We start from the raw sequence: 43,712 nt of genomic DNA, 5'->3' as shown, positions 1-43,712 counted from the left end.
ACTTGCTCAGGATTCGGGTACTTTGTCGCAATCCTGAGCCGAGCCCTGCTCATTGATATTGCAAAAAAATGAGCGACCAACTTCAGACGGTCGCTCATCATCGTTCACCAACATTGCGTAAGAACCACTCCTATTTTGCACTACACAACCTTTTCACCTCCAGAAAAACGCAATTTGTTCCTGGTCAGTCAACTATAATAATGTACTAACTACAAACAAAGATACACTTCCTCACAATTATTAAAAAACGGCTCCCGCATTCGCGAGAGCCGTTTAACGTGTTAATTCAATTCGAGTGCATAAGAGACAGCTGCGAGCGCATAGAGCGGGGCCGTCTCCGAACGCAAGATGCGTGGTCCAAACGCACAGACCCGTGCCCCACGTTCCGTCCACTCGTTCACTTCCGACTCGGTAAAACCGCCTTCCGGCCCGACGATGAGGAGTAGCTTGGACCCAGGTGACAATGCTTGCAATACGGACGCGAACGCCGCCTTCTCTCCTTGCTTCGCTTCTTCCTCATAGGCGATGACGACAGCATCGAACGCGGCAAGGTCTTCCGTCAACGCACGAGGTGTCATATAGCGGGACGTCGGCACGACGGCGCGATACGACTGTTCGGCCGCTTCTTGCATAATCTTTTGAAGGCGTTCGAGTTTTTTCGGCGCCTTCTTGGCGTCCCATTTGGCGACCGATCGTTTCGACTCGAATACCCATAGGTGATGCAGACCGAGCTCGGTCGCTTTTTGAGCGACGAGTTCGATTTTGTCTCCTTTCGGGAGCGCATAGGCGAGCGTCACCTCGACCGGCAGCTCGGTCGTCGCTTGACGACGTTCGAGCACACGGGCCGTGCCAGTCTTCTTCTCGAGCGTCACGACTTCGGCCTCATATTCAAAACCGGTACCGTCTAAGAGCACCAAGCGATAGCCCGGACCTTCACGAAGCACCGTCCCGATATGATGAACGACGTCTTGCGGCAATGCGACCGTATCTGTTTTAAACGCGTCACGTTGTAAGAAATAGCGTTGCATGGCTTACCCCTTCTTCGCGATGATGGCGACCCAGTCTTCCATGACTCGCGTCTCTTCAATCAAGAATCCAGCCGCCTTGAGCGCTTCCGTCACTTCATCCCGTTTTTGGCCAATGATGCCTGACGTGATGAAATAGCCGCCTGGTTTGACACGGTCATATGCATCGTCAACGAACAGCATGATGACGTCGGCTAAAATGTTGGCGACGATCAAGTCATATTCGCCGCTCATCTCTTTCAACAAATCACCCGTCTTGACGTCGACGACGTCTAGAACGCCGTTCGTCTCGACGTTTTGGCGGGCCGATTCGACCGCGACCGCATCCAAATCGAGCGCCTCGACTCGTTCCGCGCCAAGCTTCGCCGCCGCGATGGCAAGTACGCCTGAGCCCGTCCCGACATCGATCAAGCGGTCACCCGGTTGGATATAGTTCTCGATCGCTTGAATGCACAGCATCGTCGTCGGGTGCGTCCCGGTCCCGAACGCCATACCCGGGTCGAGCAAGATCACGTTCTCTTCCGGTTGTGGCACGTATTCTTCCCACAGCGGAACGATCGTGAGGTGTTGCGAGATTTTGACCGGTTTATAGTACTGCTTCCACGAGTGGGCCCAGTCCTCCTCATCCATCTCGAGCGCCGTCACGGTACCGGCGCCGACTTCAAAGATATTGCGTAGCCGTTCAATTTCTTTTTTCAGTGTCGAGAGCGTGTCCGGTAAGTCGCCTGAGACAGGAACGTACGCTTTCACGTGAACACCCGACGTTGGATACGTATCACGGCCGGATTCGTCCCAAATCTCTCCGAAATGATCTTCTGCCATCATCCGGTCGTAGTCTTCGACGTCCTCGATGACGACACCTTGTGCCCCCACTTCATGTAGTAAATTTGATACGGCTTCGACTGCCTGCTGTGTCGTGTGGACACAAATTTCAGACCATTTCATCGCTTGTACACGCTCCTTTTACTGGCTAAAAAACTTTTTCATCTTTTGGAAGAGGCCGTGCTGTTCTTCCACGCCCGCTTCTCCGCTGATCTCTTCAAACTCGCGGAGCAATTCTTTTTGACGATCTGTCATGTTCGTCGGTGTCATGATGACGATATTGACGTACTGGTCGCCGTTGCCGCCGCCGCGAACGCTCGGCATCCCTTTTCCACGCAAACGGAATTTCGATCCGGTCTGTGTTCCGGCTGGCACTTTCAAGCTGACCTTGCCGTGCACGGTCGGGACTTCGAGTTCGGCGCCGAGTGCTGCTTGCGCGAACGTGACCGGCATCTCCATCGAGATGTGCTGGTCGACACGCTCGAAGATTTCGTGCGCCCGAACGCGGACGACGATGTAAAGATCGCCGGCCGGGCCACCGTTAGCGCCAGGACCACCTTTGCCGGACATGCGGATCTGTTGGCCGTTATCGATACCGGCAGGAATTTTGACTTCGACTTGCTGTGTCTTCTTGACGTGACCAGAGCCATGGCACGTCGTACATTTCTCTTTGATCGTCTTGCCTGTTCCATGACATTGGCTACACGTCCGCTGATTGACCATGCGACCGAGCACCGTGTTCTGTTCGACCGTTTCGACACCGCTACCGCCACAACGGCCGCACGTCTCTGGTTTCGTACCCGGCTTGGCACCGCTACCCATACACGTGTCACATTCGACTTCGATCTCAAGGTCGATCGTTTCCGTCTTACCGGTCACGCTCTCCATGAAGTCGAGGTCGACGACGTATTGATAATCTTCTCCGCGTCGCGGTGCGTTCGGGTCTTGACGACGTCCGCCGCCGCCGAAGAACATGTCGAAGATGTCGCCGAATCCGCCTTGGAAGTCACCGCCGCCTCCGAACTGGCTCGCTCCTTCAAATCCGAAGCGGTCATATTGAGCCCGTTTCTGCTCGTCTGACAGCACTTCATACGCCTCGCCGAGCTCTTTAAATTTATCCGCCGCATCCGGCTCTTGGTTGATGTCTGGATGATATTCCCGTGCCAATTTGCGATAGGCCCGTTTGATGTCTTGCGCCGAGGCCGATTTATCTAGGCCAAGCACTTCATAATAATCTCGTTTCGCCACGTTACTCTCTCCTCTTTACTGTTTCAAGTTCGATTTTACCGATTCTACCTTAACATGGAAAGAGCCAAAGCAGAAACCTGCTTTGGCGCCATCCAATCTATCGGTTGCCTTATTTACGATCGTCGAGATCTTCAAACTCCGCGTCGACGACGTTATCGTCTTTCGCTTCTGTTTGTGTCTCAGCGCCTTCAGCACCTTGCTGTTCAGCCATGTTCGCATATACTTTTTGCGTCAATTCTTGTACGACTTCAGATAGCTCATCTTTCGCCGTACGGATTGCTTCGAGGTCTGTACCTTCAAGTGCTGATTTTGCTTTTTCTTTCGCTGCTTCGGCTTTGTCTTTATCTGTTGCGTCGACTTTATCTCCAAGGTCTTTGATCGCCTTGTCCGTCGCGAAGACGAGTTGGTCCGTTTCGTTACGGAGCTCTGCTTCTTCTTTACGCTGTTTGTCTGCTTCCGCGTTCGCTTCCGCTTCTTTCACCATGCGCTCGATTTCAGCCTCGTCGATACCTGAAGACGACTGGATCGTGATCGACTGCTCTTTGTTCGTACCGAGGTCTTTCGCCGATACGTGAACGATTCCGTTCGCATCGATGTCGAACTTGACTTCGACTTGTGGTACACCGCGTGGTGCCGGCGGGATGTCCGTCAATTGGAAACGACCGAGCGTCTTGTTGTCAGGCGCCATCGGGCGTTCCCCTTGCAAGACGTGGATGTCAACGGCTGGCTGGTTGTCTGCCGCTGTCGAGAACACTTGTGATTTCGATGTCGGAATCGTCGTGTTGCGATCGATCAACTTCGTCATCACGCCACCCATCGTCTCGATACCGAGCGAAAGCGGAGTCACGTCGAGAAGGACGACGTCTTTCACGTCACCGGCAAGAACGCCACCTTGGATCGCTGCGCCGAGGGCAACGACTTCATCCGGGTTAACGCCTTTGAATGGCTCTTTCTTCGTGAAGTCGTGAATCGCTTTTTGGACCGCTGGGATACGTGTCGAACCACCGACGAGAATGATCTTGTCGAGGTCAGACGGCGTGAGGCCTGAGTCTTTCAACGCGCGACGAGTCGGTTCCATCGTGCGCTCGACGAGGTCTGCTGTCAACTCATCGAATTTCCCACGTGTGAGTGTTGTTTCAAGGTGAAGCGGGCCTGCTGCCCCTGCCGTGATGAACGGGAGGCTGATGTGCGCGCTTGTCACGCCTGAAAGGTCTTTCTTCGCTTTCTCGGCCGCATCTTTCAACCGTTGGAGCGCCATCTTGTCTTGCGCGAGGTCGATACCGTTCTCTTTCTTGAATTCGGATACGAGGTGATCGATGACTTTTTGGTCAAAGTCGTCTCCGCCGAGTCGGTTGTCCCCTGCTGTCGCGACGACTTCAAACACGCCGTCTCCAAGCTCAAGAATCGAGACGTCGAACGTACCGCCACCGAGGTCATAGATCAAGATCGTGTGGTCTTCACCTTTGTCGAGGCCGTAAGCGAGCGCCGCTGCCGTCGGCTCGTTGATGATCCGTTTGACATCAAGACCGGCAATTTTCCCTGCGTCTTTCGTCGCTTGACGCTCAGCGTCGTTAAAGTAGGCAGGAACTGTGATGACCGCTTCAGTTACTGACTCACCAAGGTAGTCTTCTGCATCTTTTTTAAGTTTTTGCAAAATGATGGCCGAAATTTCTTGTGGCGTGAATTTCTTACCGTCGACTTCGACCGTATGTGACGTTCCCATATGACGCTTGATCGATTGGATCGTGTTCGGGTTCGTGATCGCTTGACGCTTCGCGACTTCACCGACTTGACGCTCTTCCCCTTTGAATGCGACGACAGACGGTGTCGTACGGTTCCCTTCTGCGTTTGAGATGACGACCGCTTCGCCACCTTCCATAACTGCTACACAAGAGTTCGTTGTTCCTAAGTCAATTCCGATAATTTTAGCCATTGTCTATTCCTCCATCTAGTTAAGTAATTTTATTCCGAAACTTTTACCATGCTTGGACGAATGACGCGTCCGTGCAACGTGTACCCTTTTTGAAGCTCCATCGTTACAATCCCAGACTCGAACTCATCGCTCGGTTCTTGCATGACCGCTTGGTGATAATTCGGGTCGAACGGCTGACCGACCGCTTCGATCACTTCAACGTTCTCGGCGTTTAACACGTCGAGCAATTGACGGTGGATCATATCGACGCCCGCTTGAATGTTCTTTGCATCGTCTGAGGACGCTTCGACTTGAAGCGCACGCTCAAAGTTATCGATGAGCGGAATCAATTTCTCGATGACGGCTTGCGAAGCGAACTTGACGCGTTTCGCGTTCTCTTCGTTCGTTCGGCGGCGGAAGTTGTCAAAATCAGCACGAATCCGAAGCTCGCTCGCTTTGAGCGCTTCGATTTCTTGTTGCAAATCTGGCCCCTCAGAACTTTCTTCCACTATTTCAGCATTTAAAACCTCGTCAGCGTCCGCAGTCTCTGACTGCAACGCGTCGAAATCTTTCTCTTCGAGCACTTCTTCTTCTTGGTCTGGCCCGTTTTGATTTTCAGTAGTCATATTGAGGCTCCTTTCGTTCACTCTTCTAGTTTCGTTCGCCTTAACGCTTCAATGATTTGTCCCATCATCCGCACCCCGTGCCGATAATCCATCCGGGTCGGACCGATCATCGCGATCGTCCCGAACGTCTTGCCGTCGAGCGTATAGTCCGAGGTGATGACGCTACAATTTTGAAGCGCAAGGATCCCATTCTCGCTCCCAATGCTCACATAAATCTCGCGATTTGGCAACGATTCGAGCCAGTCGGTCAACCGTTCTTGCTCGTCGATCCACTCTAGGAACGGACGTAACGTATCGAGCGTTTGAAACTCGGGTTGGTTGAAGATGTTTTTCTTCCCACCAAGATACAGCGAGGTCGGATGATGTACCCCGACGGTCGCTTGAATGAGTTGCATCATCGACTCATATTGTTGTTGATGAGCGAGGCGAAGGTTTGACACTTCTTCTCCGATACGGAACTTCAGTTGACCGAGCGGAGTTCCTTTTAGACGATCGTTTAAAAATCGGATTGTTTGTTCGACCATATCCGGCGCCATCGGCGATTCGAACACGACCGTTCGATGTTCGACGTGCCCTTGATCCGTTACGATCAAGACGACACCGCGCCGTTCATCGAGCGGCATCAAATCGATCCGTGCCAGCCGGTTCATCTGACTGCTCGGACCGAGCGCTACCGTCGTATAATTGGTCAAATCAGAGAGTAGGTCAGCGGCTTGACGAATGAGGACTTCTGACTCTTGGGCGGACGCTCGCAAGCGTTCCCCGAGCCGATATGTTTCCCGCTCGTCGATGAGTTTCGTCTCGACAAGGTGATCGACGTAATAACGATACCCGACTTCAGACGGGATTCGTCCTGCTGAAGTGTGCGGTTTTTCGATCAAGCCCATGTCTTCTAAATCCGCCATGTCGTTTCGGATCGTCGCCGAACTGAACGACAAGTCATCCCGTTTCGAAAGCGTCCGTGAACCGACGGGCTGGGCTGTCTGAATGTAATCATCAATGATCGCTCGTAAAATGAGCAATTGTCTCTCTGTCAGCACAACATCACTCCTCTCTGAAGGATTGGCCTCACTTTTATTAGCACTCATATTTACTGAGTGCTAATCACACTTCAAATATTATCATGTTCTCCTTATTTGTCAATTCAAATGCATCATTTTTTCCATCGATTGAAAGTCATTCGAAATGCATCTTCCGCGCACTTTCGGTATGATACGAATTGAGGTGATCATATGTTTACAACTAAACAATTTAACGTGTTTACGCAAGACGGGCTCGACGCCCGCATGTCAGGTATTCGCGCGGACATTCAACCGCTGTTCCATCGCATCTATGACGAGGTCGGTCCGCAGCTTGAAGCCGACGTCGGCATCCCGCTCTATCTCCACGTCGCCAAGCACGCCCGCCGGACGGTCAATCCGCCGAAAGATACGTGGATGGCGATCTGTCACGATAAACGTGGCTATAAGAAACATCCGCATTTCCAAGTCGGTCTGTTCGACGACCGTGTCTTCGTCTGGCTTGCCTTCATCTATGAGATGCCGAACAAAGAAGCAATCGGCAAACGACTCATGACAATCGACTTTAAACATGAATTTCCCGACTTCCATCTTGCCGGCGATCATATGAAAAAAGAGGCGTTCTTGATCGAAGAGACGTCCTCTGCGTCAATCGATGCCATCGTCGAGCGCTTCGCGACCGTCAAAAAAGCCGACTTCTTGATCGGTCGTCAACTTTCGGCCGATGCCTCGATCCTCCAAAACGAAGCGGCGTTCCTCGCCCTTGTCGAGGACACGTTCGGACGGCTCATGCCGATCTACCGCGAGCTCGTTCTCTAACTAAAACAGGCGAATCCGACATCGGATTCGCCTGTTTTTACGTTGTCACATCATTTAATCGTGCCTCACCGATGAATGCCGCGAACGCCTCGTTGGCGAGCGGGAGTCCCGACTCGGTCAACCGGACGTGCGTGTCCGTCGTTTCAATCAACTGTTTCGCTTTCAGTTCGGACAAGACGTGCCCGAACACCGACTCCATCGAGACACCGTACTTCGTTTCGAACGTCTCGAACGACACACCGCTGCGCATCCGGAGTCCGAGAAACAACTCTTCTTCCATCCGCTCGAACGTCTCGAGTGTCGTCGTACTTCGAACCGGTAAACCTTCCGCCTTGATATAGTGCGGGATCGGCGCGACGTTCGCCCGGCGCTCGCCGTTCAAGTAACTGTGAGCCCCGGCTCCGAAGCCGTAATACTCCTCGTTCCGCCAATACACTTGGTTGTGACGGCTCTCCCGTCCCTCGACACTGTAGTTCGAGATCTCATACTGCTTGAGCCCACGGCGTTCGAGCGTCTCCATGACTTTCAAGTACATGGCGACTTCGATGTCCTCACCCGGCAGACGAAGCTTACCTTTGCGGTCTTGAATCGCGAAGACGGTGTGCGGTTCGAGGATCAAGGAATAGGACGAGACGTGTTGGATCGGCAGTTTGAACGCCAAGTCGAGGTCCCGTTCGATCTGTTCGAGCGTCTGCTCCGGTAGTCCGAACATGAGGTCGATCGAGATGTTGTCGAACCGTTTCGCCGCCTCCGTTACCGTCGCGAACACGTCATCCGCCCGATGCGTCCGCCCGATCCGTTCAAGCCCGCCGTCGTCGAACGTCTGGACGCCGAAACTGACGCGGTTGACACCGCCTCGTTTCATCGTATCGAGCTTTTCGGCGCTCACAAAGTTCGGATTCGCCTCGACCGAGTATTCTATATTCTTTGTAGCGAGCGGGAGCAAGTGCCGCTCGACCATGTCCATGAGACGTTTCATCTGCACCTCATCGAGCGCGGTCGGCGTTCCTCCGCCGATAAAGATCGTCTCGATCTCATCTGTCGGATATTGTTCAAGCGATAGGACAATCTCTCGTTCTAACGCATCTAAATAGTCATCAACCGGTTGGTTCTTTAAGAACACCTTGTTGAAATCGCAGTAATAACAAATATGTTCACAAAATGGAATGTGAAGATATACGGCTTTAGCCATGGCGGCCACCCCTTTCTTCTCCTTCCATTTATAACGCTTTTTACGTCTTGACGCCACTGTCTGCATTCAATCGAAACGATGGATGAACAATCCGCTCTTCAGTTTCGGATCGAACCAAGTCGATTTCGGTGGCATCTGTCCGGATTCATCGGCGACCTGCATCAACTCTCCCATCGCCGTAGCATGACATGTCAACACGACGACATCCGGTCGCTCGGCCAACCGTTCCAGTTGTAAGGCGGCGTCTGAGCCGCCGACGAAGTCAATCCGTTTATCGGTCCGGACATCGTCCACTCCGAAGTACGGTTCGAGAATATCCCGTTGTAGCGTGGCAACGTCGAGAGCCGCGGTCGACTGTCGTTTCGTCAACTCATACTGTTTACCGCGGTAAGACAATCCGAACGAACCGCGCGCTTGCGGAACGACGAGGCCGTCGGTCGACACCACTTCGTACGAGAACGAAATCCCGTCCAATAAAGCCGCGACTTCTTCAGGCGTAACATCGGTCAACAGGCGATGGTACGGCAAGATCGTCAACTCGTCGCTCGGGAAGAGCACACCTAAAAAGTGATCGCGCTCTAGTTTCGATTCACCTTCAGGCAGTTCTAGCGCCGCGACGACAGCCGCCGCTTTGGCCCGATGATGCCCGTCGGCGATATAGATGGACGGGATCGTCGCCCCGATCATAATGACACGCGCCTGGTCTTTCGGCGGTACCGCATAGCCTTCGTGCAAGACACCTTGACTGTCCGTGAAGGAAAATAGAGGTCGTTCGTTCGTGGCGGCTTCAAGGATACGCCGTAACGCCTCGTCCGGCTCATGGCTCAGTAAAATCGGTCCGGTGTGCGCTTTCGTCGCCGCCACATGTTCGACCCGTTCCCGCTCTTTCACTTCTCGTGTATGTTCATGGATCTTGATGCGGCCCGCCTCATAATCCGCGACCGAAAACGTCGCCACGAGACCGGTTTGACGCCGCCCTTGATTCGTCAGCCGATACACGTAAAAGCCGTTTGCCTGTTCCGTCAGTTCAGTCGCGTACAACCGTTCCAACTCGGTCCTCGCACGTCGTCCCCACGCTTCGAGTGACAGGTCAGCGGCAAACAGTTCCGGCTTATCGACCGAGAGAAATGAGTTCGGACGTCGCTCGACGTCTCCTCGTGCCTGTTCGACGTTCACGATGTCGTACGGGTCGGCCGCCACAGCTTCAGGATGGGCCGGCATATACGGTTTAAACGGTTTAAATATGACCATATTGATCCCTCCTTAAAATTCGCGGACGCGCATGACGCCCTCGATGTCGTACAAAGCATGCACGGACAGTTCTTCTTGTTTATGGTTATCGATGTCGATCATCGTGTAGGCTACATCGTTCCGGCTGCGATTCACCATGTTATCGATGTTGATCCCGTTCTCGGCGAGCCGGCTCGCGATTTGACCGACCATGTTCGGGACGTTCAAGTGCAGCACCGCCAAGCGTCGCTTGCCGACGTAAGGAAGTTCAGTGTCCGGGAAGTTAGCGGAATTCCGGATGTTTCCGGTCTCTAAATACAGTTTCAGCGTATCGACGGCTTGAATCGCGCAATTCACTTCGGATTCTCGTGTCGAAGCCCCAAGATGCGGAAAAGCGACGACTTGAGGATGGCCGAGTAACGCCTGTTGCGGGAAGTCTGTAATGTACGTCGCCACTTTATCTTGTAACGCCTCAATCAAATCAGCGTCGTTCACGAGCTCGCCACGGGCGAAGTTCAATAACGTCACCCCAGGCTTCATCCGTTTGAACCAACTAGCGTCGATCAAGTTGCGTGTGTCGTCCGTGAGCGGCATATGGATTGAGAGCAAATCGACGTCTCTGAGCAAGTCGTCCAAGTGCTTGGCTCGTTTTACTTGCTTCGATACGTTCCACGCCCCATCGACCGATAAATGCGGGTCGTACCCGACGACGTCGACACCGAGCTGGAGCAGGTCGTTCGCGAGCGACGCCCCGATCGCACCGAGGCCGACGATGCCGACCTTCTTGCCTCGTAATTCAGAGCCGACGAAACGGCGCTTCTCGTCTTCCATCGCCCGCTCAAGTAACGCTTGGCTTGGGAACGTTTGCTCGTTCACCCAACGCGCGCCTTCAAGGATCGGCCGGACCGATAAAAGCATGCTCGCGAGTACGAGTTCTTTGACCGCGTTCGCGTTCGCCCCTGGTGTATGGAACACGACGACGCCTTGACGCGCCAAGCGCTCAAGCGGGATGTTGTTCACCCCAGCCCCGGCCCGGGCGATCGCGAGCAAGTACGGGGGAATCTCGGCGTCGTGAACGTCATGGCTCCGAATGACCCAGGCATCGGCCTGCTCCACTGCGTTGACGGCGTATTCTCTCGGCTCAAAACGCTCTAGCCCGGCTGATGCGATTTGATTATATGTTTTGATGTGGAACATCGTATCCCTCCTGTTCAAATGCTTGCATCACTTCGACTAGACGAACGACTCCTTCGAGCGGCATCGCGTTGTAAAGACTGGCTCGCAGCCCTCCGACCGAACGGTGGCCACCAAGTTCGATCAATCCACGTTCCTCGGCGAACTGTTGAAACGCTCGATCCGTCTCGTCCCGTCCCGTCGTGAACGGAATATTCGTCAATGAACGGATATCTCCTGTGACGAGCGACCGGAACAACGTTGAGCCGTCTAAATAAGCATACAATCGCGCGCTCTTCTCACGGTTGCGCCGTTCCATCTCGGCGACGCCACCCGTCCGTTCGACCCAGGCGAGAACCCGTTCGGCGACATACATGCTAAACGTCGCCGGTGTGTTCAAAACGGTGTCGGTGTGACGGGCGTAGTTCAAATAACTTGGCAAATCGCGGTCGACAATCAAGTCGCGACGAATGATGACGACGCTTAACCCGGCCGGTCCGATATTTTTTTGGGCGCCTGCGTACAGCAGACCGTAGCGGCTCACGTCGATCGATTCTGCCAAAATATTGGAGGACACGTCCGCGACGAGCGGGATGCCTGTATCCGGAAGCATCGTATAACGTGTCCCTTCGATTGTATTGTTCAACGTCAAATGGAGATAATCGGCGGTCTCGCCATCCCCTTCATAGTCAGGCAGTTCCCGATAGTTCGAACTCGCCGAACTGCCGACGACGGCGACGTCCCCATAGTGGCGGGCATCAGCGATCGCTTTTTTCGACCACGTGCCGCTGTCGAGATAAGCGAAACGCCCTGTCGTACGCAAGTTCATCGGAATCATCGAGAACTGGAGCGTCGCCCCGCCTTGCAGCCAAAGGACGGCGTAATCGTCTGAGATGTCCATCAACCTCCGCAGCCTCGCTTCGAGCGCCTCGGTAATCGCAATGAAGCGCTCCGAGCGGTGGCTCATCTCGACGATCGAGACACCCGTTTTTTGATAAGACAGAAACTCGTCTTGCACTTCTTGTAGTACCGATTTTGGCAAAACGCTCGGCCCTGCTGAAAAATTATAGACGGTCACCGCTACTCCTCCTCTATTTTTCTGTAAGTGGGTACTATTCCGTACCGGACGTCACGAATCCTGCCAAATGAAAAAAATCGCCCTTATCCATGGATAAGGGCGACCACTCATTCTTCGTCCATCGACAAGACGGACATGAACGCTTCTTGCGGCACTTCGACGGATCCAACCATCTTCATGCGTTTTTTACCTTCTTTTTGTTTCTCGAGAAGTTTACGTTTCCGCGAGATGTCGCCGCCGTAACATTTGGCAAGGACGTTTTTACGCAACGCCTTGATCGTCGACCGGGCGACAATTTTCGTACTGACCGCTGCTTGGATCGGCACTTCGAACTGCATCCGTGGGATGAGCGCCTTTAACTTTTCAACGATGACTTTCCCACGTTCGTAGGCAAAGTCGCGGTGAACGATAAAGCTGAGCGCATCGACGAGCTCGTTGTTGAGGAGAATATCCATCTTGACGAGGCGTGACGGACGATACCCGATCAAATCATAGTCAAGTGAGGCATAGCCTTTCGTACTTGATTTCAATTGATCAAAGAAGTCGTAGACGATTTCACTGAGCGGAATATCGTACGTGATTTTAACACGGGTCGTATCAATATATTCCATATCAATAAAACTGCCGCGTTTCTTCTGACAAAGTTCCATGATCGAGCCGACGTAATCGTTCGGTGTCATGATCGCCGCTTTGACGTATGGCTCTTCGATCAATTCAACTTTTTGTTGCTCAGGCATCTTCGACGGGTTATCGACGTGGATGACGTCTCCTGACGTCGTCGTGACGTGATAGATAACCGACGGTGCCGTCGTGATCAAGTCGATTCCAAACTCGCGCTCGATCCGCTCTTGAATGATTTCCATATGAAGCATACCGAGGAATCCGCTACGGAAACCAAATCCGAGCGCTTGTGACGTCTCGGGCTCGAACTCGAGTGCCGCATCAGACAACTGGAGCCGCTCAAGCGCTTCACGCAAATCATTATACTTGGCCGCATCAATCGGATAAAGACCGCAGTATACCATCGGGTTCATCTTACGGTAACCAGGAAGTTGCTCGGTCGATGGGTTTTTAGCGAGCGTGATCGTATCACCGACACGAACGTCGCCAACCGTTTTAATCGATGCCGAGAGCGTACCAACGTCTCCGACATTCAACTCTTTCACAGATAACGGTTTAGGTGTCGAGACACCGAGATCCGTCACTTCGAACGATTTACCGGTCGACATCATTTGGACTTTATCCCCGACTTTGACCGAACCGTTGACGACTCGTATCGAGGCGACGACGCCACGATACGCATCGTAGTACGAGTCGAAGATCAAAGCCTGAAGCGGTGCTGACGGATCTCCCGTCGGCGGCGGCACAAGCTCTACGATCTGTTCAAGAATTTCTTCAATCCCGATTCCTGCCTTGGCAGAAGCTGGCACCGCATCACTGGCGTCCAGTCCGATCACGTCCTCAATCTCTTGACGGACGCGTTCGACGTCAGCCGACGGTAAGTCGATCTTGTTGATGACCGGGATGATCTCGAGGTCGTTGTCGAGTGCGAGGTAGACGTTTGCGAGCGTCTGCGCCTCGATCCCTTGGGCGGCATCAACGACGAGGACCGCACCTTCACACGCCGCGAGTGAGCGCGAGACTTCATACGTGAAGTCGACGTGTCCAGGCGTGTCGATCAAATGAAGGATGTACTCAACTCCATCTTTTGCGGTATAGTTCAATTTAACAGCGTTCAATTTGATTGTGATGCCACGTTCCCGTTCGAGATCCATCGCGTCAAGCGTCTGTTCTTTCATTTCACGCGCCGTAAGCGCACCAGTTCTCTCGAGAATCCGATCAGCTAGCGTCGACTTACCATGATCGATGTGGGCGATGATGGAAAAGTTGCGAATCTTCTTCTGACGGTTCTCTAATTCTTGTTTATTCATATATGGGTTCACCTATCCTTCTCATGCATACCGTGTCATTATATCAAAATCCTAAGTTAATGTGTACGACCTACTACAACAATACCACATATAGTTTTCAGAATAATCATCAAGTGGTTGCTTTTCGAATAACCGTTTGCTACAATTGTGCTTGTTCTGTTGAATGATTACTTGAAGTAATGAGAACATACACTTTCTTGTTTCAGGAGGTGAAATAACATGGCAAATATCAAATCAGCAATCAAACGTGCAAAAACTTCTGAAAAACGTCGCGTCGCTAACTCGCAAGAGAAAGCAGCAATGCGTACAGCAGTAAAACGTGTCGATACTCTCGTCGTCGAAGGAAACAAAGAAGCAGCTCAAGAAGCTTTCGTCCTCGCTACGAAGAAAATCGACAAAGCTGCAGCAAAAGGTCTCATCCACCAAAACAAAGCAGGTCGTGACAAATCACGTCTCGCAGCTCGTATCGCAGCTCTCTAATTAGAGAACAAACGAAACAGCCGCCTCCGTTCAGGAGCCGGCTGTTTTTTTGTATAGCATGACGTAATGTGTCCCGATGCCTTCAATTTCGAACGGATCCCCGACGATGACGAGGCCGTTGCGTTCGTAAAACCGGACCGCGACCTCGCGGGCGTTACACCACCAAGAAGCGTTCAATTCACGATGGACCGCCTGTAAGAAACGAGATCCGACGCCCGTCCCGGCGACGGCCGGATCGGTGGCCATGCCGCGCAGTTGAAACGAAACTCGTTCGCCAGACAGCTCCCGGTCTTGTCGCATCACCGTCGCAATCGATAAGATACGCCCGTCTTCAGCCCAGGCGTAGTGACGGGTCGACTCGGCGTCATCCCCGTCAAAATAGCACGTCGAAACGGCTAAACCTGGACGCAGTACTTCATGCCGGAGCGGGATCACTTCTTCAAGCAACACTTGTTGCAACATACAACCACCTCACAGTAATGTTAATTGACAGACGAGCGTGTCAAACACGATCTGCTTGTCGCCCCGTCCTGTCTTCATCGCTTCGTCCGCATCGGCGATGAGCGTGAGCGCCTTGGCGAGCTGTGCCTCTGAAAAGTTACGGCTCGCTTGCGTCGCCAGTTTCACCGTATAAGGGTGGGCGCCAATTTTTGAGGCAATTTGCTTCTCGCCGTACCCTTTCTCGGTCAACTGCTTGGCGAGGTACATATTTCGATATTGACGGGCGAGCAACGCCAAGAGACCGATCAGTTCTTGGCCTTGTTTTTCTAAATCACGGACGAGACGCAGCGCCAAATCGGCCCGTCGGCCGACCAAATACTCGGACAGTTGGAACACGTTGTCCTCTAGCGTCCGAGGCACGAGATCGTTGACGATTTCAAGCGGGATGTTGGCTCCGTCGCCAGCATAGAGCTGAAGCTTCTCCAGTTCCCGGACGAGCTTGCCCCAGTCGTCTTGACAAAGGAATAGCAAGCGTTCGACCGTCGTCCGCTCCATCGACTGCCTGCGCCGGTTCAGCTCGTCATTGACGTAGCGCATGAGCTCGCTTTGGCTCGGCTTCTTCGCCTCGAGGACGATGGCTCGCTCTTTCAAGCGCTTGACGACTTTCTTCCGCTCATCGAGTTTTTCCGCTTCAACGATGAAGACGAGCACCGAGTAAGGCGCCGGCTGCAACACGTACTCGGTCAACCGCTCGAGATTTTGCTTTTGTTTTTCTTTGGCGCCGGTTAAAAATTGGGCCTGTTTGACGATGACGGTGCGGTAGTCACTAAAGAACGGTACCGTTTCAGCTTCGTCTAACGCCGTATCGAGTGACGTTTCATGTAAATCGAGCTGCATGACGTCAAATTTGTCGCCGGACGGACTGGCCGCCTTGACGATTTCTCGTTCCCACGTCTCGAGCAAGTACTTCTCTGTCCCGTACAGGACGTATACGTTCGACAACTTCCCGTTGTGCAACCACGGTTCATTCAACACACACACCACTTTCACAATTTATTCTTATCTAAAACATAGATTATCCTTCTTTGATTCGCTATACTTAGAACGGAACCATTTTAAGGAGGGACTCACTATGCATATTAACTCGGTTCGCCCGCAAAGCGAAAACCCGTTTGAGAACGACGTGCAGTGCAAACGTAACGATGCCATCGATTCAGCAATCGGCTTCATCGTCCCGTTCGGCTTTTTCTTCACGATTTTCGCAATCGGTGTTCTCATCAAATTCTTAAGTCTTTAAGTCGTAAAGCGATTGCCCCGGGGGAGCAATCGCTTTTTAGTTTATCATAGTTTTCATGGCCTGACTGCCCTTCTCACGCTCCCCTGACACCCTCCCCGCTCACAGACGACCATCCCGTCCTCATCCGTCCGCAACAACCGCCTTCCCTGAATACGGGCGAGCGTGTCTGGATGAGGATGACCGTATCGATTGTTGGCGCCGACGCTGACGACCACAAACTCTGGATCGATGCGAGCGATCAAGTCAGCACCGGAAGACGTTTCGGCCCCGTGATGGCCTAGTTTGAACACATCGACGTCGACAGTCGGGATCAACCGCTCGTTCGCCTCCGGTAAGTCACCCGTCAATAAATAGGACAAGTCTCCGACTTTCATAAAAACCGACACTGAATTCGCGTTCTCGTCCTCACCCGCATCAACCGGTGTGACGACCCACATCCATGGATAAGGCCGCTCTCCTGCTTCTAACAACCGCACGTTCACGTCATACGGCTCGAGCTCGTCGACTAACGCCCGCCGCTTCGTTTCATCGGCCACTTCCGCCGCGATCCATACTTCCTCGACCGGAATCAGATCAAGCACGCCCGTCAGCCCACCGATATGGTCATGGTCGGCATGCGTCAGCAAAATGAAATCAAGTCGGGTCTCACCTCGTTTCCATATGTAAGGGACGACGACATCGGCACCCGGGTCGAACGTCGACCGTTTCTGCTCATCCGGATGTTGAAACACGCCGCCGACATCGATGACACCGGTGATGCCGGCTTGCTCGACGACGATGGCGTCCCCTTGCCCGACGTCTAAAAACGTCACCCGCGGCTCCTCCGACCATTCTAACCAGACGTGCAGCGCAAGCAGCGAAACTGAAGCAATGACCCATCCGACCGCTCGTCTCTTATCTAATAGAATCAATCCAATCCCAAGCAAAACGAACAAATAGACCGCATGCCAAAATGTGATGTCGTGCAACGGGACCCACGGACGATACGTATGATGCATCTGAAACATCCCGTTCAACCCGTCGAGAATCGGATAGAGCGTCGGTTCGAACGACGGCATCACATAAGTGACGAGCGCGAGCGGAAGAATCGCCCAGGAAATCAACAATCCGGCAATCACGTTGTACACCGGAGCAAAGATTGAGATGACCGGCTGGATTTGCCATAAAAAAATCAAGCCGAACCATTGGGCGTAAAGCGCTACGCTGAACAGATTCGTCCATATCGACCGTGTTAAAAGCAAAAACAAGGTCATACCGACGGTCAACTGAAATCCGAGATTCCATAGCAAGTACGGTTGAACGGCTAACAAGGCTGCCGCACACCAACTGAGCAGACGAACCGGGTCCCGAATCGTCTGACCGCATAGCGACAAGATGAGCACGACGTCAGCGACAAGCACGGCTCGTGCCACCGGCGGCGAAAAACCGGTCAGCCAACCGAATGCGGTCACGCAGACGATCACGAGGCCAAGTTTCGTCTCCCGATGAAGCGGCAACGGACGAAACATCCACCTGAGCATAAACACGAGCAAGGCGATGTGGGACCCGGAAATGACGAGTAAATGAAGCAGACCCGTCACACGATAGGAGAACGATGTCTCCTCGTCGAGCAATCGGCTCTCACCAAACAGTAACGCTTCCATATAAAGCGCCACGTCCGGACGGTGCGTCGCTTCGATCCGTTCGAGCTGACGTTCTTTCCAGCGCAGCATGCGCCCATTTAATCCGTCACTCGGTCGACACCGCTCGACATGGACATCCTTCCCTTTAAAAGACAATCCAGCCCCGTGCGCCCATTTCGCCTCGTCAAAACCTCCTGTATTTCGAAGCGGTGAAAAAGGGACTGGTTCGAACGTGACGAGACACGTCTCACCCGGCCGCCCGAGCTCGACTTCGCGCCCGATCAAGACCCCAGACATCCCGTTCGATTCACCATAGAGTCGAACCGAGTGACCGTTGTCGCGTCGGCTCTCGATGGCGAAGACTGAGTCCCCGGCTTCATGTACCTCTTGTACCGACGGAGTAGAACTTTGTAACAGGACTAGGAAAACGAGTGAGATCGCACCGACATGTGTGTAGACCGCTTGCCGACGCCACGTCAGGAACAAGGCTAGCCCGAACAAGAGCACGACACCAAAAGCCCCGGACTTCCAAGCAATGAATAGACCAATCGGGATCAATGGATAGATCGGCATATCACGGGACCAACAAATAGCCTTCCATGCTCTCGAGCGTTTTCTCACCGAACCCTTTGACGTTCCCGAGCTCGTCGTACGATTTAAATGGACCGTTTTCTTTCAAATAGTTCAAAATAGCGTCCGCTTTGGCCGGACCGATCCCGGGGACGGTCATCAACTCTTCTTTCGTCGCACTGTTGACGTGAATGCCGTTCGTCGTATCGGTTTCCGGGACTGCAACGGCCTCTCCTTGTTTCGGTACCGTGATTTTCGTGCCGTCTACGAGCAATTGGGCTAAATTCAGCTGTTCAGGGTCAGCTTCGTCCGTCAACACGGCGAGAGACAAGACGTCCCCGACTCTAGCCCCTTGCGGCATCGTATACGTGTCGGGCGCTTCGACCGCTCCCGTGACGTAGACGACAACTTCTGTCACCGGGCCCGCCTCTGCTTCCTCCACCGTCGTAAACTCCTCGACCATCGTCGTTTCCGGCTCTTTCGAATAAAACATATAGCCGACACCGACGAACAAGATGACGAGCAACGCGACGACATACCGTTTCCACTTCTCCATATCGTTCCCCCCACATAAACGAATGTCTCTTCATTAGTATGCGAGAAATAGCCGGCTCACGCTCAAGTCCTAGTTGCTAGATGCGGTCGCAATGCTTGAGCGTTCACCCACGGATCGATGACGTATCGGAACGCAAAAAAGAGACAAGCCGAAACTTGTCTCATTGCTCTTCAACTTGTCTCATTGCTCTTCAAAATGTTGAACTTGGCTCGCCAGTGAGGCGGCTTGTCCTTCTAGCTCTTGCATCAAGGCAAAGATTTGATCAAAGCTTGCCTGTTGCTCTTTCATCGAGGCGGCGACTTCTTCGTTACCGGCTGCTAATTCTTCGGTCACACCACTCACTTCTTCGACGCGTTTCAACACGTTCGTGACTTCACGGCTCGAAGCGACCATTTCTTGTTCGATCGTGCCCACGAACGAGGCCACGTGATCGGTCCGATCATGGATGCGTGTGAACGCTTGCTTCGTCAGTCCGAACGCTTGAAGTTGCGCCGTTTGCTCGTGGCTCGACTCTTCGACCATGTCTGTCAAATTGCCGACCTCGTCCCGAATCGTTTGGACGACCCCGAAGATCGAGCGCGTCGCCACATTACTCTCCTCAGCCAATTTCTTCACTTCACTCGCGACGACAGCAAAACCTCGCCCGGCCTCACCGGCTCGTGCGGCTTCAATCGCGGCGTTCAAGGCAAGTAAATTCGTCTGGGCGGCAACGTCTTCCACGAGTTTTGCCATCTTCTCGATTTCTTCTGTTTTTCTCGCGAACTGGTCCATCCGTTCGACGAGCGATTGGTTGCGCTCGCCCGACCGACGTAAAATATGTTCTTGATCCGTCAACGTCTCGATTCCGGCCGCCACTTCACGCGTCATCTCGGTCGTCTCTTCAGTCGTTTGTTTCGTCTGGTTCAAGCTCGTCTCGAACGATGTCGCCATGATCCCGACCGACTCGAGCGTCTCTTGAAGTTCAGTCGCGATCGATTGGGCCCCGTTCGCCATCTCATCGACCGCGTTCGTGATGTTCGACGTCGTACTCACGACCGCTTCATTTTCAGCGGCGGCCGTCTCTGTCATCTCATTCACTTTGACCGACGTGACCCGAATCGAGCCAATCACGGTTTGAAGCGACGCCGTCATATCTCGCATGGCGCGTTCTAGTCGGCCGATCTCATCGCGTCGCGTTGAATCCGGCAACGTGATCAAGTGCCCGGCCGCGATCGCCTCGGCTGCTTTTACGTTCCGTTCGAGCGGAAGTGTGATCGAGCGGGCGAAGAAGAAGTTGTACAGGCTTAACACCGTGACGACGAACACCGTCAACAAGATTGAGACGAGGAACAGGCGCTTCGTCTCGTCGGCAGCTTCTTTTTGCAACGCCTCGTAAAACGTTCCGTTTTTTAACAACAACGTGTTCACGTCGTTCAAAACCCCTTCTAGTTTCGCCGCTTGAATGCGGGCAGCAATGCCGCCTGCTTGAGCCGTTTCAATATTCGCTCCAATGCGCTCATATTTGGCTGTGGCTCGGTCAAGGTGCGTTGAAAACTCATCGATCAAATAGGTTTGATTCATCTCTTGGAACGTCTCCGTGTTCGTGGCACGAATCCGCTCGAGCTGTGTCAGCGTCGATTGACTCATCTGTTCACCGAGCGACGTCCAAAGGGATTGTTCTTGTAAAAGTGACGTCTCGAGTTGAGATAACTCGATCATCTGGGTGCCGTATTGCTCATTGTACGTCTGCAACCGGTTCAACGTCGTCAATACATAACTCATCATCAAGACGATGAGTAAGACCGTGAATACGGTCGAGAAGATAAAGCGTTTGCGTAAACTCATTGTAACGCCCCCTCCAGCAACCGTTTCTGAACTGCTTCAAACTGCTCTGTCTCTTCATCGGTCCATTGCACACGGCGCAGCGCTGCTAGCCCGATACCGCCCTCGTCGATCCCGAGTTCGATATGGTCGTTGATCGCTTCTGTTTCAAGGCTGTCCGCAATCTTGACGATGGCCAAGTCGACTTGCTTTAACATCGACGTGATGACCGCATCAGGTGCGATCATCGATTGATCGCTGTCGACGCCGATTGCCTTGATCCCGTTTCGTTCAGCCGTCTCGAGTACACCGACACCGGTCAGACCGGCCGCTGCGTAGAGTACGTCGGCCCCTGCGGCAATCTGTTTTTCCGCCAATTTCCGTCCGATCTCAGGCGAGGCGAAATCGTTCGCGTAGTCGACGATCATTTCGACGTCCTCGTTCACGCTTTTCGCCCCTAATTCGAACCCGGTTTCAAATTTCTGAATCAGCTCGTTGTCGACTCCTCCGATGAATCCGATTTTATCGGACTCCGTTTCAAGTCCCGCGACCGCACCGGCCAACGCGCTGCCTTCTGTCTCTTCGAACGTGACCGAGATGACGTTTGGTAACGTCGATACCGCGTCGACTAAGGCAAATTGTTGATCTGGGTGCTTCGAAGCCACCGTTTCTAGATCAGTTTGACTCGCGAAACCAAGACCGACGATCACATCATGTCCGTCTTCGACCAATTGCTCAAATCCTGCTTTGTATGTTTCAGTCTCGTCCAATTCTCGATAATCGACGAACCAATCTCCCGCCTCTCGCAACTGTCCCATGCCACGCATCGCAGCGTCACTGAACGATTGGTCCCCGAGACCAACGTCAGACAGGACGACACCCATCGATTGGCGGGGTTCGACCGTCTGTTCCGGTTGATCGATGACAGACTGACACCCGGATAGCCAAACGATACAAGTCGTCAGTGCGCCGATCATGATTGTTTTGTTCATAACATGTACTTCCTCTCTCTAATGGTCTGACATCTCATGTATCGTCTGATTTACGCCGGATTTGAAGTCAAACCTTTTAAAACTTAGGGTAATAATTTGAACGACGTCACGACAAACAAGGCTGCAGACGATTGCCTGCAGCCTTGTTGATTCAACTTATTCTTCCGACGCCGCGACGGTCGTTTCCGTCAACTTCCGTTCAGCAGTCGGTGAGGTCGGCACGTTGCCTTTTCCGGCAAAATTATCAAGCAAGTCTTTCATATCGATGCCAGACGACGCTTTGAGCGTCTGCTGCAGTGAAGCCATCAAATCAGTCGCGTAACCCGTGACTTTCCCGGCTCCCCCGTCTTTACCGCTCCCCGTATCGACGACCGTGATTTGGTCGATGTTACCGAGCGGTGCCGCAATTTGCTTCGCGTAGTCAGGAAGCATCTTGACGACCATGTCGAGAATGGCGGCTTGACCGTACTGTTCGAACGCCTCGGCGATCTTTTGTTTCGCTTCGGCTTCGGCGAGACCAGTAAGACGAATAATATCGGCCTCTGCTTCCCCTTTCGCCCGTTCAGCATCGGCTTCGGCGACACCAGCGAGACGGACGCGTTCAGCATCGGCTTTCGCCTCGGCCTCGATGCGGTACTTCCCGGCATCTGCTGCGGCGATTTGACGAGCTTTATCAGCTTCCGCAGCCTGTTCGATCGCATAGCGGTCGGCGTCGGCTTTTTTCTTCACTTCTGAATCATATTGCTTTTCACGACGCATGATTTCTTTCTCTTCGAGCTCGATTTGCTTTTGACGCTCGATGATCTGAACTTGCATCTGTTGCTCTGTGACTTCTTGTTTGGCCTTGGCTTCTTCAAGCTCGTACGATTGGTCAGCCCGTGCTTTAGCGACATCTTGCTCGCGGCGGTAGTCGGCGATGCGGAGTTGGTTCTCTTTTTCCGCTTCCGCGATTTCAGAGTTTCGTTCAAGCTCCGCTTTCCTCGCGTCCTTCATCGCTTCCGCTTGTTTGATGCGCGTTTCTTTATCCGCTTCAGCCGTTGCGATGTCGGCGTCACGTTTTACTTGGGCGATCCGTGGCTTCCCGAGCGACTCGAGGTATCCGTTCTTATCCCGCACGTCTTTAATCGTGAACGAGACGATGACGAGGCCCATCTTCGCTAAATCTTGCGAGGCGACACGTTGCACTTCTTGCGAGAACTTGTCGCGGTTTTTATAAATCTCTTCGACTGTCATCGAACCGAGGATCGAACGAAGGTGACCTTCGAGCACTTCTTTCGCCTCGTTCTCACGCTCGATTTTCGGTTTGCCGAGGAATTGTTCGGCCGCTGTCGCGATCTCACTGATCGAGCCACCGATTTTAATAATGGCCGTCCCGTCAGCCATGACCGGGACTCCTTGCTCGGTATACACTTCAGGCGTCGTTACTTCGAGCTTGCTCGAGAGCAAGCTGAGCGGTTCCGCTTGTTGGAATACTGGCAAGACGAACGCCCCGCCGCCGCGAATGATTTTGACGCGGTTACCGGAAGCGTCACTGTGGACGTTCTTTTTACCTAAGTAGCTCCCGGTGACGATGAGCGCCTCATCCGGTCCGACTGTACGATATTTCAAGACAAACACGAAGATCAAGGCGAGCAAAATCACCCCGACGATAATACTGACTAAAATGGTTGTGTCCATACATTATTGCTCCTTTCGAATAGTGGGTTCGTCATATTCCATGACGACCGCGATATTTCGTTGTACTTCGATGATGACGACTCGACGATCACTAGGAATCGCTTTCCCGTCAATACTTTGTGCCGTCTTCAAAATCGAACCGACGACCGACTCGACGAGCACTTCACCGTAACCGCCTTCAGGGACGGGGACGGTCAATCGCCCGACCAATCCGACGAGCGACTCATCAGTCATACCAATCGACTCTTCCGCATTTGACAGCGGTAGGAGGACGAACAAGTATAGTAACGTCGTGAGCGCGAATGAGCCGGCGAGCGCCACCGCGAGACCGATCATCGGCGACACATGGGCGAGCGCGTTCAAGATTAACCCGATACCTGCCCCGAGCGCCAGGAAAGAGAGGATGACGGCCGGATTGAACCAGCCTTCGAAGAAATCGAACGCGTCCGAGAACAGCATGTATAAAAATGTGCCGAGACCGGCAATGATGAGTACCCACCAGTACAGTTGTTCTAACGATTCCATTACCATCCCTCCTCGGTGCGGCGCTGTTGTTCATATGCGAGCACACGTCGCAAATGTTCGACTTCAAGCGCGAGCGCCTGTTCAATCGTATCCCATTCCGATAACGGCCGGGTCGGATACTGTACCGCCTTCCGCACGCGACCAAGCGTTCGTTCAAGGTTTAAACGATCATACCGGTCAACCTCTTCGAGCCGTTCCTGACGCAGTAGTTTTAAATAGTGATCGACTTCGCCCTGTAACGTAATAATCTGCTCTGTCGCCGCCTCCGACGACTCTTGCATCAGCAGGCGACGCACCCTGACTTGATGGGCAACCAGTTTGGCAATCCTGGCCTCGAGCTCGAGAATATGTTTATAGAGGAACTCTGCCTCATCTTGGTCCGTGTCATCGCGCCACCACATCTCCGTCTCACCTCACTTCTTTTCTACTCACTCATTCATACGTATCAATTGAATCATTGGTTTCAAAATGCGCGAAAAAAATGTAAGATAAATTTGCGAACGTTAAGAAAGGAAGTGCTCACTTTGGGCAATCAAGTCATCAAATTATCAACCGCGGCTCAAGAACAATTAATCCAGAGCTATCGCGCTCACGCGGTCAATCCGCCACCACACGCTCGCTTCAGTGCCAAGACGCCCCACTGTGTGGTCACCGTGTACAATTCGGGAAAAGTCATGTTTCAAGGTCGGGCTGCGGATGAAGAGGCGGCCAAATGGGGAGATTCCATCAAAAAGGAAACGTCCGTTCCAAAACATACGTTACCGGCCGGTTTTTCCGATTGGTCCGTCATCGGGAGCGATGAAGTCGGGAAAGGTGATTATTTCGGTCCGCTCGTCGTTGTTGCCGCCTACGTCCCGAAGGAAAAGATTGCCCTCGTCAAAGAACTCGGTGTCAAAGATTCTAAATTACTTACCGATAAAGATATTTTACGCATCGCTAAAGACTTGCACGTCACGATTCCCTACCAGAAAGCGACGCTGCACAACCCGACGTACAACAAAATGCAACGGACGATGACGCAAGGGAAGATGACCGCGATCGCCCATAACGCGGCGTTGTCGGCGCTCTTGAAAAAGTTAGACGAGACGCCAGAAGCGATTCTAATCGACCAGTTCGCCGAAAAAGCCGTCTACTACAGACATTTGAGTTCTGAGACCGATATCGTCAAAGACGATGTCTACTTCTCGACGAAAGCGGAAGGCCTCCACGTCGCCGTCGCCGCCGCCTCGATCCTCGCCCGCGCTTTTTTCTTGAAAGAGATGGACAAATTGAGCGCGACGCTCGGTGCCACGTTACCGAAAGGGGCCGGAGCGAAAGTCGATCAAGTGGCCGCTACCTTGATCCTTCGCTACGGTCAGGAACGTTTGAACGATATCGCTAAAGTTCACTTCGCGAACACGAAAAAAGCGATGCGTTTATGCGAGCAGAAACGATAGTTCTCACTTCAAAGATATGTTATATTTGTTTTATGGTTCAATGAACTTAAAAACTTTTGGGGGATAGCGTTCATGTTGCATTATAAAACGTACACATTAAGCGACGACCATCCTTGGGTCATCTTCATACATGGCGCAGGCGGGAGTCTATCTCACTGGTATCGTCAAATTCGTCCATTTCGAAAGAAATATAACGTCTTGCTGCTCGACCTCCGCGGTCATGGCGGCTCATATAACGAAGAACAATCTTTGAATCAACCACTCAACGCCTACACACTCGATGTCGTCGTCGAAGACGTCGTCGAAGTGATGAACCATTTAAATATTGAAAAAGGTCATATGGTCGGGCTATCGCTCGGGACGATCGTCATCCAAGCGATGTTCGAGCATCACCCCGACCGCATCGCTTCTGTCGTCTTAGGTGGTGCGATCGTCAAGTTCAATGTCCGCTCGACATTGCTCATCCGGCTCGGCAGCCTCATGCAAAGTTTCGTGCCTTACATGTGGCTGTATCAACTATTCGCTTGGATCTTGTTGCCGAAGAAACGGCATAAAAAATCGCGGATGATGTTCGTGCGCGACGCGGCGAATTTGTGCCAACGCGAGTTCATCCGTTGGTTCAAGATGACGGAAAACATGAATCCGTTGCTGCGTCACTTCACTTCAATCCAAACATCCGTCCCCATCCTCTACATTATGGGCGACGAGGATTACATGTTCCTTGAGGCCGTCGAACGAACGGCGAAGCATCAACCGACGGCACACGTCCAAGTCGTCCACGATTCGGGGCATGTCGTCAACGTCGATCAACCCGATACGTTCAATTCCATTTCAATGGACTTCATCGATCAACAAGTCGGTTTACTGGCAGCCAGTACGTCTTAAGTCTATACCTTTCAACAGAGACTCACTTCCTTAACCGGAAGCGGGTCTCTGTTTTTGTCTGTGGAAAAAATATTTTCCGGAAAGTTTTCAGAAAATATTGATTATTGAAAAATATCGTGTTACTCTTAGACAAATCTTGAACAGAGGAGCTGGCGACGATGCGTACACCATTACATAACGGCCTACTGATTATTATTCGACTGAGGGACTGAAAAATCGACTCGCTGACCGAGACGAATTTTTGGGCCCTTGTTTCGATGGTTTCGGACGAGGCGCTCATGGTATGACCGACGCGCCTATCCAATCAGGATAGGTTTTTTTATTGGATCGATACACAGAGGAGATGATGGAAGTGAAACAGTACGCAATGGATCGGATGATTAAAATATCAGCAGGGATGGCTAGCGCCGTCTTGGTCACACTCGGGGTCGGACTCTTGATTGAAACGATCGGTAAGATGGCCGGAATCGAGACGCTCGTCTTGATCGGACAAGTCGCGAAGTCACTACTCGCCCCGGCGCTCGGTGCCGGAGTCGCCTATCAGCTCGGCGGCAACACCCTCATCTTATTCAGTTCGATGATTGCGGCGACCGTCGGGGGTGCGGCTCTTCAAGCGACGGAGAGCGGGCTTGTCCTCGTCCCCGGTCAACCGATCAGTGCCTTGATTGCCGCAGCGGCGGCCGTCTGGTTAGGCAAACGCGTCCTCGGTAAAACGAAGTTCGATATGATGGTCGTCCCGGTCACGGCCGTGCTCGGCGGAGGCATCGTCGGTGTCGGTGCCGCTGCCGTCACGACACCGCTCATCAACTCGATCAGCGCGAGCATCACTTCGTCGGTCAACACATCACCGATCGCAACGTCACTCGTCATCGCTCTCGTCTTCAGTGTCATGCTCATGTCACCTGCCTCATCAGCCGCGCTTGCGATCGCGCTTCAGCTCGACCCGGTCGCGAGTGCCGCCGCCTTGATCGGCTGTACCGCTCAATTCGTCGGCTTCACGCTCATGGCTTATCGCCAAACCGACCCAGGTGGCTTAGTCGCATCGTTTTTCGTCACACCGAAAGTCCAGTTCCCGAACGTCGTCAAAAATCCACGGGTCGTCATGCCACCGTTCATCGCCGCGATGATCAGCGCTCCGATCGCGACGCTTTGGTTCTCACTCGAGGTACCATATGAGATTGCCGGGCTCGGCTTGAACTCAATGATCGCCCCGCTCAATATCCTTGCCGCACAGGGCATGGAAGCGTTTCTCATCTTCGTCGGCACCGGCGTCATCCTACCGGCTGTCATCACATTCCTTCTTTATAAAGTGACTTGCCTCGTCGGTTGGACGAAGTTCGGTGACTTGGCGCTTGAAGTTCAATGAATTCTAAAAACAGCGATTCCCACAATAAAGGGAATCGCTGTTGTCTGTTAAGCGCGTACTTCTGCGCCATATTCGATTTTGACTGCTTCGATGATTGCATCATACGACGCTGTCACTTCCTCATCAAGAAGTGTACGCGTCGGATCTTGATATTTGAGCGAGAAGGCAATCGACTTCTCCGTTTCACCGACGTTATCGCCCGTGTAGACGTCGAACAGAGCGAGCTCGATCAAGAGCGGACCAGCCGCCTGTCTGATCGTCGCCTCGACTTGACCGGCCGGAATGTCACGCTTCAACACGAGCGCAAGATCTCGCGAAATCGATGGGGAACGTGGTACGTCTTGATAGACGAGCATCGCTTCAGACTTCAATGCGCCAAGGTCGAGCTCGAAGACGTACACTTCTTTCAAGCCGTATGCGTCTTTCGACACGGCCGGATGGACTTGTCCGACGTATCCGACGACGTTCCCTGCGATGAGAACGTTCGCCGTGCGGCCAGGGTGCATGTCTGAAATGACGGCCGCTTCATATGTCACGTCGATGCGTTGCGAGCGCATGAGTGTATCGACGATGCCTTTCGCGACGAAGTAGTCGACCGGGACGCGTGTTCCTTGCGAGCGGTGATCGTACCAAAGTCCTGTCACTACGCCCGCGACGCGTTCCGTTTCGCGTGGTAACGTCTCTCCGTGCTCTACGTACACACGTCCTGTCTCAAATAGACGGACGTTCGCTTGTTGACGCGCCGTGTTATAACGGGCCGCTTCAAGCAATCCCGGAACGAGTGACGTCCGTAGCACCGAACGCTCCTCGCTCATCGGCATGGCGAGTCGGACAGTCGTCGCTCCCTCGCCGTCGAACCGTGACGCATGAAGCTCGCTCGTGAGCGAGTAAGTGATCGCTTGTGACAAGCCCGTTCCTTGAAGGACGCGGCGCACTTGACGACGAAGTACGTTGTCTTTTGGCAGGTAGCCTTTCGACTGCGATGCTGGGAGCGTCGACGGAAGGCTGTCGTATCCGTATAGTCGCGCCACTTCTTCCGTAATATCAGCCGGCACTTCTAGGTCCGGTCGCCGCGACGGGACGTGAACCGTCAACGCTTCGTCTCCTGTCACGTCTAACCCGAGCCGCTTTAGAATCTGTTTGATCGTCGTCTGGTCGAGATCCATCCCGAGTCGATGGTTAATATAATCGATTGACACGTCAATCGTGCGGGCGTCGGACGCTTTGCTTCCAGCGATGACGGGTTCACTGATTGTCCCGCCGCTCACGTTGACGATCAGCGCAGCGGCACGGTCAAGCGCGAGGAGTAAACGTTCCGGATCGACTCCTTTTTCGAAACGGGCGCTTGAATCGGAACGAAGACCAAGCGTTCGGCTCGTCTTCCGGACCGAGGCCGGCGTGAAATAAGCCGACTCCAGGATGATGCTCGTCGTCGTCGCGTCGACTTCGGTATTCGCTCCGCCCATCACTCCAGCGATCGCGACCGGATGTTGTCCATCGGTAATGACCATCATCGATGAGTCGAGTGTGCGCGTCGCATCGTCAAGTGTGACGATTTCTTCTCCGTCCTGGGCTTGGCGAACCAAAATGGTACGGCCGAGCTTAGACGTGTCAAACGCATGGAGCGGTTGACCGAGTTCGAGCATGACGTAGTTCGTCACATCGACCACGTTATTGATCGGGCGCACACCTTCCGCGATCAAGACGTTTTTTAACCACTGTGGCGACTCGCCAATCGTTACCCCGTCGACGCGTCGCGTCGCGTAGTATGTGCAGTTGTCTGTCTCGAGTCGAACAGACACGTCGTTCGGTGTATCCGTTTCGACATCGGCTGCTGGCAACGTATACGGGCGTTCTAAAATCGCCGCGACTTCATGAATGATGCCGTATAGGCTAAGGCAGTCCGAACGGTTCGGCGTCAATCCGAGTTCAATCACTTCGTCATCGAGATCGAGCAAGCTGATGACGTCCGCTCCGACTTCAACTTCTTCCCGGAACGTATGGATGCCGTCCTGTTCGTCTTCGCGAATCTGTTTTTTCTCGAAACCGAGTTCTTCGAGCGAACAGATCATGCCTTGCGACTCGACGCCACGAAGTTTTGCTTTTTTGATTTTAAGGCCAGGTAGTCTTGCGCCGACTTTTGCGACGATGACATGTTGTCCGGCCGCGACGTTCGGTGCACCACAGACGATTTGGACAGGGCTGTCGTCACCGACGTCGACCGTCGTCACGCTCAACTTGTCCGCCTCTGGATGTTTCGCGCATGAGAGGACGTGTCCGACGACAAGACCTTTCAATCCTTCAGAGCGGTCTGTCACACTCTCGACTTCAATCCCGTTTTTCGTGATCAAATCGCCTAACGCTTGCCCGCTCAAGTCTGAGACGTCGATATATTGGTTCAACCATTTTTTCGATAATAACATGTATGATCCTCCTTAGAATTGCTCGATGAAACGTAAGTCGTTTGTATAGAAGTGACGAATATCATCGACACCGTGTTTGAGCATCGCCATCCGTTCGACACCGATCCCGAAAGCAAAGCCAGACATTTTCGTCGCGTCGTAGCCCGCCATCTCGAGGACGCGCGGATGGACCATCCCGCCTCCAAGAATTTCAATCCACCCTGTCCCTTTACAGACGTTACAGCCTTTGCCGCCACACTTGAAGCATGAGATATCGACTTCAACGGACGGCTCTGTGAACGGGAAGAAACTTGGACGAAGCCGGATTTCTCGTGTCTCACCGAACAGTTGCTTGACGAACACTTCAAGCGTGCCTTTCAAGTCGGCCATCGAGATATGCTCATCGACGACAAGTCCCTCGATTTGCATGAACTGGTGTGAATGGGTCGCATCATCTTCGTCGCGACGGTACACTTTGCCCGGACAAATGATGCGAATCGGTTTCCCGTCCGCATCGAGCATCGTCCGTGCTTGCACCGGCGACGTATGCGTCCGCAGCAGCGTCTCGTCCGTGATGTAGAACGAGTCCTGCATGTCACGTGCCGGATGATCTTTCGGCAAGTTCAGCATTTCAAAGTTGTACAGATCGGTTTCGACTTCCGGGCCTTCGGCAATCGTATACCCGAGACCGACGAACAAGTCTTCCATCTCGTCGACGATTTGTTGCAGCAAGTGGCTATGTCCCGGAAGTGCCGTTCGACCAGGGAGCGTGACGTCGATCGTCTCGGCTGCGAGTTTCGCTTCGAGCTCGACCGCCTTCACGTCCTCGATCCGTGCCTCTAACACCTCTTGAATCGTCGTTCGCACCGTGTTGGCGAGTTCACCGACGACCGGGCGCTCTTCGGCGGACAACTTGCCCATCCCGCGCAATACTTCGGTCATCGGGCCTTTTTTACCTAAATACTTAATCCGGACGTCGTTCAACGTTTTTTGTGATGACGCCGTTTCAATTTCTTGAAGGGCCTCACGTTGTAATTGTTCTAACTGTTCTTTCATCAATGTTTCCTCCTCTACAAAAAAAGTCCCTTCAGTCGATGACTGAAGGGACGAATAAACGCGGTACCACCCTACTTGGCCGATCAGGCCCACTTGAGAGCATCGGTATCGGGATGCCAGTTCGGTGTTGTCTCCAACACGACTCCAGAGTGAATTCAGCGCCGACCTCGGCATCGGCTCTCAATCTAGGCCGATGCTCCCTGTGCTCGTTCGGGGGTTCGCGTACTATGCTCTTTCAACGTCTTACCTATATTGTTCGATGTTTCTAAACTATCACGATTCTCAAGCGGTGACAAGATTATTGTAGCGCGATGCGATACATGAGAATGCCGGCGGCGACTGCCGCGTTCAATGATTCGGCTTCTCCGATTACAGGAATGTGGACACGTGTGTCACAAAGGGCGAGCACGTCGTCATGGACGCCTTGCGCTTCATTCCCGATGACAAGCGCGACTTGATCGTTGAACGCGACTTGGTCGTATGACTTCGCTTTCGAAAGTGCCGTCCCATAGACGTGAAACCCTAAACTTTTCAGTTCCGGCAACGTGTCGAGCAAGTCGACCGATTGAATGTTCACATGGAACAACGATCCTTGCGTCGCCCGTACGACTTTGGCATTGAACGGGTCGACCGTACCTTTACCGAGAAACACGGTATCAAAGCCGGCCGCGTCTGCTGTCCGAATCATTGTCCCGAGGTTACCCGGATCTTGAATGCGGTCAAGGACGAGCACATGCTTCATCTTGCGTTCGACTGGCGTCATCTTGACGACAGCGAACACCCCTTGCGTCTTTTCTGTTTCTGATAACAGATCGGCGACATGGTCGGACAGTTCGAGCACCGGCATCTCGTCTAGACGCCATGAACTTTTCGGACGATAAGATTCGCCCATAATCAATTGGACGAGTCGTCCGGCCCGAATCGCTTCGTCGACCAAGTGTTCACCTTCAACTAAAAATTGTCCAGACTCTTGTCTGCCTTTTTTCGTCATCAAGCGCTTCAAACGCTTAATCGTCTCGCTTTTCGTAGACGTGATTTTCGTCATATTATCCCTCTTTCAACCATTGAACCGTTTCGTTATCCAACCGCTTGGTGAGCGCCACGACTAAATCGATGGCCGCTTCATAATCGGCTTTATGGATGATTGACACGTTCGTATGCAAATAACGGACTGGAACCGTGAGCGCGACAGCCGGCATCCCGACTCCTGATAAATGGAACCGTCCGGCGTCGGTGCCGCCGCCTGGTGTCAAATCTAACTGATACTTAATGTCTTCTGCTTTCGCGACTTCGACGATCAAGTCGATGAGGCGCGGGTTCGTGACAGTCGTCGCATCAAAGAAGATGACTTGAACGCCTTCACCAAGTTTTGACAAACCTTCTGCCGGTGTCATACCTGGCGTATCACCTGGGATACCCGTATCCACGGCAATCGCGACGTCCGGTTTAATCAAGTTTGCCGCTGTGACGGCTCCACGCAATCCGACTTCCTCTTGAACCGTGGCTCCCGAGAAGACGGTTCCGGGCGCATCATTTTTCAGACGTTTGGCCGCTTCAATCGCGATCGCACATCCGATTCGGTTATCCCATGCCTTCGCCATCAAGAAGTCTTCATTTTTCATGACCGTGAACTCGCAATGCGGCACGACCGTGTCACCTGGACGGATTCCCCACTCGGCGACTTGTTCTTTTGACGTCGCTCCGATATCTAAGAACATGTCTTTGATCTCGACCGGTTTTTTACGAGCTTCGGCTGGAAGGACATGCGGTGGCTTCGCACCGATCACGCCTGGGATTTTCTCTCCAGAGCGTGTGACGACGTCCATGCGTTGAGCGAGCAATACTTGGTTCCACCAGCCACCGAGTGCTTGGAAGCGCAGGAAACCACTATCTTCGATGCGTGTGACCATAAAGCCGACTTCGTCCATATGACCGGCAATCATGACACGCGGTCCCTCACCGTTCCCTGTCACACGGCCGAACAGACTACCGAGACCATCCTGTTCGAACGCCTCGACGTGGGGCTCGAGATACTCGCGCATGAGTGAACGGACTTCCCCTTCGTTTCCCGGAACGCCAGTCGCATCCGTCAGTCGTTTTAGCATATGTAAAGTTTCATTCATCTCGTATCGCTCCCTTTCGACTCCATTAGTAGCCTTGATTTTGTCGCTCATGGTTGACTTCATTCTTCGATACATACGCCGTCAGAATCAATTTCTCGTTGAAACCTAGCGTATAGCCTAGTTCGAGATATGCCGCCATCAGCGTCTCGTACATCGCTTCTGTCTTCGACAAACCAAAATTCGTCACTTTTCGAAAGATATCTAAAAAAGCATCAGTCGCGTCAAGATACGAGCTTCCTGCCGGGAACGACTCCCGTTCGTATCCGAGGGCGAGTCCGAGTGACAGTAAGAAATGGATACCGTCAACGTACTCTTCTAAGATCACGTCTTGAGGCGACGGGCCTTTCGTTGACCAAAATTTAAAACTTCGGGTCTCATTGGCGAGTTCACCGAGTTCGACGAGTAAAGCGAGTAGCCGTTCATCGAATTGGTTGCCGGATAGTTGATGTTCTTGTTTGATCCGCTCATCTAATTCACGTTGCCGATCAAATAATGTTGTCCAGTTCACCGGTTGCTCCTCCTATTCTCCACTTAAAGCAGTACTAAAATCATTAAAGACCAGCCCACTGCTAAAATCAATACTTGTATTTGCATGCTTTTTGGGGCATGAACCGTCTTTTGGCGTGTCAAATGAAGTCCAAACAACGCTCCAATGGCTCCTCCGGCATAGGCGTATAGCACGTTGAACTTCCCTTCACCGTGCGTATACTGCTTCGCCTGAAAATACGTATAGACGTTTAAAGCGATGAGCGCCAACGCGACGATGGCCAAGATAGATTGATCCATAGCGTGTCCTCCTTATCTTCATCTTAAGAAATTTACGAGAAAAAAGAAAGCGCCGAGATAGAGTCTCGGCGCTTTCGATTGAACGATTACGCGTTCAATTTTGATTTAGCTGTGTTAGCGAGTGAAGCGAACGCTTGTGCATCCGATACTGCAAGCTCAGCAAGCATCTTACGGTTGATGTCGATCCCTGCAAGCTTGAGTCCGTGCATCATACGGCTGTATGAAAGACCGTTGATACGTGCTGCCGCGTTGATACGTGTGATCCAAATACGACGGAAATCACGTTTCTTTTGACGACGGTCACGGTATGCGTACATGAGTGACTTCATGACCTGTTGTTTTGCTACTTTAAATAGAATATGTTTCGAGCCATAATAACCTTTGGCAAGTTTGATTTGCTTTTTACGACGTTGACGAGTCGTATAACCGCCTTTTACGCGTGGCATATAGTTTCCCTCCTAAATTCCTTCTGTATTACTTCGCAATCATGTTGCGAATACGTTTGTAGTCTCCAGCTGATACGATAGCACCTTTACGGAGCTTACGTTTCGCTTTCGTCGATTTGTTACCGAACAAGTGACTTGTGAAAGCGTGTGAACGTTTGAGTTTACCTGATCCTGTACGTTTAAAACGTTTAGAAGCACCGCGGTGCGATTTCATTTTCGGCATGAGTATTTCCTCCCCACTATGACTCGATGATTAATCTTCTTTCTTCGGAGCCAGCACTAAGAACATGCTGCGTCCTTCCATCTTCGGCTTTTGTTCAACTATTGCCAAGTCGGCACATTCCGCCGCCAATTTTTCCATAACACGTCTGCCGATTTCCGAGTGTGTGATGGCACGTCCGCGGAAACGGATCGACGCCTTCACTTTGTTTCCATTTTCAAGGAACTTGCGAGCGTTACGCAATTTGGTTTGGAAATCGTTGTCCTCGATTGTAGGACTGAGACGTACTTCTTTCAATTGGATGACTTTTTGGTTTTTACGCGCTTCTTTCTCTTTTTTCTGGAGTTCGAAACGGTATTTACCGTAGTCCATAATTTTAGCGACCGGTGGGTTTGCTTTGTCAGCGACCAAGACGAGGTCAAGTTCAGCTTCTTCCGCCAAGCGTAATGCTTCACTACGCGATTGTACACCGAGTTGTGCACCGTCCGCTCCAATAAGACGAAGTTCACGGGCACGAATGTTTTCGTTGATAAAGAGCTCTTTGCTAATGGTTAGCACCTCCATCGTGCGATTGCACGAGTTTTAGATTTTTAAATAAGACAACATAGTAATAGTAACAAAAAAAGCGTCGGCAGTTTCCCGCCCACACATCATTGCGTACTCAGAACGGCAAGACACCGAAACTGAATTACGTACATGATGGACCTGACCGAACCGATTCGGACGAGGTGAGAAGCGGGCGCTTCTGCTTTGTTGTATTTACTCACTAAGTCATCTTAACACTAGCAGAAAAAGATGTCAAGAATTCGCGCATGAATAATTGATAGCTCGCACTTTTATGATAATAACAGTCATTCCGTCGTTTCGCAATACCTTTTCAAAGGGAATAAAATAAAAAAGGAGGCGATGAGGATGAACTGGAGAAAAGACGTGAAACAAGATCACGATTATCATGATCAAATCAAACATATCGTCCAAGAAACGATGCGTCACCATGAAGTGAACGACGCCAAACTTGAAGCTGTATTGACCGATCTGCTTGAAGAGATGAACCGCATCACGTTGAAGATCGTCGATGACCATGAGTCTGCTCGGGACTATATCCATAAACGTTGGTATTAAAAAGCAGAGCCTTCGCTCTCAGCTTGTTGACTAACATGATTGATATCGCTCGTCCTTCCGGCGCCCACGCTTTCCGCAGGCAATCCCGGAGCCGCATCGCGACTCACGTCGCTGCTGGGTCTCCGTCGGATTGCTTTCCTGCGGGAGTCGGGGCGTCGTCGGACGAGCAACGCAAACGGTCGCCATCTGGCGGCCGTTTACATAGCATTTCTTCAATTTTATGTCGGGCAGAGCGCCTCGAAGTCTTCGCACATAAAAAAAGACGAACCAGATTGCTTTTAGCGACCTGGTTCGTCAACAGCCTGAGAGCCTTCGCTCTGCTTTTTCGTTTAGTTCGTCAACGACTTGAAGAAATTACTGAGCGACTCAAACAGCCGCGCAAAGAAACCTTGCACTTCTTTCGTCTCTAGAAACGCCTGCACGTCTTGGCCCGTTCCTTTTAACCCATCACTGATCGCTGTCCAATCCAAGTTGGCTTGCTGCATGTTCTCGAACAACGTCGTCAGCTGGTTCAATTGCGTATCTGACAATTGAACGTTGTTTTGATTCAACACTTGAATGACGATATCACGAATTTCAATATTCGTCTCGGGCATTTGATTCGCGATTTCCGCTTTGATCTCATTCATCAGCCCGGCCACATCTTCTTGACCGACCGTCTTCCCGATTTCTGACGTGACCGCAAGTTCTTCTTGCGCGAGATTTTTACGTTCCTCGGTCAGTTGAATCCCGGTCTCGTCAGCCGTCTGGTCGTACGCCTTCATAATACCTGTCAACGCAGACGTCCCGGTCACACGGATCGGGGACGTGATGTAAATATCAGCGTCAGTGACCCCGGCCGTGACGAGCGCGTTCGCATACATATCTTCCGTCACCCACGTGACGTTCTCGGTTTGAATATCAAGACCTGTCCCCTCAGTCAGCTTGATGCGGGCCGATGAGTACATGCCGCCGCCACGTTGTGCCTGGGGTACGGCGTCACCTAAATACTTCTCTTCGTCAGCTGCAGTCGTGATAATCGGTTCGATTCCTGCCGGCGCTTCGACACGCTCGAGCACCCAGTCTCGCTGCTCTGCTGATAATGTCTCCCCGAGGGTGACGATTGTATCGTCGACGATCGCTTCGGCGTTTACTTTAGGAATCATGCTAGTCGAGACGACCGTCCCGATCGTCAGCGCGATAATTGGTTTCATATAATTCAAACTGAATCACTCCTTTCTTCTACCATACGTGTTCTTTCATACATTGCGCATCCGTCTCTGGACCGAAAAGAAGACCACCCTTCCGTTGAAGGATGGCCTGCCTTTACCGTGAACGATTCGCGATTTCTTCAGTGAGGGACGTCAAGAACTCATCAAGCGTTGCCGACACTTGTTCTTGTTGACCGTAGCGACGGATGTTGACCGAACGCTCATCACGTTCTTTATCACCGAGTACGAGCGTCATCGGAATCTTCTTCATCTGTGCTTCACGGATCTTATAGCCTAACTTCTCATCCCGAAGGTCTGTCTCGACACGGACACCACGTGATAACAGTTTTGCTTTCACTTCGGCCACATAAGCATCATGGACGTGAGACACCGGGATCAATTTGACTTGGACTGGCGCGAGCCATGTCGGGAAGGCACCTTTGTACTCTTCGATCAAGTAGGCGACGAACCGTTCCATCGTCGACACGACACCGCGGTGGAGGACGATTGGACGATGATCTTTGCCGTCAGGACCTGTATACGTCAAATCGAAACGCTCTGGAAGCAAGAAGTCGAGTTGGACTGTCGACAGCGTCTCTTCTTTCCCGAGCGCTGTCCGGACTTGGACATCGAGTTTCGGTCCGTAAAACGCCGCTTCGCCATCCGCTTCGAAGTATGGAAGGCCGAGTTCGTCCATCGTTTCTTTCAATTGACGCTGTGCCGATTCCCAGATCGCATCGTTGTCGAAGTATTTCTCTTTATCGGCCGGGTCGCGATAAGACAGGCGGAACCGATAATCTTTAATCCCGAAGTCGGCATACACTTCTTGGATCAAGTGAACGATATCTTTAAACTCTTGCTTCATCTGCTCCGGTGTCACGAACGTGTGTCCATCGTTCAATACCATGTAACGGACACGTTGTAGACCTGTCAAAGCACCTGACATCTCATAGCGGTGCATGCCGCCAAGTTCGGCGATACGGAGCGGCAACTCACGGTATGAGCGCGGCTCATGCTTATAGATCGTCATATGGTGCGGACAGTTCATCGGGCGCAAGACGAGCTCTTCGTTATCCATCTCCATTTTCGGGAACATGTCGTCTTGATAGTGATCCCAGTGACCTGACGTCTTGTACAAATCGACCGAACCGAGCACCGGCGTATAGACATGCTGATAGCCGAGTTCGAGCTCTTTGTCGACGATGTAACGCTCGACCGTGCGACGAATCGAGGCACCTTTCGGGAGCCACATCGGCAAGCCTTGGCCGACTTCTTGCGAGACGAAGAACAAATCAAGTTCTTTCCCGAGTTTACGATGGTCGCGTTCTTTCGCTTCTTCAAGCAGACGCAAATGCTCGGCGAGCTGTTCTTTCGTCGCCCACGCCGTACCGTAAATCCGTTGCAACATCTTGTTGTCAGAATCTCCGCGCCAGTAAGCACCGGCGACGCTCATCAATTTAAAGACTTTCAATTTCGACGTCGACGGGACGTGCGGTCCCCGGCAAAGGTCAAAAAAGTCACCTTGATGGTAAATTGTAAGTGTCTCACTTGCCGGGATATCTTCGATCAACTCGACTTTGAGCGGGTCGCCGAGCTGTTTGTAACGCTCGAGCGCTTCGTCGCGCGTGACGACTTCACGTGTGATGTCGAGGTTTTCGTCGACGATCCGTTTCATCATCTTCTCGATTTCCGGCAAATCTTCTTCATTGATACGACGGTCCATCTCGATATCGTAATAGAACCCGTTCTCAATCGTCGGTCCGATGCCGAAATGAATCGTCCCCTCTTCGCCGTACAACCGCTTGATCGCTTGAGCCATCAAGTGAGCAGATGAATGGCGCATCAAGTCGAGGCCTGCCTCCGAGTCCGGCATGACGAGCTCGATTTGACCGTCGCGCTCGATCGGACGACGATAATCGATCAGTTCGCCATCGATTTTTGCGGCGATGGCTTTCTTACGAAGTCCCGGGCTAATCGAACCGGCTACTTCTTCTGCTGTGATACCAGCTTCAAACGCTTTGACTGCCCCATCTGGAAATGTCAATTGAATCATGTGTCTACTTCCCCTCTCTATTTGAAAAAAAATAAAAAAAGCCCATCCCTATGAAAGGGACGAGCTTTGATTCTCGTGGTACCACCCTCGTTCCCAAGCTGTAAGCTTGGCTCGAACACACGATAACGAGTGTGAATCGCCGCACGATTGACCCGTGCGGTGCTCCGAGGGAGTAAGTCGATCGGCGTGTTTAGGAAGCTCTCACCATTCTTCCCTCGCTTTGAAACCCGTGACGATGTCTCGTATCCTCTTCTATGCATCAGTTATATGGTTATTAGTATAGTCAACTCGTTCGAGAAATACAATCCTTTACCGGCGACGATTTTCGCCTTTCAGTTCGATCTGTGTCGTTGTCGTCGAGATCCGTTGCATGAGCCGCTGCGCTTTCATCTTGTTTTGCGGCGAGCCGTCAATCGAGAAGTGCGTCTCGAGCTCTTCGCTACTGAAGTTTGAGCTGTAGAGCGTCGGCAGACGATGCATCATGCGGTACTGTAAAATGATCCCGAACAGTTCGTCTCGTACCCACGGGCTGATCGCCTCGGCGCCGATATCATCAATCAACAAAATCGGCACGTGCTGAAACGAGGTCAAAAATGAATCGAACGAATCGGTACGAATTTTACGTTTCGCTTCCGAGACGAATCCTGGAGCGTGGACTAAAATCGTCTCGATGTCGGCGACTTTGAGTTCGTTGGCGATTGCGGCGAGCAAGTACGTCTTCCCGACCCCGAAACTGCCGTACAAGTAAAGACCGTTCACTTTTTGACGCGTCTTCATCCCCGAGACGAATCGCATCGCCTCACGGAGTGCGATTTTTCGGGCATCGTCCGAATAATCAAACGATTGAAAGCTCGCTTCCCGCACTTCTTCCGGTAAAAATAAGCTCTTGAACTTTCGATCCATCTCTTTTTGACGTCTCGCCTGGCGGTGAGCGACCGTCTCTTCATAGCGGATCGCAATTTGACCGAGATCGACATAAAGGACCGGCTGATGCCCGGGGATGACGGCTTGTTCATCGACAAGTTTCTTCCCGTCCATCTGCTCGGCATATTCGCTCAGTTTCGTAAATCCGACTTCGATCGCCGTCTCGTCGAGTTCTGGATGCGCCTTTAAAAATGTAATGACACCAGGGTGCTCGAGAGTTCGTCTGCGAATCGACTCGTACGCTTCCCGCACTTCTTTACGATTCATCATCTGGGCGAGCGTCTGATTGATCCGTTCCATGTCGCTCATCCTTTCTCTTTCAGTTCATTCAACAATTTGACGAGTTCCGCGTCATCTGGCACTGATGATTCGAGCGCCTCTTTTCGCTTCTGATCGTAAGACCGTTGCTCTTTCGCATCGTCTTCGAGCCATTTCGGCAACTCGGTCTTGTCTTTCCGACGCGAGCCGACCGTCGTACGCTGGACGTTCTCACGTTTTTGTTGCTTCTTCTCAATCAACGCGTCTTGCGTCGCTTCACGTTCTAATGCGTCACTCGCGTGCAAATAGCCCGCCGTCTTCCAACTCGTGGCGATGCGCATCACGTAATTCTCGCTGAGCCGCGTCTGTTTCTTCACTTCGATACAATAATAGAACAGAGCGTTGATCACACCTGGTGCGAGACCGAGTGTATCGACCATCTCGATGATGAGCTGTTCGTCACTTTTCGAGAGTTGTGGCGTCTTCCGAAGCGTCGATACGTACTGATGCGGGTGCGCTTCCTCCATGACCGTTGTGTCATGCAAATCGCCGACCTCCGCCTGCTCCGTCTCGTCCGACTTCACTTTTCGATGTCGCGTCTGTTTTTTCTTCAATTGTAATACCATCTGCCGGCAACCATCACGCTTCTCTTGTTCGCTGAGCGGTAAGTATGCTTCGTGAACGAAATACTCTTTTAGCATCTCGGCCATCGTCTCTTCATCAATTTGCGACACGTACGCGAGTTTTGTGATCGTCTCGTCTAACTTCTTCGTGAAGAAGCCGATTGGGAAGTTTGCCAGTTTTTTGACGATATCCATATCGAACGTATAGTTGATCTCAATCTTGGCGCGGTCCGGCTTCTCATAATTTTTTTGCGTGAACGCCATATGGTTGACCCCTTTGACGTCGAACACTTCGTTAAAGTCTTTCGTCACTTCGACGATGCCTGCCGGTAACGGATCGATGGTGAACCGTCCTTGCAACTGCTTGAATCGGACCTCTCCTACTTTATAGAAGAGAAAACTCGATAACAGCCCATCGTTTAGGAACGTGTGGGGCGCAAGCGGGACTCTCAGTTGATAGACGTATTGGGTGAGTCGCGCGTCTTTCGTCTTGTACGTCCGAACGAGGCCGATTGCCTCGAGCCGGAATAGACTGTCCGACAGTTCGTTAATCGAATAATCGAGCATTTCACACAAGGCGCTATGTGACATGTAGTTCGACTTCATTTTGCCCGGCTTCAATTCACTCCAAAGCGTTTGATACAAGGCGAGCGCCTTCACGCCGATGACGGGTTGATATAAATGATAAAGTGACTGATAAGACTCGCGATCAATGAGCCCAGTGCTCATGATCAATAGCTCATCAGTCCCGTAAAGAATCCGTTCTTTTTCCATAACGTTTCTCCCCTGAAAAAAGACGACCAGAAGGCCGCCCCTTTAGTTGGTCGATTTTTCTTGCTTCATTAATTCCTCTAACTCTTTAAAGAACACAGAGATGTCTTTAAACTGTCGATAGACTGATGCGAAGCGGACGTACGCCACTTCGTCGACGCGGGCCAGTTCGTTCATGACAAGTTCGCCGACTTGTTCACTCGGGATCTCGGACTGGCCGAGCGCCCGTAACTGTTGTTCGACTTTCGTGACCACACCTTCGAGTTGCTCGAGTGTGACCGGTCGTTTCTCACAGGCGCGAATGATCCCGCGCAGAACTTTCTCTCGACTGAACTCTTCGCGGTTCCCGTCTTTTTTGACGATGATGAGCGGCGTTTGTTCAACCGTTTCAAACGTCGTGAAGCGATAGCCGCACTTTTCACATTCGCGACGGCGTCGAATCGAATAATAATCTTGGACTGGTCGGGAGTCGAGCACCCTCGTTCCGTTATGATCACATTTAGGACAACGCATGCTCAGCCCTCCTTATCGTTCGACAGATTGATTCCCGATGGCACGGAGTGGGAACTTATTTTGTAAAGCATCATAATACGAAGCGACAACTTGTTTCAGGTCAGGACCGAGCATTTGTTCACGATTCATCGTGAAATCGACGGCGGTCCGCCCTCCGTCCACTTGAACGACTGTGGCCAACGCGTCCCAACCGTCACCGTAAAAGGCGAGCTCGCCTCGCTCGGCGTCGATTCGGCGCACCGTCTGCCCTTCCGTTTTAATTCGTTCATCTAACCATGTCAGGACTGCGTTCGGCGACGTCGCGAAATAGCGCGTGCGCAACGCCTCATTTTTATGCGTATCATCCGTTTGGATATGTGTTTGAAACTTGTCTAGTAATCCCATTGTCCACCTCGGCACCTAATTTATATACGTTAAGCATATCAAAATTAACGACTTAACAAAACAATTAAAAGGGCTGGCCGAAAATCGGCCAGCCCCAAAAGGTCAATCGGATTATTTGTTGATCGCCACTTGTGCTTCTGGAACACGAATCGGTCCCATACCGCGGTCAAGTTTGACGTCTTCGCGAACTTTCGCTTCCAAGCCTTCAGCAATGTATTGTGAAGCTGTCGCTGGATCGATCCGGTCCCCACATGTGAACACATCGACTGATGCGTAACCATGCTCTGGGAAACTGTGAATCGTTAAATGTGATTCTGAAATGATAACGACCCCACTCACACCATGCGGCGCGAATTTGTGGAAAGCGACTTCGCGGACTTCAGCGCCCGAGCGAAGTGCTGCATCGACGAACAAGCGCTCGATGTAGTCGATATCGTTCAATTTGTCGGGATTGCACTCCCAAAGTTCTGTAATAATGTGACGTCCCATAGTATCCATATTAGTGGATCCCCCTTTACATCAATGGTCTCAAAGTAGTTGATGATCACTCACTTTGTGCCTGAATCGCCCACAACCACGGGGGCAAGTTAGTCCTAAGAGGTCCTAACCCTTTAAGTTGCGTTTGTCAGACCAATTGAAGTTCACGAGATTGAGTGTATCTCGTTTAGGACGTCGATACAAGCTATTTGTTTGAATTCGTCAAAATATTTTTGACGAAATATATTTTTCTCAAGCGTGCGTTTCTTGTTGGCCGATTTGAAGGTAGCTCGCCACCATATCCAAAAGATCGACGACGCGGCACGAATAGCCCCATTCGTTGTCATACCAAGCGAGCACTTTGACGTGGTTGCCGCCGAGCACCATCGTCGAATCCGCATCGATAATCGAGGAGCGCTCGTCTCCATTAAAGTCGATTGAGACGAGCGGTTCGTTCGAGACACCGAGAATTCCGGTCATTTCTCCGTAAGCGGCCCGTTCGAACGTTTCGTTCACCTCGGCGGCCGTGACATCACGACGCAGCTCGACGACGAGATCGACGAGCGAGACGTTCGGCGTCGGGACGCGGAGCGCCATCCCGTTCAACTTGCCTCGCAGCTCGGGAAGCACAAGGCCAATCGC

General features: G+C 52.2%; 44 protein-coding genes (1 of these 44 only partly in view). 7 read left to right on the top strand and 37 right to left on the bottom strand.

Features of this window, described 5'->3' with window-relative positions:
* Nucleotides 1-281: 281 nt before the first annotated feature.
* The 6 genes from EVJ30_RS06005 to hrcA all read right to left on the bottom strand — a co-directional run bounded on the left by EVJ30_RS06005 (nt 282) and on the right by hrcA (nt 6,673).
* Entirely contained in the window at nt 282-1,028 is a 747-nt protein-coding gene (locus tag EVJ30_RS06005; protein ID WP_131468374.1) for a 16S rRNA (uracil(1498)-N(3))-methyltransferase, read from the bottom strand.
* 3 nt (nt 1,029-1,031) lie between these two features.
* Entirely contained in the window at nt 1,032-1,970 is a 939-nt protein-coding gene (gene prmA, locus EVJ30_RS06000) for a 50S ribosomal protein L11 methyltransferase (protein ID WP_131468372.1), read from the bottom strand.
* Between the two features lie 18 nt (nt 1,971-1,988).
* On the bottom strand, nt 1,989-3,095 hold the full coding sequence (gene dnaJ, locus EVJ30_RS05995; protein ID WP_131439963.1) for a molecular chaperone DnaJ: 1,107 nt from the start codon (nt 3,093-3,095) through the stop codon (nt 1,989-1,991).
* A gap of 109 nt (nt 3,096-3,204) precedes the next feature.
* A complete protein-coding gene (gene dnaK / locus EVJ30_RS05990; RefSeq protein ID WP_070326980.1) occupies nt 3,205-5,028 on the bottom strand; it encodes a molecular chaperone DnaK in 1,824 nt (607 codons plus the stop codon).
* 29 nt (nt 5,029-5,057) lie between these two features.
* Nucleotides 5,058-5,633, bottom strand: a complete 576-nt coding sequence (grpE, locus tag EVJ30_RS05985) for a nucleotide exchange factor GrpE (protein ID WP_131468370.1) — start codon at nt 5,631-5,633, stop codon at nt 5,058-5,060.
* Between the two features lie 17 nt (nt 5,634-5,650).
* Nucleotides 5,651-6,673, bottom strand: a complete 1,023-nt coding sequence (gene hrcA / locus EVJ30_RS05980) for a heat-inducible transcriptional repressor HrcA (RefSeq protein WP_070326978.1) — start codon at nt 6,671-6,673, stop codon at nt 5,651-5,653.
* A gap of 192 nt (nt 6,674-6,865) precedes the next feature.
* Between hrcA and EVJ30_RS05975 the strand changes: the two genes are divergently transcribed.
* A complete protein-coding gene (locus EVJ30_RS05975; protein ID WP_070326977.1) occupies nt 6,866-7,471 on the top strand; it encodes a DUF1054 domain-containing protein in 606 nt (201 codons plus the stop codon).
* A gap of 37 nt (nt 7,472-7,508) precedes the next feature.
* Here the strand turns inward: EVJ30_RS05975 and hemW are convergent, their stop codons facing one another.
* From hemW to lepA, 5 genes are all read right to left on the bottom strand, one after another.
* Nucleotides 7,509-8,663, bottom strand: a complete 1,155-nt coding sequence (hemW, locus tag EVJ30_RS05970) for a radical SAM family heme chaperone HemW (protein ID WP_070326976.1) — start codon at nt 8,661-8,663, stop codon at nt 7,509-7,511.
* Nucleotides 8,664-8,729: 66 nt separating this feature from the next.
* Nucleotides 8,730-9,914, bottom strand: coding sequence for a DUF1015 domain-containing protein (locus tag EVJ30_RS05965; RefSeq protein ID WP_131468368.1), 1,185 nt, complete (start codon nt 9,912-9,914; stop codon nt 8,730-8,732).
* Nucleotides 9,915-9,926: 12 nt separating this feature from the next.
* Nucleotides 9,927-11,090, bottom strand: coding sequence for a phosphoglycerate dehydrogenase (locus tag EVJ30_RS05960; protein WP_070326974.1), 1,164 nt, complete (start codon nt 11,088-11,090; stop codon nt 9,927-9,929).
* Nucleotides 11,068-12,144, bottom strand: a complete 1,077-nt coding sequence (serC, locus tag EVJ30_RS05955) for a 3-phosphoserine/phosphohydroxythreonine transaminase (protein WP_131457980.1) — start codon at nt 12,142-12,144, stop codon at nt 11,068-11,070. Before serC ends, EVJ30_RS05960 begins: the two co-directional genes overlap by 23 nt.
* Before the next feature lie 107 nt (nt 12,145-12,251).
* The gene (gene lepA, locus EVJ30_RS05950) at nt 12,252-14,075 is read right to left on the bottom strand and encodes a translation elongation factor 4 (RefSeq protein ID WP_070326972.1); all 1,824 of its coding nucleotides are present in this window, start codon (nt 14,073-14,075) and stop codon (nt 12,252-12,254) included.
* Nucleotides 14,076-14,294: 219 nt separating this feature from the next.
* Between lepA and rpsT the strand changes: the two genes are divergently transcribed.
* Entirely contained in the window at nt 14,295-14,555 is a 261-nt protein-coding gene (gene rpsT, locus EVJ30_RS05945) for a 30S ribosomal protein S20 (protein WP_034778152.1), read from the top strand.
* A gap of 30 nt (nt 14,556-14,585) precedes the next feature.
* Here the strand turns inward: rpsT and EVJ30_RS05940 are convergent, their stop codons facing one another.
* Both EVJ30_RS05940 and holA read right to left on the bottom strand, forming a co-directional pair.
* On the bottom strand, nt 14,586-15,017 hold the full coding sequence (locus tag EVJ30_RS05940) for a GNAT family N-acetyltransferase (protein WP_131468366.1): 432 nt from the start codon (nt 15,015-15,017) through the stop codon (nt 14,586-14,588).
* Nucleotides 15,018-15,026: 9 nt separating this feature from the next.
* Complete coding sequence (gene holA, locus EVJ30_RS05935; RefSeq protein ID WP_083273932.1) at nt 15,027-16,031, bottom strand: DNA polymerase III subunit delta; 1,005 nt, start codon at nt 16,029-16,031, stop codon at nt 15,027-15,029.
* A 97-nt stretch (nt 16,032-16,128) separates the two neighbouring features.
* Here holA and EVJ30_RS05930 point away from each other — a divergent pair, with 97 nt between their 5' ends.
* Entirely contained in the window at nt 16,129-16,293 is a 165-nt protein-coding gene (locus tag EVJ30_RS05930; RefSeq protein ID WP_016508105.1) for a YqzM family protein, read from the top strand.
* Between the two features lie 53 nt (nt 16,294-16,346).
* Here EVJ30_RS05930 and EVJ30_RS05925 read toward each other — a convergent pair whose 3' ends face one another.
* From EVJ30_RS05925 to EVJ30_RS05895, 7 genes are all read right to left on the bottom strand, one after another.
* Nucleotides 16,347-18,488, bottom strand: a complete 2,142-nt coding sequence (locus EVJ30_RS05925; protein ID WP_131457978.1) for a DNA internalization-related competence protein ComEC/Rec2 — start codon at nt 18,486-18,488, stop codon at nt 16,347-16,349.
* 1 nt (nt 18,489) lies between these two features.
* Complete coding sequence (locus tag EVJ30_RS05920) at nt 18,490-19,041, bottom strand: helix-hairpin-helix domain-containing protein (protein ID WP_070326967.1); 552 nt, start codon at nt 19,039-19,041, stop codon at nt 18,490-18,492.
* Between the two features lie 180 nt (nt 19,042-19,221).
* A complete protein-coding gene (locus EVJ30_RS05915; RefSeq protein WP_131468364.1) occupies nt 19,222-20,865 on the bottom strand; it encodes a methyl-accepting chemotaxis protein in 1,644 nt (547 codons plus the stop codon).
* Nucleotides 20,862-21,833, bottom strand: a complete 972-nt coding sequence (locus EVJ30_RS05910) for a BMP family lipoprotein (protein WP_131468362.1) — start codon at nt 21,831-21,833, stop codon at nt 20,862-20,864. The genes EVJ30_RS05915 and EVJ30_RS05910 overlap by 4 nt, the downstream gene beginning before the upstream one ends.
* 156 nt (nt 21,834-21,989) lie before the next feature.
* Nucleotides 21,990-23,510 (bottom strand): flotillin lipid rafts scaffold protein FloT, encoded by a 1,521-nt coding sequence (locus tag EVJ30_RS05905; RefSeq protein WP_070326964.1) that lies wholly within the window; start codon nt 23,508-23,510, stop codon nt 21,990-21,992.
* Nucleotides 23,511-23,513: 3 nt separating this feature from the next.
* Nucleotides 23,514-24,035 (bottom strand): NfeD family membrane protein, encoded by a 522-nt coding sequence (locus EVJ30_RS05900; RefSeq protein ID WP_131457976.1) that lies wholly within the window; start codon nt 24,033-24,035, stop codon nt 23,514-23,516.
* Nucleotides 24,035-24,436, bottom strand: a complete 402-nt coding sequence (locus EVJ30_RS05895; RefSeq protein WP_070326962.1) for a hypothetical protein — start codon at nt 24,434-24,436, stop codon at nt 24,035-24,037. Before EVJ30_RS05895 ends, EVJ30_RS05900 begins: the two co-directional genes overlap by 1 nt.
* Nucleotides 24,437-24,559: 123 nt before the next feature.
* Here EVJ30_RS05895 and rnhC point away from each other — a divergent pair, with 123 nt between their 5' ends.
* The 3 genes from rnhC (at nt 24,560) to EVJ30_RS05880 (ending at nt 27,722) form a co-directional block, all read left to right on the top strand.
* A complete protein-coding gene (gene rnhC, locus EVJ30_RS05890) occupies nt 24,560-25,471 on the top strand; it encodes a ribonuclease HIII (protein ID WP_131468360.1) in 912 nt (303 codons plus the stop codon).
* Nucleotides 25,472-25,543: 72 nt separating this feature from the next.
* Nucleotides 25,544-26,356 (top strand): alpha/beta fold hydrolase, encoded by an 813-nt coding sequence (locus EVJ30_RS05885; RefSeq protein ID WP_071397801.1) that lies wholly within the window; start codon nt 25,544-25,546, stop codon nt 26,354-26,356.
* Between the two features lie 343 nt (nt 26,357-26,699).
* Entirely contained in the window at nt 26,700-27,722 is a 1,023-nt protein-coding gene (locus EVJ30_RS05880; protein ID WP_131458000.1) for a PTS sugar transporter subunit IIC, read from the top strand.
* Nucleotides 27,723-27,769: 47 nt separating this feature from the next.
* On the opposite strand, the gene pheT is transcribed toward EVJ30_RS05880, so the two are convergent.
* From pheT to infC, 9 genes are all read right to left on the bottom strand, one after another.
* A complete protein-coding gene (pheT, locus tag EVJ30_RS05875) occupies nt 27,770-30,145 on the bottom strand; it encodes a phenylalanine--tRNA ligase subunit beta (protein WP_131457974.1) in 2,376 nt (791 codons plus the stop codon).
* Nucleotides 30,146-30,157: 12 nt separating this feature from the next.
* The gene (pheS, locus tag EVJ30_RS05870) at nt 30,158-31,180 is read right to left on the bottom strand and encodes a phenylalanine--tRNA ligase subunit alpha (protein ID WP_131457973.1); all 1,023 of its coding nucleotides are present in this window, start codon (nt 31,178-31,180) and stop codon (nt 30,158-30,160) included.
* A gap of 298 nt (nt 31,181-31,478) precedes the next feature.
* Nucleotides 31,479-32,225: a TrmH family RNA methyltransferase gene (locus EVJ30_RS05865; protein ID WP_070326956.1), complete on the bottom strand. Its 747-nt coding sequence runs from the start codon at nt 32,223-32,225 to the stop codon at nt 31,479-31,481.
* A 1-nt stretch (nt 32,226) separates the two neighbouring features.
* Nucleotides 32,227-33,303, bottom strand: a complete 1,077-nt coding sequence (locus tag EVJ30_RS05860; protein WP_131457971.1) for a M42 family metallopeptidase — start codon at nt 33,301-33,303, stop codon at nt 32,227-32,229.
* Nucleotides 33,304-33,328: 25 nt separating this feature from the next.
* Nucleotides 33,329-33,811 (bottom strand): dUTP diphosphatase, encoded by a 483-nt coding sequence (locus tag EVJ30_RS05855; RefSeq protein WP_131457970.1) that lies wholly within the window; start codon nt 33,809-33,811, stop codon nt 33,329-33,331.
* A 23-nt stretch (nt 33,812-33,834) separates the two neighbouring features.
* Entirely contained in the window at nt 33,835-34,089 is a 255-nt protein-coding gene (locus EVJ30_RS05850) for a hypothetical protein (RefSeq protein ID WP_070326953.1), read from the bottom strand.
* An 86-nt stretch (nt 34,090-34,175) separates the two neighbouring features.
* Entirely contained in the window at nt 34,176-34,535 is a 360-nt protein-coding gene (gene rplT, locus EVJ30_RS05845; protein ID WP_016508086.1) for a 50S ribosomal protein L20, read from the bottom strand.
* A gap of 28 nt (nt 34,536-34,563) precedes the next feature.
* The gene (gene rpmI, locus EVJ30_RS05840; protein WP_016508031.1) at nt 34,564-34,758 is read right to left on the bottom strand and encodes a 50S ribosomal protein L35; all 195 of its coding nucleotides are present in this window, start codon (nt 34,756-34,758) and stop codon (nt 34,564-34,566) included.
* Between the two features lie 30 nt (nt 34,759-34,788).
* Nucleotides 34,789-35,319: a translation initiation factor IF-3 gene (gene infC / locus EVJ30_RS05835; protein WP_131457969.1), complete on the bottom strand. Its 531-nt coding sequence runs from the start codon at nt 35,317-35,319 to the stop codon at nt 34,789-34,791.
* A gap of 348 nt (nt 35,320-35,667) precedes the next feature.
* On the opposite strand from infC, the gene EVJ30_RS05830 reads away from it, so the two are divergent.
* Complete coding sequence (locus tag EVJ30_RS05830) at nt 35,668-35,877, top strand: hypothetical protein (RefSeq protein WP_131457968.1); 210 nt, start codon at nt 35,668-35,670, stop codon at nt 35,875-35,877.
* A gap of 329 nt (nt 35,878-36,206) precedes the next feature.
* Here the strand turns inward: EVJ30_RS05830 and EVJ30_RS05825 are convergent, their stop codons facing one another.
* The 8 genes from EVJ30_RS05825 to EVJ30_RS05790 form a co-directional block, all read right to left on the bottom strand.
* The gene (locus EVJ30_RS05825; protein WP_131457999.1) at nt 36,207-37,070 is read right to left on the bottom strand and encodes a DUF1002 domain-containing protein; all 864 of its coding nucleotides are present in this window, start codon (nt 37,068-37,070) and stop codon (nt 36,207-36,209) included.
* A 112-nt stretch (nt 37,071-37,182) separates the two neighbouring features.
* Nucleotides 37,183-39,120 carry a threonine--tRNA ligase gene (gene thrS, locus EVJ30_RS05820; protein ID WP_131457967.1) on the bottom strand — a complete coding sequence of 646 codons (1,938 nt, stop codon included), beginning with the start codon at nt 39,118-39,120 and terminating at the stop codon, nt 37,183-37,185.
* Between the two features lie 309 nt (nt 39,121-39,429).
* Nucleotides 39,430-40,344 (bottom strand): primosomal protein DnaI, encoded by a 915-nt coding sequence (gene dnaI, locus EVJ30_RS05815; protein ID WP_070326949.1) that lies wholly within the window; start codon nt 40,342-40,344, stop codon nt 39,430-39,432.
* Between the two features lie 5 nt (nt 40,345-40,349).
* Nucleotides 40,350-41,699, bottom strand: coding sequence for a DnaD domain protein (locus tag EVJ30_RS05810; RefSeq protein WP_131468358.1), 1,350 nt, complete (start codon nt 41,697-41,699; stop codon nt 40,350-40,352).
* Between the two features lie 42 nt (nt 41,700-41,741).
* Nucleotides 41,742-42,209 (bottom strand): transcriptional regulator NrdR, encoded by a 468-nt coding sequence (gene nrdR, locus EVJ30_RS05805; RefSeq protein WP_131457965.1) that lies wholly within the window; start codon nt 42,207-42,209, stop codon nt 41,742-41,744.
* Nucleotides 42,210-42,221: 12 nt separating this feature from the next.
* The gene (locus EVJ30_RS05800) at nt 42,222-42,593 is read right to left on the bottom strand and encodes a hypothetical protein (protein WP_131457964.1); all 372 of its coding nucleotides are present in this window, start codon (nt 42,591-42,593) and stop codon (nt 42,222-42,224) included.
* Between the two features lie 111 nt (nt 42,594-42,704).
* Nucleotides 42,705-43,091, bottom strand: coding sequence for an adenosylmethionine decarboxylase (gene speD, locus EVJ30_RS05795; RefSeq protein WP_114167243.1), 387 nt, complete (start codon nt 43,089-43,091; stop codon nt 42,705-42,707).
* Nucleotides 43,092-43,322: 231 nt separating this feature from the next.
* Nucleotides 43,323-43,712, bottom strand: the 3' end of a protein-coding gene (locus EVJ30_RS05790) for a glyceraldehyde-3-phosphate dehydrogenase (protein WP_131457962.1). 642 nt of this gene lie beyond the right edge of the window; 390 of the gene's 1,032 nt are visible here — the last part of the coding sequence; its start codon lies off the right edge, out of view — the gene reads right to left on this strand; the stop codon is at nt 43,323-43,325.

This window comes from Exiguobacterium sp. SH5S13 (genome assembly GCF_004337085.1).
GTDB lineage: Bacteria > Bacillota > Bacilli > Exiguobacteriales > Exiguobacteriaceae > Exiguobacterium > Exiguobacterium aurantiacum_A.
Note: the sequence above shows the minus strand (reverse complement) of the source record. Positions and strands in the feature narration are given on the sequence as shown.

Bases quoted from the DNA above. Each gene is read 5' to 3' on its own strand.
- EVJ30_RS06005 (WP_131468374.1), bottom strand. From the start codon at position 1,028: ATGCAACGCTATTTCTTACAACGTGACGCGTTTAAAACAGATACGGTC.
- prmA (WP_131468372.1), bottom strand. From the start codon at position 1,970: ATGAAATGGTCTGAAATTTGTGTCCACACGACACAGCAGGCAGTCGAA.
- dnaK (WP_070326980.1), bottom strand. From the start codon at position 5,028: ATGGCTAAAATTATCGGAATTGACTTAGGAACAACGAACTCTTGTGTA.
- grpE (WP_131468370.1), bottom strand. From the start codon at position 5,633: ATGACTACTGAAAATCAAAACGGGCCAGACCAAGAAGAAGAAGTGCTC.
- EVJ30_RS05975 (WP_070326977.1), top strand. From the start codon at position 6,866: ATGTTTACAACTAAACAATTTAACGTGTTTACGCAAGACGGGCTCGAC.
- hemW (WP_070326976.1), bottom strand. From the start codon at position 8,663: ATGGCTAAAGCCGTATATCTTCACATTCCATTTTGTGAACATATTTGT.
- EVJ30_RS05965 (WP_131468368.1), bottom strand. From the start codon at position 9,914: ATGGTCATATTTAAACCGTTTAAACCGTATATGCCGGCCCATCCTGAA.
- EVJ30_RS05960 (WP_070326974.1), bottom strand. From the start codon at position 11,090: ATGTTCCACATCAAAACATATAATCAAATCGCATCAGCCGGGCTAGAG.
- lepA (WP_070326972.1), bottom strand. From the start codon at position 14,075: ATGAATAAACAAGAATTAGAGAACCGTCAGAAGAAGATTCGCAACTTT.
- rpsT (WP_034778152.1), top strand. From the start codon at position 14,295: ATGGCAAATATCAAATCAGCAATCAAACGTGCAAAAACTTCTGAAAAA.
- EVJ30_RS05940 (WP_131468366.1), bottom strand. From the start codon at position 15,017: ATGTTGCAACAAGTGTTGCTTGAAGAAGTGATCCCGCTCCGGCATGAA.
- EVJ30_RS05930 (WP_016508105.1), top strand. From the start codon at position 16,129: ATGCATATTAACTCGGTTCGCCCGCAAAGCGAAAACCCGTTTGAGAAC.
- EVJ30_RS05925 (WP_131457978.1), bottom strand. From the start codon at position 18,488: ATGCCGATCTATCCATTGATCCCGATTGGTCTATTCATTGCTTGGAAG.
- EVJ30_RS05920 (WP_070326967.1), bottom strand. From the start codon at position 19,041: ATGGAGAAGTGGAAACGGTATGTCGTCGCGTTGCTCGTCATCTTGTTC.
- EVJ30_RS05915 (WP_131468364.1), bottom strand. From the start codon at position 20,865: ATGAGTTTACGCAAACGCTTTATCTTCTCGACCGTATTCACGGTCTTA.
- EVJ30_RS05910 (WP_131468362.1), bottom strand. From the start codon at position 21,833: ATGAACAAAACAATCATGATCGGCGCACTGACGACTTGTATCGTTTGG.
- EVJ30_RS05905 (WP_070326964.1), bottom strand. From the start codon at position 23,510: ATGGACACAACCATTTTAGTCAGTATTATCGTCGGGGTGATTTTGCTC.
- EVJ30_RS05900 (WP_131457976.1), bottom strand. From the start codon at position 24,035: ATGGAATCGTTAGAACAACTGTACTGGTGGGTACTCATCATTGCCGGT.
- EVJ30_RS05895 (WP_070326962.1), bottom strand. From the start codon at position 24,436: ATGTGGTGGCGCGATGACACGGACCAAGATGAGGCAGAGTTCCTCTAT.
- EVJ30_RS05885 (WP_071397801.1), top strand. From the start codon at position 25,544: ATGTTGCATTATAAAACGTACACATTAAGCGACGACCATCCTTGGGTC.
- EVJ30_RS05880 (WP_131458000.1), top strand. From the start codon at position 26,700: ATGATGGAAGTGAAACAGTACGCAATGGATCGGATGATTAAAATATCA.
- pheT (WP_131457974.1), bottom strand. From the start codon at position 30,145: ATGTTATTATCGAAAAAATGGTTGAACCAATATATCGACGTCTCAGAC.
- pheS (WP_131457973.1), bottom strand. From the start codon at position 31,180: ATGAAAGAACAGTTAGAACAATTACAACGTGAGGCCCTTCAAGAAATT.
- EVJ30_RS05865 (WP_070326956.1), bottom strand. From the start codon at position 32,225: ATGACGAAAATCACGTCTACGAAAAGCGAGACGATTAAGCGTTTGAAG.
- EVJ30_RS05860 (WP_131457971.1), bottom strand. From the start codon at position 33,303: ATGAATGAAACTTTACATATGCTAAAACGACTGACGGATGCGACTGGC.
- EVJ30_RS05850 (WP_070326953.1), bottom strand. From the start codon at position 34,089: ATGGATCAATCTATCTTGGCCATCGTCGCGTTGGCGCTCATCGCTTTA.
- rplT (WP_016508086.1), bottom strand. From the start codon at position 34,535: ATGCCACGCGTAAAAGGCGGTTATACGACTCGTCAACGTCGTAAAAAG.
- rpmI (WP_016508031.1), bottom strand. From the start codon at position 34,758: ATGCCGAAAATGAAATCGCACCGCGGTGCTTCTAAACGTTTTAAACGT.
- infC (WP_131457969.1), bottom strand. From the start codon at position 35,319: ATGGAGGTGCTAACCATTAGCAAAGAGCTCTTTATCAACGAAAACATT.
- EVJ30_RS05830 (WP_131457968.1), top strand. From the start codon at position 35,668: ATGAACTGGAGAAAAGACGTGAAACAAGATCACGATTATCATGATCAA.
- EVJ30_RS05825 (WP_131457999.1), bottom strand. From the start codon at position 37,070: ATGAAACCAATTATCGCGCTGACGATCGGGACGGTCGTCTCGACTAGC.
- thrS (WP_131457967.1), bottom strand. From the start codon at position 39,120: ATGATTCAATTGACATTTCCAGATGGGGCAGTCAAAGCGTTTGAAGCT.
- dnaI (WP_070326949.1), bottom strand. From the start codon at position 40,344: ATGGAACGGATCAATCAGACGCTCGCCCAGATGATGAATCGTAAAGAA.
- EVJ30_RS05810 (WP_131468358.1), bottom strand. From the start codon at position 41,699: ATGGAAAAAGAACGGATTCTTTACGGGACTGATGAGCTATTGATCATG.
- nrdR (WP_131457965.1), bottom strand. From the start codon at position 42,209: ATGCGTTGTCCTAAATGTGATCATAACGGAACGAGGGTGCTCGACTCC.
- EVJ30_RS05800 (WP_131457964.1), bottom strand. From the start codon at position 42,593: ATGGGATTACTAGACAAGTTTCAAACACATATCCAAACGGATGATACG.
- speD (WP_114167243.1), bottom strand. From the start codon at position 43,091: ATGGATACTATGGGACGTCACATTATTACAGAACTTTGGGAGTGCAAT.